53 protein-coding genes (2 of these 53 cut by a window edge) are annotated in these 57,671 nt (G+C 38.8%); 32 read left to right on the forward strand and 21 right to left on the reverse strand.

From position 1 onward, the window contains the following. Positions 1–1,176 carry the 5' portion of a M28 family metallopeptidase gene (locus BIZ36_RS11895; protein WP_222937366.1) on the reverse strand. It extends 441 nt beyond the left edge of the window, so only the first 1,176 of its 1,617 coding nucleotides appear in the window; its start codon is at positions 1,174–1,176; its stop codon lies off the left edge, out of view. 177 nt (positions 1,177–1,353) lie between these two features. Here BIZ36_RS11895 and BIZ36_RS11900 point away from each other — a divergent pair, with 177 nt between their 5' ends. The 5 genes from BIZ36_RS11900 to BIZ36_RS11920 all read left to right on the forward strand — a co-directional run bounded on the left by BIZ36_RS11900 (position 1,354) and on the right by BIZ36_RS11920 (position 7,610). Beyond that, positions 1,354–2,544 carry an aldose epimerase family protein gene (locus BIZ36_RS11900; protein WP_187458130.1) on the forward strand — a complete coding sequence of 397 codons (1,191 nt, stop codon included), beginning with the start codon at positions 1,354–1,356 and terminating at the stop codon, positions 2,542–2,544. A gap of 150 nt (positions 2,545–2,694) precedes the next feature. After that, the gene (locus BIZ36_RS11905) at positions 2,695–3,621 is read left to right on the forward strand and encodes a dihydrodipicolinate synthase family protein (protein WP_187458131.1); all 927 of its coding nucleotides are present in this window, start codon (positions 2,695–2,697) and stop codon (positions 3,619–3,621) included. Between the two features lie 109 nt (positions 3,622–3,730). Then, complete coding sequence (locus tag BIZ36_RS11910) at positions 3,731–5,317, forward strand: aldehyde dehydrogenase (NADP(+)) (RefSeq protein ID WP_187458132.1); 1,587 nt, start codon at positions 3,731–3,733, stop codon at positions 5,315–5,317. A 22-nt stretch (positions 5,318–5,339) separates the two neighbouring features. Continuing rightward, complete coding sequence (locus tag BIZ36_RS11915; protein WP_187458133.1) at positions 5,340–6,347, forward strand: 4-hydroxyproline epimerase; 1,008 nt, start codon at positions 5,340–5,342, stop codon at positions 6,345–6,347. Between the two features lie 12 nt (positions 6,348–6,359). Beyond that, complete coding sequence (locus BIZ36_RS11920) at positions 6,360–7,610, forward strand: NAD(P)/FAD-dependent oxidoreductase (protein WP_187458134.1); 1,251 nt, start codon at positions 6,360–6,362, stop codon at positions 7,608–7,610. On the opposite strand, the gene BIZ36_RS11925 is transcribed toward BIZ36_RS11920, so the two are convergent. The 3 genes from BIZ36_RS11925 to BIZ36_RS11935 are packed head-to-tail and all read right to left on the reverse strand — an operon-like array spanning position 7,607 to position 9,210. Next, positions 7,607–7,990: a VOC family protein gene (locus tag BIZ36_RS11925; RefSeq protein WP_187458135.1), complete on the reverse strand. Its 384-nt coding sequence runs from the start codon at positions 7,988–7,990 to the stop codon at positions 7,607–7,609. The genes BIZ36_RS11920 and BIZ36_RS11925 overlap by 4 nt on opposite strands. Continuing rightward, complete coding sequence (locus tag BIZ36_RS11930; RefSeq protein WP_187458136.1) at positions 7,991–8,566, reverse strand: GNAT family N-acetyltransferase; 576 nt, start codon at positions 8,564–8,566, stop codon at positions 7,991–7,993. Next, positions 8,563–9,210 carry an alpha/beta hydrolase gene (locus tag BIZ36_RS11935; protein ID WP_187458137.1) on the reverse strand — a complete coding sequence of 216 codons (648 nt, stop codon included), beginning with the start codon at positions 9,208–9,210 and terminating at the stop codon, positions 8,563–8,565. Before BIZ36_RS11935 ends, BIZ36_RS11930 begins: the two co-directional genes overlap by 4 nt. A gap of 70 nt (positions 9,211–9,280) precedes the next feature. Between BIZ36_RS11935 and BIZ36_RS11940 the strand changes: the two genes are divergently transcribed. The 12 genes from BIZ36_RS11940 to BIZ36_RS11995 all read left to right on the forward strand — a co-directional run bounded on the left by BIZ36_RS11940 (position 9,281) and on the right by BIZ36_RS11995 (position 22,084). Beyond that, complete coding sequence (locus BIZ36_RS11940) at positions 9,281–9,703, forward strand: PaaI family thioesterase (RefSeq protein WP_187458138.1); 423 nt, start codon at positions 9,281–9,283, stop codon at positions 9,701–9,703. Then, positions 9,703–10,812 (forward strand): chorismate-binding protein, encoded by a 1,110-nt coding sequence (locus BIZ36_RS11945; protein WP_187458139.1) that lies wholly within the window; start codon positions 9,703–9,705, stop codon positions 10,810–10,812. The genes BIZ36_RS11940 and BIZ36_RS11945 overlap by 1 nt, the downstream gene beginning before the upstream one ends. Positions 10,813–10,855: 43 nt before the next feature. Further along, a complete protein-coding gene (gene menD / locus BIZ36_RS11950) occupies positions 10,856–12,607 on the forward strand; it encodes a 2-succinyl-5-enolpyruvyl-6-hydroxy-3-cyclohexene-1-carboxylic-acid synthase (protein WP_187458140.1) in 1,752 nt (583 codons plus the stop codon). A 39-nt stretch (positions 12,608–12,646) separates the two neighbouring features. Further along, positions 12,647–12,988 carry a DUF2853 family protein gene (locus tag BIZ36_RS11955; RefSeq protein ID WP_187458141.1) on the forward strand — a complete coding sequence of 114 codons (342 nt, stop codon included), beginning with the start codon at positions 12,647–12,649 and terminating at the stop codon, positions 12,986–12,988. An 83-nt stretch (positions 12,989–13,071) separates the two neighbouring features. Continuing rightward, entirely contained in the window at positions 13,072–13,902 is an 831-nt protein-coding gene (locus BIZ36_RS11960; RefSeq protein ID WP_187458142.1) for a CvfB family protein, read from the forward strand. A 188-nt stretch (positions 13,903–14,090) separates the two neighbouring features. Next, complete coding sequence (locus tag BIZ36_RS11965) at positions 14,091–14,690, forward strand: SPOR domain-containing protein (protein ID WP_187458143.1); 600 nt, start codon at positions 14,091–14,093, stop codon at positions 14,688–14,690. 2 nt (positions 14,691–14,692) lie between these two features. Further along, positions 14,693–15,601, forward strand: coding sequence for a 1,4-dihydroxy-2-naphthoate octaprenyltransferase (gene menA / locus BIZ36_RS11970; RefSeq protein ID WP_187458144.1), 909 nt, complete (start codon positions 14,693–14,695; stop codon positions 15,599–15,601). 34 nt (positions 15,602–15,635) lie between these two features. After that, on the forward strand, positions 15,636–16,388 hold the full coding sequence (locus tag BIZ36_RS11975; RefSeq protein ID WP_187458145.1) for a LytR/AlgR family response regulator transcription factor: 753 nt from the start codon (positions 15,636–15,638) through the stop codon (positions 16,386–16,388). A gap of 615 nt (positions 16,389–17,003) precedes the next feature. Next, positions 17,004–18,971, forward strand: coding sequence for a sensor histidine kinase (locus tag BIZ36_RS11980; RefSeq protein ID WP_222937367.1), 1,968 nt, complete (start codon positions 17,004–17,006; stop codon positions 18,969–18,971). A 68-nt stretch (positions 18,972–19,039) separates the two neighbouring features. Next, a complete protein-coding gene (gene menC / locus BIZ36_RS11985; protein WP_187458146.1) occupies positions 19,040–20,092 on the forward strand; it encodes an o-succinylbenzoate synthase in 1,053 nt (350 codons plus the stop codon). Further along, the gene (locus BIZ36_RS11990) at positions 20,083–21,012 is read left to right on the forward strand and encodes a CPBP family intramembrane glutamic endopeptidase (protein WP_187458147.1); all 930 of its coding nucleotides are present in this window, start codon (positions 20,083–20,085) and stop codon (positions 21,010–21,012) included. Before menC ends, BIZ36_RS11990 begins: the two co-directional genes overlap by 10 nt. Beyond that, positions 21,002–22,084 carry an AMP-binding protein gene (locus BIZ36_RS11995; protein WP_187458148.1) on the forward strand — a complete coding sequence of 361 codons (1,083 nt, stop codon included), beginning with the start codon at positions 21,002–21,004 and terminating at the stop codon, positions 22,082–22,084. Before BIZ36_RS11990 ends, BIZ36_RS11995 begins: the two co-directional genes overlap by 11 nt. Before the next feature lie 3 nt (positions 22,085–22,087). Here BIZ36_RS11995 and BIZ36_RS12000 read toward each other — a convergent pair whose 3' ends face one another. Further along, entirely contained in the window at positions 22,088–23,716 is a 1,629-nt protein-coding gene (locus BIZ36_RS12000; RefSeq protein ID WP_187458149.1) for an acyl-CoA carboxylase subunit beta, read from the reverse strand. 87 nt (positions 23,717–23,803) lie between these two features. Between BIZ36_RS12000 and BIZ36_RS12005 the strand changes: the two genes are divergently transcribed. The 3 genes from BIZ36_RS12005 (at position 23,804) to ettA (ending at position 26,785) form a co-directional block, all read left to right on the forward strand. Next, on the forward strand, positions 23,804–24,775 hold the full coding sequence (locus BIZ36_RS12005; RefSeq protein WP_187458150.1) for a Gfo/Idh/MocA family protein: 972 nt from the start codon (positions 23,804–23,806) through the stop codon (positions 24,773–24,775). A gap of 91 nt (positions 24,776–24,866) precedes the next feature. Further along, positions 24,867–25,043 carry a CAL67264 family membrane protein gene (locus BIZ36_RS12010; protein ID WP_222937368.1) on the forward strand — a complete coding sequence of 59 codons (177 nt, stop codon included), beginning with the start codon at positions 24,867–24,869 and terminating at the stop codon, positions 25,041–25,043. 50 nt (positions 25,044–25,093) lie between these two features. Beyond that, positions 25,094–26,785 carry an energy-dependent translational throttle protein EttA gene (gene ettA, locus BIZ36_RS12015; RefSeq protein ID WP_187458152.1) on the forward strand — a complete coding sequence of 564 codons (1,692 nt, stop codon included), beginning with the start codon at positions 25,094–25,096 and terminating at the stop codon, positions 26,783–26,785. A 31-nt stretch (positions 26,786–26,816) separates the two neighbouring features. On the opposite strand, the gene BIZ36_RS12020 is transcribed toward ettA, so the two are convergent. Continuing rightward, complete coding sequence (locus tag BIZ36_RS12020) at positions 26,817–27,623, reverse strand: MBL fold metallo-hydrolase (RefSeq protein WP_187458153.1); 807 nt, start codon at positions 27,621–27,623, stop codon at positions 26,817–26,819. 356 nt (positions 27,624–27,979) lie between these two features. Here BIZ36_RS12020 and BIZ36_RS12025 point away from each other — a divergent pair, with 356 nt between their 5' ends. Beyond that, entirely contained in the window at positions 27,980–28,867 is an 888-nt protein-coding gene (locus BIZ36_RS12025; RefSeq protein WP_187458154.1) for a DUF8428 domain-containing protein, read from the forward strand. A gap of 82 nt (positions 28,868–28,949) precedes the next feature. Here the strand turns inward: BIZ36_RS12025 and fumC are convergent, their stop codons facing one another. Further along, positions 28,950–30,347 carry a class II fumarate hydratase gene (gene fumC / locus BIZ36_RS12030; RefSeq protein ID WP_187458155.1) on the reverse strand — a complete coding sequence of 466 codons (1,398 nt, stop codon included), beginning with the start codon at positions 30,345–30,347 and terminating at the stop codon, positions 28,950–28,952. A gap of 172 nt (positions 30,348–30,519) precedes the next feature. On the opposite strand from fumC, the gene BIZ36_RS12035 reads away from it, so the two are divergent. Further along, complete coding sequence (locus tag BIZ36_RS12035; protein WP_187458156.1) at positions 30,520–30,693, forward strand: hypothetical protein; 174 nt, start codon at positions 30,520–30,522, stop codon at positions 30,691–30,693. Between the two features lie 73 nt (positions 30,694–30,766). Here BIZ36_RS12035 and BIZ36_RS12040 read toward each other — a convergent pair whose 3' ends face one another. The 7 genes from BIZ36_RS12040 to BIZ36_RS12070 form a co-directional block, all read right to left on the reverse strand. Continuing rightward, on the reverse strand, positions 30,767–33,268 hold the full coding sequence (locus tag BIZ36_RS12040) for a TonB-dependent receptor (RefSeq protein ID WP_187458157.1): 2,502 nt from the start codon (positions 33,266–33,268) through the stop codon (positions 30,767–30,769). Positions 33,269–33,277: 9 nt separating this feature from the next. Beyond that, positions 33,278–33,769 carry a hypothetical protein gene (locus BIZ36_RS12045; protein ID WP_187458158.1) on the reverse strand — a complete coding sequence of 164 codons (492 nt, stop codon included), beginning with the start codon at positions 33,767–33,769 and terminating at the stop codon, positions 33,278–33,280. Between the two features lie 161 nt (positions 33,770–33,930). Next, on the reverse strand, positions 33,931–34,278 hold the full coding sequence (gene arsC, locus BIZ36_RS12050; protein WP_187458159.1) for an arsenate reductase (glutaredoxin): 348 nt from the start codon (positions 34,276–34,278) through the stop codon (positions 33,931–33,933). 12 nt (positions 34,279–34,290) lie between these two features. Next, positions 34,291–35,389 (reverse strand): peptide chain release factor 2 gene (prfB, locus tag BIZ36_RS12055; protein WP_187458200.1). Its coding sequence is split into 2 segments (ribosomal slippage): positions 34,291–35,325 and positions 35,327–35,389, totalling 1,098 coding nucleotides; the frame shifts between segments, so codons are not numbered across the junction. A gap of 88 nt (positions 35,390–35,477) precedes the next feature. Then, positions 35,478–36,326 carry a transglutaminase-like domain-containing protein gene (locus BIZ36_RS12060; protein WP_187458160.1) on the reverse strand — a complete coding sequence of 283 codons (849 nt, stop codon included), beginning with the start codon at positions 36,324–36,326 and terminating at the stop codon, positions 35,478–35,480. Positions 36,327–36,376: 50 nt separating this feature from the next. Further along, on the reverse strand, positions 36,377–37,324 hold the full coding sequence (locus BIZ36_RS12065) for an alpha-E domain-containing protein (RefSeq protein WP_187458161.1): 948 nt from the start codon (positions 37,322–37,324) through the stop codon (positions 36,377–36,379). 58 nt (positions 37,325–37,382) lie between these two features. Then, entirely contained in the window at positions 37,383–38,846 is a 1,464-nt protein-coding gene (locus tag BIZ36_RS12070; protein ID WP_187458162.1) for a circularly permuted type 2 ATP-grasp protein, read from the reverse strand. Positions 38,847–39,044: 198 nt separating this feature from the next. Between BIZ36_RS12070 and BIZ36_RS12075 the strand changes: the two genes are divergently transcribed. Further along, complete coding sequence (locus BIZ36_RS12075) at positions 39,045–40,067, forward strand: threonine aldolase family protein (RefSeq protein ID WP_187458163.1); 1,023 nt, start codon at positions 39,045–39,047, stop codon at positions 40,065–40,067. Here BIZ36_RS12075 and BIZ36_RS12080 read toward each other — a convergent pair. Continuing rightward, positions 40,062–40,385, reverse strand: coding sequence for a YegP family protein (locus tag BIZ36_RS12080; protein WP_187458164.1), 324 nt, complete (start codon positions 40,383–40,385; stop codon positions 40,062–40,064). The genes BIZ36_RS12075 and BIZ36_RS12080 overlap by 6 nt on opposite strands. Before the next feature lie 110 nt (positions 40,386–40,495). Beyond that, positions 40,496–40,825 (reverse strand): YbaB/EbfC family nucleoid-associated protein, encoded by a 330-nt coding sequence (locus tag BIZ36_RS12085; protein WP_187458165.1) that lies wholly within the window; start codon positions 40,823–40,825, stop codon positions 40,496–40,498. 146 nt (positions 40,826–40,971) lie between these two features. On the opposite strand from BIZ36_RS12085, the gene BIZ36_RS12090 reads away from it, so the two are divergent. The 3 genes from BIZ36_RS12090 to capB all read left to right on the forward strand — a co-directional run bounded on the left by BIZ36_RS12090 (position 40,972) and on the right by capB (position 45,536). Continuing rightward, on the forward strand, positions 40,972–43,029 hold the full coding sequence (locus BIZ36_RS12090; RefSeq protein ID WP_286174723.1) for a S9 family peptidase: 2,058 nt from the start codon (positions 40,972–40,974) through the stop codon (positions 43,027–43,029). Between the two features lie 82 nt (positions 43,030–43,111). After that, entirely contained in the window at positions 43,112–44,155 is a 1,044-nt protein-coding gene (capA, locus tag BIZ36_RS12095) for a cysteate synthase (RefSeq protein ID WP_187458167.1), read from the forward strand. Positions 44,156–44,276: 121 nt separating this feature from the next. Then, entirely contained in the window at positions 44,277–45,536 is a 1,260-nt protein-coding gene (capB, locus tag BIZ36_RS12100; RefSeq protein ID WP_187458168.1) for a cysteate-C-fatty acyltransferase, read from the forward strand. 57 nt (positions 45,537–45,593) lie between these two features. On the opposite strand, the gene BIZ36_RS12105 is transcribed toward capB, so the two are convergent. From BIZ36_RS12105 to BIZ36_RS12125, 5 genes are all read right to left on the reverse strand, one after another. After that, positions 45,594–46,079: a hypothetical protein gene (locus BIZ36_RS12105; protein ID WP_187458169.1), complete on the reverse strand. Its 486-nt coding sequence runs from the start codon at positions 46,077–46,079 to the stop codon at positions 45,594–45,596. Positions 46,080–46,162: 83 nt separating this feature from the next. After that, on the reverse strand, positions 46,163–46,534 hold the full coding sequence (locus tag BIZ36_RS12110; RefSeq protein WP_187458170.1) for a hypothetical protein: 372 nt from the start codon (positions 46,532–46,534) through the stop codon (positions 46,163–46,165). A 68-nt stretch (positions 46,535–46,602) separates the two neighbouring features. After that, positions 46,603–48,063, reverse strand: coding sequence for a potassium/proton antiporter (locus BIZ36_RS12115; protein WP_187458171.1), 1,461 nt, complete (start codon positions 48,061–48,063; stop codon positions 46,603–46,605). A 9-nt stretch (positions 48,064–48,072) separates the two neighbouring features. Continuing rightward, positions 48,073–49,191, reverse strand: coding sequence for a GTP cyclohydrolase (locus BIZ36_RS12120; RefSeq protein WP_187458172.1), 1,119 nt, complete (start codon positions 49,189–49,191; stop codon positions 48,073–48,075). Positions 49,192–49,283: 92 nt separating this feature from the next. After that, entirely contained in the window at positions 49,284–50,339 is a 1,056-nt protein-coding gene (locus BIZ36_RS12125) for a transporter (RefSeq protein WP_187458173.1), read from the reverse strand. Positions 50,340–50,538: 199 nt separating this feature from the next. Here BIZ36_RS12125 and BIZ36_RS12130 point away from each other — a divergent pair, with 199 nt between their 5' ends. The 6 genes from BIZ36_RS12130 to BIZ36_RS12155 all read left to right on the forward strand — a co-directional run. Next, complete coding sequence (locus tag BIZ36_RS12130; RefSeq protein ID WP_187458174.1) at positions 50,539–50,802, forward strand: DUF4834 family protein; 264 nt, start codon at positions 50,539–50,541, stop codon at positions 50,800–50,802. A gap of 133 nt (positions 50,803–50,935) precedes the next feature. Next, positions 50,936–53,374, forward strand: coding sequence for a YfhO family protein (locus BIZ36_RS12135; RefSeq protein WP_187458175.1), 2,439 nt, complete (start codon positions 50,936–50,938; stop codon positions 53,372–53,374). A gap of 42 nt (positions 53,375–53,416) precedes the next feature. After that, a complete protein-coding gene (locus BIZ36_RS12140; protein ID WP_187458176.1) occupies positions 53,417–54,688 on the forward strand; it encodes a glycosyltransferase family 4 protein in 1,272 nt (423 codons plus the stop codon). Between the two features lie 55 nt (positions 54,689–54,743). Continuing rightward, positions 54,744–56,207, forward strand: coding sequence for a lipopolysaccharide biosynthesis protein (locus BIZ36_RS12145; protein ID WP_187458177.1), 1,464 nt, complete (start codon positions 54,744–54,746; stop codon positions 56,205–56,207). 107 nt (positions 56,208–56,314) lie between these two features. Further along, positions 56,315–57,139, forward strand: coding sequence for a hypothetical protein (locus BIZ36_RS12150; RefSeq protein WP_187458178.1), 825 nt, complete (start codon positions 56,315–56,317; stop codon positions 57,137–57,139). 92 nt (positions 57,140–57,231) lie between these two features. Then, positions 57,232–57,671, forward strand: partial view of an FdhF/YdeP family oxidoreductase gene (locus BIZ36_RS12155; protein ID WP_187458179.1) — the beginning only. Its footprint extends 1,864 nt past the window's final position; the window shows 440 of its 2,304 coding nt (coding positions 1–440); its start codon is at positions 57,232–57,234; its stop codon lies beyond the right edge, outside the window.

Consider the following 57,671-nt stretch of genomic DNA (forward strand, 5'->3'; position numbering starts at 1 on the left):
ATAAAACCTTGATCCCAACAATCCTTTTTCTTCACCGGTAACATGTAGGAAAACAATGGAACGTTTTGGACCATTACCCTCATCCGCAGCAGTTTTAAAAGCCTGGGCTATTTCAAGTAATGATACAGTGCCCGAGCCGTCATCATCTGCTCCATTATTAATCTCCCCATCCGGTGTGACCCCTATATGGTCCAAATGAGATGAAATAACTACATATTCATTAGGTTTTTCAGAACCTTTTAAAACTGCTACTACATTTTCAGAATCCACTAAATCATTGTTGCTGGCAACGTCTAGTACTAAGGGAATGGATAGTTGTCTCTGTTTGTTGTCCGAACCAATCTTGGGCAATAGCGCTTTGGCTAGACCCGTATTTATAAGGATAGTGAAGAAAGGTTCGGCCTCATTGCTTACCAAATCCATCCGCCCACTTTCATTGCCTTTCATCCATTCATACCTACTTTTAAAGCGAGGGTAATTCAACGGATCATAATAAAGAACTCCTTTAGCTCCCTTACTTGTGGCCAGTTCCATACGTTTCCCCATGGATTCTGACATATTGCTCCATATAGATTTTTGAGAAGTACCTGTTACCAAATAATTTCCTTGGGAATCAATTGGTTCCCCAGATTTGATGAGCACAATCTTTCCCTTGACATCTAGATTTTTATAATCTGAATAATTCTCGGTTTCAATACCAAAACCTGCATAAACCACATTATTGAACTCCCCTTGGGCTTTGGAAAAAGTCAGGAATTCTTCGCCTAAGGGAAATTCCTTTCCGTTAGCAGTAATGGTACCCACTGGTAATTGACTAACTTCTAAAGGTACTTTTTGAAAATAATCGCCACCACCTTTAGCTGCTGGAATCCCTAACTTTTCATATCTCTCCTTAAGAAATTCAATGGCCTTTTTTTGCCCTTCCTTTCCAGTTTCGCGCCCTTCAAACTCATCGGAGGCATAGATATACAAATCTTCCTTTAGTTCTGCCTCGGTAATGGTTGTAGCGTATGCTTCAACATCTTTGGCAGCATTTGCCGTCTTGTTTTCCGTGGTACTTGAAATTGTCGTTTGAGAAGAGTTGCAGGCCAAAACGAGTCCGAAGGCCAGCGTAATCAATTTTTTCATGGTGTAATATTTACCGTTAAATAGGGCAGGATTGGGTAATAATTCCATTAGATAGCCTACCTGTTTCTTAGTTTATCTATAAAATAAGAGCAAACTAAAATTTCACAAAAATAGGGAAATCCTTTAGATTTCATCGGTATATCGTTCAATTTAAATGTGGGCTCTTTAACAATTTTTGGTAACTTCAGCCTCGTTCAAAAAATTCAACCTAATCCTTAAATTTTCATGAAAGCTACTAAGTTATTAATCGCCACTTTTATCTCGGGAATCTGTCTTTTAAGCTGTAAGGAAACCAAAAAGGAACAATCAATTGAAACCCTAAAAGAAGAAATGGAAGAAAGTAAATTATCGCATGAATTAAACGTCAAAAATTTTGAAACGGTCATAGAGGGGGATTCCGTCAAGTTGTACACGTTAAAAAATAATAACGGAATGGAAGTGACCATTACCAACTATGGTCAAAGACTTATATCACTCCATGCACCCGACAAGAATGGAAATTTTGAAGATGTGGTATTGGGCTTTCCGCATTTGGATAACTACAGGGCGAAAAAAAATTACTACGGTGCAACCATAGGGCGGTACGGTAACCGGATTGCCAAAGGTAAATTTACTATTGACGGTACTACCTACGACTTGGCCATCAACAATAATGAAAATCACCTACATGGAGGAATCAAAGGTTTTGAAAGTGTAGTTTGGAATGTAGATGAGGCAAAGGACGATTATATTGTTTTTTCCAGAACATCGCCTGATATGGAAGAGGGATATCCCGGTAACTTGAAAGTAAGCGTACGGTACGATCTTACCAATGATAACGAATTAAAAATCTTTTATAAGGCCGAGACAGATAAACCAACCTTTATAAATCTTACCCATCATTCATTTTTTAATTTAAAGGGAGAGGGTAATGGAGATGTTACAGACCATATAATGATGATCAATGCTGATGGATTTACGCCTGTGAATAGCGGACTTATTCCCAACGGGGAAGTTGTAAAAGTTGAAGGAACCCCTTTTGACTTTACACAGCCGAAGCCCATTGGTAAGGATATTGAAGAGGAACATGAACAGTTGAAATTTGCCAACGGCTATGATCATAATTTTGTGTTGAACGAGGAACCAAAAAATTCAGAAGGATTGGTTTTGGCTGCAAAAGTAGTGGAGCCGGAAAGTGGGCGTACCATGGAGGTTTATACAGATGAACCCGGGGTTCAGTTTTATGGAGGAAACTTTTTAACCGGTGCCGATATTGGTAAAAGTGGAAAGCCCTACGTTTTTAGAGGTTCTTTTTGTTTGGAGACCCAACATTTTCCTGATTCACCTAATCAACCCAATTTTCCAAGTACTAGGCTAGACCCGGGTAGAACCTATACTTCTACCTGCGTGTATAAATTTGGGGTAGAATATATCTAGTAAAGCAGCTTTTTAAGTGTTTTAAATTATTCGAAAACAAGATAATTTTCTACTAAGTTGGTAATATAGTATCAATTTAGGCTAACTTTAGTAGAATTATCCTCTTTTGGATGGTCTAATTTTGTGGAGTAATAAATAAAAATTAGCTGTATGAAATTCGAATGGAAAGGCGTAATGCCTGCAATTACCACCAAATTTACTGAGAAGGATACGTTGGATATGCCCATGTTCCTAAAAAATATCGAGGCTCAGATAGAAGCGGGCGTTAGCGGTATTGTGTTGGGAGGTTCGTTGGGAGAGGCCAGTACGCTTACCAGAGAAGAAAAAAAGGTGTTGATCAGGGAAACCTTAGGAGCAGCCGATGGTAAGATTCCTGTAGTGATGACCATTGCAGAACAAACAACCGCTACTGCTATTGACGTTGCGAGGGAATCACAAGAGGCCGGCGCAAATGGTTTGATGGTGTTGCCACCAATGAGGTACAAATCAACCGATTTGGAAACGGTCACTTATTTTAAGGATATTGCTTCCCAAACAGATTTGCCCATAATGATTTACAATAACCCTGTGGATTATAAAATTGAAGTTACGGTAAAAATGTTCCAAGAGCTCATGGAAATGGAGAATATTGGTGCGGTGAAGGAGTCTACAAGGGATATAATTAATATTGGAAGGTTGCGAAACCAATTTGGTAATGATTTGAAAATTTTAACCGGTGTAGATCCCTTGGCTTTGGAAAGTCTTTTGGCAGGAGCCGATGGATGGGTTGCAGGCTTGGTATGCGCTTTCCCAAGGGAAACGGTCGCCATTTATGAATTGGCCAAAGCAGGAAGAGCGCAAGAGGCCTTGGAAATTTACCGATGGTTCCTTCCTTTGTTGGAATTGGATATTAGCCCGCAATTGGTTCAGAATATAAAATTGGCCGAAGTTGCTACGGGTATAGGTACGGAGTACGTTAGAAAGCCCAGATTGCCATTGCAGGGAAATGAAAGACAACGTGTCTTAAAGGTGATTGACGATAGTTTAAAAACACGTCCTGAATTACCGGATTATAAAAACTTAACCACTATGGCATAAAGCGACAGTAAAGTGTTATTTGACAAAATATTAATAGAGCCAGGTCTTGACAACTTAATGTTTTAATGGTAGCTTTCAATCTTTTACTTAGAACTACAAAACAAAGAACATGATCACCGGAAAAAACTATGTGGGAAATGAGCTTTCGGGCCAAGGAACATCTACTTATAAGACCTTTAATCCTGCGGAAAATATAGATACGGAGTGGGAGCTACTGGAGGCCACGGGAGAAGAGATTGATAATGCGGCCAAAAAAGCAAGCGATGCTTTTTTGGAATACAAAAATTTCTCAGGAACCAAAAAATCGGAGTTTTTAAAGGCAATTGCCAATGAAATAGAAGCATTGGGCGATGAGCTTATTGAAACCTATTGCAAGGAGTCCGGTTTACCTGCGGGAAGGGCCAAAGGGGAACGAGGTAGGACCATGGGGCAATTAAGGGCATTCGCTACACTTTTGGAAGAAGGTTCATGGGTTGAGGCAACGGTAGATACGGCCCAACCGGATAGGGAGCCCCTTCCAAAGGTAGATATTCGTAAAATGCTGGTTCCTTTAGGTCCTATAGCGGTTTTTGGTTCCAGTAATTTTCCGTTGGCATTTTCTACAGCAGGAGGTGATACGGCAAGCGCATTGGCCGCAGGTTGTCCTGTAATCGTTAAAAGCCACCCTATGCATGCAGCGACAGGGGAATTGGTAGCGAGCGCTATAATTAAGGCAGCTCAGGCGACAGGAATGCCTGACGGTGTTTTTTCAAATTTGAACAGTAGTGGTATAGAGGTTGGTAAAAAACTGGTATTGCATCCCGCAATTAAGGGTGTAGGTTTTACCGGTAGTATCAAAGGGGGAATGGCACTTTACAATCTGGCCCAGCAACGAGATGAGCCTATTCCTGTTTTTGCGGAAATGGGGAGTGTTAACCCTGTGGTAGTACTTCCGTCCGCTTTGAAAGAAAATGGTAGTGATTGGGCCCAAAAGTATGCCGGTTCCATTACTTTGGGTGCTGGTCAATTTTGTACCAATCCAGGGCTAATTTTAGGGATAGAGGGCGAAGAGTTAAATCATTTTATCAAGGAGCTGGGTAATTCTATTGAAATATTGGACCCCACGTGCATGCTCCATCCCAACATTCACAGAAATTACGAAAAAGGTAAGGAAGAACTTTCCAACCAAGGCGGTGTAGATGTGGTAGCAGAGTATTCTAAGGAAACCAATCCTAATTTTGGGAAGCAAAAGGTCTTAACTATTGCCGGTTCCAATTTTTTGGATAATCCCAAGCTACATGAAGAAGTTTTTGGGCCGTTCAGTATTGTGGTAAGATGTACGGATGAAAAGGAACTTACTGCGGTAATCGGTCGTCTGAAAGGACAGTTGACCGGTACAATTTTGGGTAGTGCTTCGGAATTCGAAACCTTTTCCAGAACGATAGCAACGTTACAATCTAAAGTTGGCCGACTCATTTTTAACGGGGTGCCAACAGGAGTGGAGGTCTGTCCGTCAATGCATCATGGAGGACCCTTCCCGGCAACCAGTGACAGTAGGTTTACCTCTGTAGGTACTTCTGCCATTAAAAGATGGGTGCGGCCCGTATCCTTCCAAAATTGGCCGCAAGATTATTTGCCGGAAGCTTTAAAAGACGATAATCCGCTAAAAATCATGAGAATTTTGAATGGAGAACATACCAATGCTGAAGTATCCTAAATTTTAATATCAGGTTACGCCTATGGCCAAATCTGTTTTTTCATGTATAGATGCCCATACTTGCGGTAACCCAGTGAGGGTAATTGCAAAGGGTGGCCCTGAGCTTATAGGGCGTAACATGAGCGAAAAAAGGCAGCACTTTTTGCGTGAATTTGATTGGATTCGTAAAGGGCTAATGTTCGAGCCTAGAGGTCATGACATGATGAGCGGTAGTATTTTCTATCCACCGAGCGATCCCAAAAATGATTTGGCCATCTTATTTGTAGAAACAAGTGGCTGCTTGCCCATGTGTGGGCACGGGACCATAGGTTCCATAACCATTGGTTTGGAAGAGGGCCTTATAAAACCCAAAATTCCAGGGGTTATTAAAATGGAAGCCCCGGCGGGATTGGTGGAAATTGAATACCAACAGACCGAAAATAAAGTGGACTGGGTTCGATTGAAGAACGTAAAATCCTTTTTGGCTGCTACCAATCTGGAAATTGATTGCGATGCCTTGGGAAGCTTAATATTTGATGTATCCTATGGTGGTAATTTTTACGCCATTGTAGATCCACAGGATAATTTTAAAGGTATTCAGCAATATTCCGCCAGTGAATTGATACGGTTTAGTCAAGAAATACGTGAAAAAATCAATCGAAAATACCCCGATATGTTCATTCATCCAGAAGACAAGACCATTAACGGGGTGAGTCATATGCTGTGGACGGGGACAACCCTTTCCCCTGACGCCACGGCCCGTAATGCCGTTTTTTACGGAGATAAAGCCATTGATAGATCGCCCTGTGGTACCGGAACTTCCGCAAGAATGGCCCAATGGCATGCCAAAGGGCTTCTAAAAATGGGGGAAGAATTTGTTCATGAGAGTTTTATTGGCTCTCAATTTGTGGGTAGGGTAGAAGAGGAGACCACCATAGCAGGCCAACCTGCCATCATCCCGAGTATACAGGGGTGGGCGAGAGTGTATGGCTATAATGAAATTAGTATTGATGATGATGACCCTTACGCATTTGGGTTTCAGGTAATTTAGAAAGAATAGCGTTTGAGTAAGAATGTTTTAATAATAGGTGGCGGAATATCCGGGTTGTGTTCTGCTTATTTTTTACAAAAGGAAGGACATCAAGTTACGGTTGTAGATGCATACGATATTACTTCAGGAGCTTCTTTTGTTAATGCCGGTTTCATAACGCCAAGCCACATAATTCCCTTGGCAAGCCCCGGTATGATTGCCAATGGTATTAAAATGATGTTTAATTCCGCTAGTCCCTTTTATATGAAACCTAGGTGGGATATAGACTTTTTTAAATGGGCATGGGGGTTTCATAAATCTTCTTCCGCTGAAAAGGTCGAAAAAGCAATTCCCGTAATTAAAGAAATAAATATCATCAGTAGGGAACTATTTCAGGATATAAAATCCTCGGGTGATTTAGGGGAATTTCAATTGGAGCGAAAAGGGCTCTTAATGTTGTACCAAAGTGCAGAGGCTTATGAGAAAGAGCGCAAAGTGGCCAAGAGAGCGGCAGATTTAGGGCTTGAGGTATCTGAATTGGATAAAAACGGACTTTCCAAAATAGAACCCAACGTACAAATCGATGCAAAAGGAGCCATTAATTACGAATGTGACGGACATACGACCCCTACTCAAATTATGCCTAAGCTCGTCGCTTTTTTAACGAGTGTTGGAGTTGAAATTCGGACCAAAGAAACCGTTCAGGACATAGAAATTTCAGGAACTAAAATCACCCAAGTTCGCACAAATAAGTCCAGCTATCATCCAGATGAAGTAGTAATGGCGGCAGGAGCTTGGAGCGGTTTGGTTGCAAAAAAAATGGGGATTAAATTGCTCATGCAAGGCGGTAAAGGGTACCGAATAAATGTGGAGCGGTCTACGGGAATTGGTATGCCCGCAATTCTCATGGAAGCAAAAATGGCGGTAACCCCAATGGTTGGCTTTACAAGGTTTGCAGGCACTATGGAGTTTTCCGGGAATAATAGTTTGGTAAGAAAAGAAAGGGTAAGAGCAATAGCCAATGGGGCCCAAAAATTTTATCCTGATTTGAAAATATCGCAAGAGGAAATTGCCTCAGCTACCACGGGATTGCGACCGGTAACTCCTGACGGATTACCTTATATTGGTCGTTCTTCAAAGGTTGATAATGTAGTATTTGCTACCGGTCATGCTATGATGGGTTGGAGTTTAGGGCCAGCTACGGGTAAATTGGTTTCAGAAATCATTGATGGGAAAAAAACGTCTATGAAAATAGAGGCATTTGCGCCAGACCGACAATTTTAGGCCGGTTGTATCAAATCCCAAAGGTTACCGTAGAGATCTTTGAAAACTACGACAGTTCTATATTCTTCCGTTCGTGGGGTTTCCGTAAATTCTATGCCTTGGTTTTTCATTCTGTTATAGTCCGCCCAAAAATCCTTGCTCTGTAAAAACAGAAAAACCCTGTTTCCGGCTTGTTTTCCTATGGTTTTTAATTGCTCTTCACCTTCGGCCTTGGCCAAAACAAGTTGAAGACCGTTATGTATTTCCGGAGCAACGGTAATCCATCGTTTTTCCTCATCTAATTGAATGTTTTCCATCAGCTTGAAACCTAGCTTTTCAACAAAGAAATGAATTGCTTCTTCGTACTCCCTAACCAGAAATGTTACTTGAAAAAGGGACATTTAAAAGTCTTTAAAGCGTGTGTTTTTTACTTCCTCCCATTCGGCTTTCAAAATACCATAACAGCAAGTATTTCGCTTAAATCCATCTAATAGATATACATTTTCACGTAAGATACCTTCAAGCACACCTCCTAATTTTTCAACCGCTTTGCGAGAACGCATATTTCGTTCATCTATGCGGTATTCCACTTTTTCAAAGCCCATCTCATCATACGCATGGTTCATCATCAAGAATTTCATATGGGAGTTTAAGCCCTTTCCCTGATACTCCCTGCCAATCCAAGTAGAGCCAATATGTAGTACCTTATTTCTCCAGTCTATGTTCATAAACCTTGTTGCACCTGCGAATTTTTTGGTTTCTTTATCGAAAACGATAAATGGGATACTGGTTTTGTTCTTTTGTTGTTCCAGTGCTATTTCTACATACTTTTTAAGAGAACTTGGTTGTTCAATATCTGAAGGCGAATATTGTACCAATTTTTCCTGCGAGGCTATGGGAATGAGCTTTTGGTAATTTTCCAAGGTGAGGGGGGAAAGTCGTACACGACTGTCCTCTAACGTAAAAGGTGTTATCATAGTACCAGATTGTTTATGAGTTCATTTTTTACTTCATGCTTACCATCAAAGATAATTTGCTGTGCCTGTTCTCCAAAAAGCATTTTAAGTTTTTCATTTTCCTTTTGAATTCGGTTTTCATCTAGATACTCATCCTCATTGCCTATGAGGGCCGTAATTTTTGTCTTATGTTTTTTAAGAAAATCAAAACTATTGGGTGTGAGTTCATTAGGTATTCCGCCAGCATATAAGATTAATTGTTCGCATTTAATTTTTCTACTTGCTACCCATCTAGTAGCAATGGAAACTCCCTGGGAAAACCCTAAAACAATAAGATTTTTGTTACTGGGCAAACGTTCCTCTCCCATAACGGCATCTATATAACTCAACACATTTTGGGTTTCCCTTACTGTTTCCTCCTTAGTAAGCCAACTAGCGCCTACATGCCTATACTGATTGTTCAAATAATATTTTGACGGTGCCTGCGGCGCTATGATGTAATTTTTCTCCGGGGGCAATCCATTAAAATACGTGATGAAATACCGGCTTAAAAAACCCAATCCGTGGAATACGATCCAAATATTTTGGGTTTCAGAAGTAAGTTCGTTAAGCGTTAGGTATGAATTGGTGCTAGTATAGGAAACCAAACGTTCTTTTTGGGACATAGTTGAAATCTGTGTGATTAGGTGGGGGCTAAAACTAGCCTATTGCTTAATTTTACCAAAAATATGATTTATGGAAGGCTACAAAGAAAAAATCCTCAAAGTTTGCAATAACTCTTCAAAAAACACCTTGATGGAGACCTTGAAAATTGAGTATACGGATGTAGGGGCAGATTTTCTCGTTGCGAAAATGCCGGTAACTCCAGAGGTGCATCAACCAGATGGTGTTTTGCACGGCGGAGCTATGGTAGCACTTGCCGAAAGTGTTGGTAGCATGGCCTCTTATATTTTCTTGGATGCCCAAAAATTTGCAATAAGAGGGATAGAAATATCCGCTAATCATGTAAAAAGTGTGAGGGACGGGGAGGTATTTGCAAAAGCTACCATACTTCATAAAGGTAGGACCACGCAAGTTTGGGACATCAGAATAACCAATGCTGACGATAGTCTTGTCTCCATTTGTAAATTGACTACCATAGCTTTGGAAAAGAAGTAATGACGAATACCGATTTTTTTTCTAAAATTGAAGAGCACCTAGAAAGTAAATTGCCTTTGGTTGCATATCGTAAGCCAGAGGAGACGATTGTAAATTGCGTAATTCAGAATGATGATCAATTGTATTTGGTTCGTGATTTTTCGGAAAGTGGTTTTGTATTTGCTCCCTTTTCCAGCAAAGAAGAGGTAGTTTTGATTCCTTCGGATAACATTTTTCATCTACCTGATTTTGATTTGGACCAAGTAGAGTCTGAAGGAAAAATTATTTCGGCTCCACCTAAAACTCCTTTTGAAAAGGAAAATTACCTCCGTTCGGTTAGAAAGGCAATTAAGGAAATTAAGAATGATGGTTTTCATAAAGTAGTACTTTCCAGAAGCATAGAAATTGAAATTGGTGCATCTCCCGTAGAATGGTTCAAACGGTTGTTGAAAACCTACACCAATGCTTTTTGTTATCTGTGGTATCATCCTAGGGTGGGTTTATGGTTGGGCGCCACTCCGGAAATCTTGCTCTCTACAGTTAACGATAGGTTCACCACAATATCCTTGGCGGGTACACAAACCTTTAATGGTGATTTAAATCCCCAATGGGGCCATAAAGAGGTTGATGAGCAAGAACTTGTCACAAAGTTTATACTAGGAGCTCTAAGTAAAAAGGTTGGAGACATGGAAGTAGGAGCCTTGGAGACTGTTAAGGCGGGTAATTTAATGCATTTGCGTACCAAGATAACAGGAAAATTGAACGATAATCTTCAAGAGGTTTTGAAGGCATTGCACCCCACACCTGCGGTAGGGGGATTGCCAAAAGAACCGGCCATTGGGTTTATCCAGGAACAGGAGGATTATGACAGGGAATTTTACACCGGTTATTTGGGCGAGCTTAACCTTAGGGCCTCAAGGCAGCGTAGTTCTAGAACGTCTAACCAGGAGAACCAGGCATACCGGTCCATCATCAAAAAAAACAATCTTTTTGTTAATTTAAGGTGTATGCAACTTAAAGATTCAACAGCGTTGATTTATGTAGGTGGAGGTATTACCAAAGATTCCGATCCAGAAAAGGAATGGGAAGAAACCGTAGCTAAAAGCAAAACCATCTTAAGTATTTTATAACTACGTTGGCAAGGGAGATAGACGTGTTGTATTTTTGTACAAGATGATACACTCCAGCATACCTTCGGCCCAATTGGTGGTACAACACTTTAAGGCCAAAAAAATCAAGAATATTGTCATTTCTCCCGGTTCTAGAAATGCTCCTTTAATTATTAGTTTTACCGAAGACCCCTATTTCAATTGCTTTAGTATAGTTGATGAGCGAAGTGCTGCCTTTTTTGCGTTGGGCATGGCATTACAACTACAGGAGCCGGTAGCTACTTTGTGTTCTTCCGGTAGCGCCCTTCTTAATTATTATCCTGCTATTGCCGAAGCATATTATAGTGGAATACCTTTAGTGATAATTTCTGCGGATAGGCCACCATATAAAATAGATGTAGGCGACGGACAGACCATACGCCAAGATCATGTTTTTCATAGGCACATTGGTTATTCTGCCAATCTGAAACAAGATGTTTCGCATTGTGTTTCTCGGGTTGAGAAATATGCCCCTCAGTGGTTGGAGAATGGCACTGTTGAAGAAAATCAGGATAAGGTAAAGGCGTATAACGATTCCGAATTGAACAAGGCTCTAAATGTAGCACTTCAAGTAAAGGTTCCCGTGCATGTTAACGTACCCTTTGAGGAACCGCTGTATGACCGTTTGGAGGGTCCTTCAACTACCGCACTAATAGTGTTACCGGAGGCAAAAGAGGATGAAAATTTCCTTTCAGGTGATATGTTGGATACTTGGAACGCAGCTTCGAGAAAAATGGTTTTGGTGGGCGTTAATACGCCCAACTCGGTCGAACAGCAACTATTGGACAAACTTGCTGAGGACCCATCGGTTATTGTGATGACAGAAACTACCAGTAATTTGCATCACCCAAGGTTTTTTTCAAGTATCGATAGTATTATGGCACCCATTGAGAAATCGGCCAGTAAAGAGGAGTTATTTCAAAAATTTCAACCTGATATTTTGCTAACATTTGGAGGTTTGGTTGTTTCCAAGAAAATAAAGGCATTTCTTAGGGACTACAAACCAAAACGCCATTGGCATGTGGATGAGGTAAAGGCTTTTGATACTTTTTTTGCCTTAACAAAGCACATTAGAACATCTGCCAATAATTTTCTTTCCAATTTTATTCCGAAAACAAAAAATGTAGATAGTGATTATTTTGGGTTCTGGAATGCTAGAAAAGTAGGATATGAAGTAAAAAGAGCGGAGTATTTGAATCAAATAGCTTTTTCTGATTTTTCGGCCTTTAAGCAGATTATTGATACCGTTCCAAAGGGAAGTCAAGTACACCTCTCTAATAGCTCTACCGTAAGATATGCCCAACTTTTTCCATTGCACCCTTCCTTGAAAGTGTATTGTAATAGGGGAACAAGTGGTATAGATGGAAGTACTTCTACCGCAGTAGGAGGGTCTATTTATGAACAAGACCCTACATTGTTGATTACAGGGGACTTAAGTTTTTTCTATGACAGTAATGGACTTTGGAACAATTATATTAAACCGGATTTTAGGATAATATTGATCAACAATAGTGGAGGGGGGATTTTCAGGATTTTACCCGGCAAGGAAGATACCGATAATTTTGAGACATTTTTTGAAACTTCCCATCACATGAACGCTGCCCATTTAAGTGCGCAATTCGGTTTTCAACATATCACGGTTAACAACGAAGAGGATTTACAGAAAAGCTTAGAAAAATTCTATGAAAAATCCGATTCACCTAAAATTTTGGAGGTGGTGACACCTAGATTATTGAATAACAAAATTTTGCTCGGTTATTTTGATTTTATATCTTAGGCTAAATATTAACCTATAATCATTTAGACACTAACTATTATGAGTAAAAGAGACGACTTAATCGCTAAGTATGCAGAGGACATTAAAGACAAATTTGGAGAAACTCCAGATATGGATCTTTTAACCAAAGTAACCGTTGGTCTTGGTCCTGCTATTTACAACATTGATGCTTCTAAAGTTTCTGGTGGTGATGAAAAAGAACTGGAAACCGTTAAGAAGAATTATTTGATTAAAAAGTTGGGATTGGCAGATGACCCAAAATTAATGGATGCTATAAAATCGGTGATGGATAAGTACGGTTCTTCTAATAGAAATAAGCATAGGGCCGTTGTATACTATCAACTTTGCAAACATTTTGATAAGGCTTCTATTTATAATTAATAGAAAGACATTAGATGGAAACCGCCCGGGACATAGTTTTGGGCGGTTTTTTTATACCCCAATATTTAGACTACTTTTGCAAAATGATAGAATTGGGAAATTATAATGAGCTTGAGGTCTTGAGAGACACAAGTGTAGGGCTGTTTTTGGGTAGCAAAACGGGTACGGAAATATTACTGCCCAATAAATATGTGCCCAAGGGTACGGATATTGGAGATACCCTTAACGTTTTTTGCTATTTGGACCATGAGGAAAGGCCCATAGCAACTACCTTGACTCCCACGGTTTTAAGAAATAAATTTGCATTGCTAAAGGTTGTGGAGGTAAACAAAATTGGTGCATTTTTAGATTGGGGCCTGGAGAAACATTTATTGGTGCCATTTAGTGAACAACGGGATAAGATGAAGGAAGGACAATGGTATATAGTGCATTGCTACATGGATGAGGTTTCATTTAGACTCGTAGGTTCCAATAAGCTCAATAAATTTCTGAATAATGATACGCTAACCGTTCAAGAGGAAGATAAAGTAGAACTCTTATTTACCAGATTGACGGAGTTGGGCTGGGAGGTCATCATCAATGACCAACATAAAGGACTCGTATATTCCAATGAAATCTTCAAGAGCGTAGGAGTTGGAGATCGAATGCCCGGTTTCATCAAAAAAATTAGAACAGATAATAAGATAGATGTATCTATTCAGCCATTAGGTGAAAATATACTAGAACCCGCGGCAGAAGCCATTTATAAAAAATTAAAGGATAATGGAGGGTATTTACCGCTTCATGACAAATCCGCTCCCGAAGAGATAAAAAGAGAACTTCAAATGAGTAAGAAAACTTTTAAAAAGGGAGTAGGTACTTTATATAAGGCTCGAAAGATTGAACTAAAAGTTGATGGGATTCAAATTATCTGACTTTAAATTTCCACTTTCAAATTGGTCTGTAGGTGTCTGTAAATCAGTTGAATATTTACGTTTCTCAACACTTATTGCATTATTGGCAACAAAATGAAATATTTTTGCAACATTCAAAACGTGTATTTCGTCGATCTTTAGCTATTTTGGTTAACTTTAACACATGAACCCCGTAAAATTATTGGTATATGCCATTTATTGAAGAAAGCGATCTCCTAGAATTGCACAAGGATATAGATAAAGCGCAAATAATCAATGAACGTCTTCTTGATCAAATCAAGTTTAAAAACAAGGAAATTAAAAGGAGTAAACTTCAGAGAAACCTTTTAGCCGGGGTTACAGGTATTTTTTTGATAGGGGCCTTGATAATTTTTTCTTTTAGTGCTGGAAGAAGCGTGTCCAACAATTACGAAAGCCCTAGCAACCTTTTGGTTTCCATAGATAGCTTAGATGCCATTAAGTCAAGAATAGATAATTTAAAGCAACAAAATGAGGAGCTGAGCCTGGTTAGGGAATTTTATCTGGCCAAGAAGTTTTTGGAAAAGGAAAAAATATATTCAGTTCAGGTAAAATCCTTTGTTGATAATAATATGACCTTGGCATCAGAGGCTTTGACCAATACATTGTTTGTTAAGACCAATCCTTTCTATTCGTATTCCTTAGGAAATTTTGAAACATTGAAAGAAGCTCAAAATTTTAGGCAGCAATTGGTTGATTTGGGTTTTAATGATGCATTTGTAGCTTCTTATAAAGACGGTAAAAGAATACAAATAGAAGATCCAAATTAGGTTTGACAAAATTCAAGGCGTGGGTCAATGCCGCAAGGCTGAGAACGTTGCCACTTTCAGTATCAGGAGTATTAGTTGGGACAGCATTGGCAGGATATTACGGGAGTTATGACGGAAGTATTCTTTTTTGGTCAATTTTGACAACCATAGCCTTTCAGATTACCTCCAATTTCGCAAATGATTATGGAGACGGGGTAAAGGGGACGGATAATGAGGATAGAATAGGGCCTAAGAGAGCTTTACAAAGTGGACTTTTGGGGCGTAAAGAATTGAAAAAGGGTATTATAATTTCAGTTCTAATTGATATTTTGTTGGTGTTGATATTGGTTTATCAGGCTTTTGGACTGGAAAATATTTTCTACCCTTTGCTTTTTGTCTTTCTTGGGGGACTTAGTATTTGGGCGGCCATAAAATATACGGTAGGCAATTCTGCCTACGGTTACAGAGGTTTGGGAGACCTTTTTGTTTTCCTTTTTTTTGGTATACTGGCCGTTTTGGGGTCAATGTTTCTTTATACAAAAGAAATTACATTACTTTCAATATTACCAGCGATTGCAATAGGAGCGTTGAGCACGGGGGTATTGAATCTTAATAACCTAAGAGACTTTAATTCCGATAGCAAAGCGAATAAGAGAACAATAGTGGTTAAAATGGGGCTTGACAAAGGAAAACGGTACCATTATTTTTTATTGATAATAGCCTTTATTTGTGTGGCGCTTTTTAACTTTTATGCTTTCAAAGGATTTTATATCTTATTGCCTTTAATCGCTTTTATACCGGTGTTCATCCATTTAATGAAGGTATATAAAACGAAAAGACCGGAACTATTTGACCCTGAATTGAAGAAACTTGCTTTGAGTACCTTTTTTTTAGCGGTATTGCTTTACGTAAATTGTAATATTTTTTTGTAAATTTAGATTATAAACCTACTAAATACTACCCATTTTGGAACAACCAATTAAAATATTAATCGTTGAGGACAATGTAATTATTGCAGATGATATGCAATCCATGCTCGAAGAAATCGGGTATGAGATTGTAGATAATGTAATAGTTTACGAACAAGCGGAAGAAGTTCTTAAAAATCAGCATGTAGATTTGGTGCTGATTGATATTATCTTGGCTTCGGACAAAACGGGAATCGATTTAGGAAAGCATATTAGGGAGAATTACGACATCCCCTTCATCTTTGTTACCTCCAACTCAGACCGTGCTACGGTAGAAAATGCTAAAACGGTAAAACCAAATGGATATTTGGTAAAGCCATTTGAGCAGCAAGATTTATATACTTCCATTGAAATTGCCTTATCCAATTTCACACGATCAGGAAAAACGTCGGCACCCGCTCCGGAAACCAACGAAGATGTGCCAATGTCCAATACGGTCTTAAAAGATTCTATTTTCGTCAAGAAACAACATCTATACTACCGTATTCAATTTAGTGATATCATGTTCATTAAGGCAGATAACGTTTATTTAGAAGTCAATACGATAGATAAGAAATTTTTGGTAAGGTCGCCCTTAAAGGACTATCTAGAAAAATTGCCTCAAAATCAATTTTACAGAGCCCACAAATCTTACATTGTAAATGTGGACCATATAGATGCCATCAACTCTAAGGATATAATGATTAAAGATACGCTGATCCCTATTTCAAAGGATTTTAAGGAATTTATCATATCTGCGATGAATTCGTAATAAGTATTTCTTTAAAAAATGCAAAAGGAGCCTTCAAGGCTCCTTTTTTTGTTTAACAATTTTCACAACAGTTTTTGTCACTTTCACAACATACTTTTTTGGTTTAAGCGATGTCTGTATACTTTAGTACCATATTTAAACAACAAAAGTTGTCAATCTCTTAAATAATTTTTCATTTTCATATAGTGTTCTCTTAAAAGAGCCTGTTCTACGAACAAGGCTCTTTTTTATTTGGATTGTTATTATTCCGTTGTGTCCTTGTAATCTATTTTAGATGCTGGGGTAAATAGCTATATTTCTTAGGTTGACAACAGAAAATGGTCATTACACAACAATGTAAAGTATTACTCAAAGAACAAATGATACATTTGGATTTCTGGGGCAGATCTTATTTAAAGGTCATTTATTGTACATTATATTAGCATAGGACATTATCAAGTATTTTCTTCTCCGGAAATAAGATGATTAGGCTTTAGTAGTCTTACTGTCTAAAAGAAATTTATCTTGCGGATAAATTATGTATTTCATCTTTTTATTTTTGTTGAGTATTCAATAAGAAATGAGGAAATTAGTAGTGAACAATTAATGTTGAGCCAAAACAATCTTTACTATACTATGAATTTAAAGGGCAAAAAAAAATATTTTGTGGTATTAGGTATGCTACTTTCCTTTTTTTGCTCAGCTCAAGACGCCCCCTCTTCAGATGAAAGTTTGTTCAATCAATTTCAAGAATTAAGCAATACAGACGATAAGCTCAATTTCTTTTTTAATACTGAAGATCTTTATAGGGAAAATTCTACTTATGACTGGTTAGAACTAATAACCATTAATTTAAATGCGGCCATTAAGAATGATGATCAGGAAGACCTTAAGCGCTTTCAGCTTATGCAAGCCAGAATATTCTATGACCTTGGGGATTATGATAAAAGTCTTGCCATAAATAAGGAACTGTTCGAGCAGATAGACGACCTTGATATATACCTATCCAGTAAGCTATTGGATTTAATGGACGATAATTATGGTCAATTAGGAATGTATCCTGAGCAAATAGATATTAGAAAAAAACAAAGGGAACTTGGCATCATGGAAAGTGTGCCTTTTTATGATATTTATTCTAACCTAGGTATGTACCGTAGAGCTATGGACGATTATATTGCCTACGAGAAAAAGAATATTGAGGAGGATGACTATTTTGGCCAAGCAAAATATTATAACAATCTTGGAAATTTTCTTCGTTTGGACGGTTCCACTCCAACTGCATTGGGCAGGTATAAGAAAGCAAAAGGCTTTATAGATGTTTTTCTGGACAACGTAACCCGGAAAAAATCAAAAAAGGTATTTGAAGAAGCAGAGTTGCTAAAAGGGGTTATAGAGGGCAATATTGGTAAGTGTCATGTAGATTTAAAACAATATGAGGATGCCATACCTTATTTGGAAAAATCCATCAAAAGAATAAAAGAGAATACCACAAGGGGTTATTCCTCAGAGATAACAGAAAACAGCTTGGCAATTTCCGAATGCTTTCTTCAATTAAGAAACTATTCAAAAGCCACGGATTACTTGAGTGATGATTTAAGAACTTACACGACGGACAACCTTCTACAAAAGAACAGGTTGTTGGCCATGTACTATGAAATGACCGAGGATTTTAAAAATTCCAATTATTACTTAAGAAAGAATATAAGGGTTAGGGATTCCATCAGTGAAAATGAATCGCAACTAAGACAGCAACAGCTTTCAACCGTAATGATCCAAGATCTAAAACTTTCCCAAGACTTATTGGCAGAACAGAAATTGGCCTTGGAGAAGCAGAAGAACGAAAACTTGGCTATGGACAAGAGAAATAGTTTGGTTTTAATTTCCTTGCTATTCACCCTGTTGGGCTTTGCCGGGCTGGTTTATGCGTACCTCAAGAGTATCAAAAACCAAAGACTGATAGCGGAACAAAAGTACATCATAGAAAATTCCCTAGTGGAAAAGGATTCCTTGCTAAAGGAAATTCACCATCGGGTAAAGAACAATTTGCAAATGGTTTCAAGCTTGTTGAGCCTACAAACCAAAAATACGCGAAGTAAAGCTGCTATAGAGGCATTGGAAGAAGGAAAAAGTAGGGTGAAGGCAATGGCACTGATACATCAAAAACTGTATCAAAACGAAGACCTTTCCGTAATTGAGATGCAAAGCTATATTGAAAGTTTGATCAATAGCGTACAATCGGTTTATAAAAAAGGTGGTCATAATATCAATATCACCGTAGATGCAGAAGGTGTAGAGCTGGATATTGACCGAGCTATACCGTTTGGACTTATGCTAAACGAATTGGTTTCCAATTCCTTTAAGTATGCTTTTCCTCATGGGGATGAAAATGGAAAAATCTACATTCACATTAGAAAAACCGGTGAACAGGAAGGATTTTTTGAATATTCCGATAATGGGGTAGGACTTCCTGAAGACACGGAGGAAAGAGCTAGTACCTCCATGGGAATACGCCTTATGAACCGTCTTGCCAATCAATTACAGACCACTCTTAATATTGACAGAAACTTGGATGATGGAGTTCGCTATTGGTTCAATTTTAAGTAAGAATCCAAGCATTTTTAAATTCATTTTGCGTCTCATCTTCGTTCAAATTATGGCTACCTTTGCCCTTAATGGATGCCTATTTTAAAAAGTATACCTTAGATTTTAAACGACCCAGTGGTACTTCACGTGGGGTTTTAAAACAGAAAGAAACATTTCTCCTTATCATAAAAAACCAACAAAAATGGGGTGTTGGTGAGTGCGGCATTTTTAGAGGCCTGAGTATAGATGATGTACCTGAGTACATGGGGAAGTTAGAGTGGGTTTGTCAAAACATCGAAAAAGGCGAGTCATATTTAATTGACAATTTAGTGCAGTTTCCTAGTATTCAATTTGGCGTAGAACAAGCTTTTAGGTCGCTTTACTCAAATAACCCATTTCATCTATTTGAATCGGATTTTTTAAATAGGGAACAACCTATTTCAATCAATGGTTTGATTTGGATGGGAGATGTGGCATTTATGAATGATCAAATTGCTCAGAAAATTGATGAAGGCTTTCGTTGTATTAAAATGAAAATTGGGGCCATCAATTTTAAGGAAGAGGTTGCAATACTAGAAGCCATCCGTAAAGAATATTCAAAAGAAAGGATAGAACTTAGGGTAGATGCCAATGGGGCGTTCTCGCCAAAGGATGCTTTGGAAAAACTTCATATTCTCGCCCAATATCAAGTACATTCCATTGAGCAGCCCATTAAAGCAGGGCAGAAAGAGAAAATGAGGGAGCTTTGTGAAAAAACGCCTCTGTCCATAGCTCTGGATGAAGAATTAATAGGGGTATTTGGTGTAACAAAAAAGAAAGAATTATTACAAATGGTAAAGCCTCAATATATCATTCTAAAACCAAGCCTGATTGGCGGGTTTAAAGGTTCGCAAGAATGGATTGAATTGGCAAATAGTTTGAATATAGGTTGGTGGGTAACCAGTGCATTGGAAAGCAATATAGGACTTAACGCGATTGCCCAATGGACCGCAACTTTAAATAATTCGATGCCTCAAGGTCTTGGTACCGGGGCCTTGTTTACCAACAATATGGAAAGTCCGCTTAAGGTTTCTGATGGCGGACTTTATTATGAACAGGATAAGACTTGGAATTATCAGCAAATAAATGATTTATGTATATAGAACAAGGGTATAAGGGCAATTTAGGGCTTTGGAAATACGCTTTCATACCATTGGGCTTTTTGGCGTTAATGGTATTTAATTATATATCCACAATTATGTCCCCAGTACCTGTGGAGGACTATATGCAACAATTAATAGATAAGTTAGGTAGCAATACCGTATTGGTCATATTATTGGCTCCTTTGGTTGTTGGCCTTTTTTTGGTGTTGGGTTGGACTAAATTGGTACATGAACAATCCATCACTTCCCTTACCACCAGCAGGAAAGCAATAGATTGGAGACGTATATTTTATGCATTTACGGTTTGGGGACTAATTACGGCAGGTATGACCTACGCCTATATTTTGTTTGCCCCTGAAAACTATGTTTTCAACTTTCAAATGAAACCCTTTTTGACTTTGGCAATTATTAGTCTTCTGTTGATTCCTTTACAGACCAGTTTTGAAGAGTATTTATTCCGTGGTCATTTAATGCAGGGATTGGGTATTCTTACTAAAAATAGATGGTTTCCTTTAGTGGTGACCTCCGTTTTGTTTGGCGTGATGCACTTGGGAAATCCGGAAGTGAGCAAATTAGGGTACGGTATTATGGTATATTATATTGGCACGGGATTCTTTTTGGGAATTCTAACTTTAATGGATGAAGGGTTGGAGCTTGCTCTGGGTTTTCATGCGGCCAATAATTTGATAACCGCACTTTTGGTAACTGCGGATTGGACGGCTTTCCAAACGGAATCTATTTACAGGGATATTTCGGAGCCATCCTTAAGCTGGGACGGATTGATTCCTGTCTTTGTAATCTTTCCCCTTTTACTATATGTTTTTTCCGTTAAATATAAATGGACGGATTGGACCGAGAAATTATTCGGAAGGGTTTTGACCGAAGAGGAATTTAAATCCCTTCCGGAAAATGAGCAATAGTTTTAAGGAAATTCACCCAGGATTTAGGCTTCAAGGAGAACACTATACGAAAGAGCAACTAAAGGAAGTTGCTTATTCTTTGATTAAGGAAGGTGAAGATTTTGAGAAATCCATTGGGGATTTTTTAATTGACTGGTTGAACGATGCCGATAACCTAATGGTACAAACTTCCGGGTCAACTGGGAAACCTAAGAAAATTCAACTTCAGAAAGATTATATGAAGAATTCAGCTATGGTTACAGGTGAATTTTTCGGTCTAAAGCCCAAGGATACAGCCTTACTTTGTTTACCCGCCAGTTACATTGCAGGAAAAATGATGTTGGTGCGGTCCATGGTTTTAGGGCTTCATTTAGATTATATAAGTCCAACTACAGTAATATCAATAAAAGATGATTCTGCCTATGATTTTGCGGCCATGGTACCCCTTCAAGTGGAAAACTCACTTTCTGAAATACAAAAAATAAAACATTTAATTGTTGGTGGTGCAGCGGTTTCGGAGGAATTGAAAGTTAAAATCGGTCTTTCTGGGAGTCAGACCCAAATTTATGAAACGTACGGAATGACCGAAACGATAACCCATGTTGCGGTTAAAAAAATTCATCCAAAGAGTAATATCCAAGTAAACTTTGAAGCCCTAAAAGGTGTAACGTTTAAGCAGGATGAGAGGTCTTGCCTCATTATTGATGCCCCACTGGTAACAGATGGGCCAGTCTTGACAAATGATGTGGTGAACTTGGTCTCGGAAAAAGAGTTTACTTGGTTAGGCCGATATGATAATGTAATCAATTCCGCGGGGGTAAAATTATTTCCAGAGCAAATTGAGGCTAAGATGGGGAAATTTTTATCCCAAAGATTTTTTGTTGCAGGTATTCCCGATCAAAAACTGGGACAGAAACTTGTCTTAATTTTAGAGGGAGAGGGGCAAATATTGGCTGTTCGCGATAAAATTGCACATTCTTCAGAATTGGATACCTATGAGAGACCCAAAGAAATCTACTTAGTGAAAAAATTCAAGGAAACAACATCGGGTAAAATTCAAAGAAACAACACCCTGAAGTTGCTTCCAATATAGATTTTAAGTTTGTATCACCCCTAAATTAAAGTCCTTTTCAATGGGAGCATGGTTGGCAGCTTCAATCCCCATAGAAATCCATTTTCTCGTTTCCAGTGGATTTATGATAGCATCAGTCCATAATCTGGCAGCAGCGTAGTAGGGAGATACTTGGTTGTCATACCTACCCTTTATTTTGTTAAAAAGCTTGGTTTCTTTTTCTGGGGTTATGGTTTCCCCCTTCTTTTTTAAAGAAGCCTTTTCAATCTGAAGCAAAACCTTTGCGGCAGAATTTCCGCCCATAACTGCAAGCTCTGCACTAGGCCACGCCACAATAAGTCTGGGGTCATAAGCTTTACCGCACATGGCATAATTTCCTGCGCCGTAACTATTTCCAATTACAACGGTAAACTTTGGGACAACTGAATTGCTCACCGCATTTACCATTTTAGCACCATCCTTTATGATGCCTCCGTGTTCACTTTTGCTACCGACCATAAACCCCGTAACGTCTTGTAGAAAAACCAAAGGTATTTTCTTCTGGTTGCAATTGGCTATAAAACGCGTAGCTTTATCGGCAGAATCGGAATAAATAACGCCCCCAAATTGCATTTCGCCCTTTTTGGTCTTTACAACCTTGCGTTGATTGGCCACAATTCCTACAGCCCACCCGTCTATACGGGCATAACCGGTTAAAATAGTTTTTCCGTATCCTTCCTTGTATTCTTCAAATTCCGAGTCATCTACCAACCTTTTGATGATCTCTGTCATATCATATTGGTCCGTTCTTGAGGCGGGTAAAAGACCAAATAGTTCATTTTCATCTGCTTTTGGTTTCAAGGGCTTTTTCCTGTTGTATCCTGCCGAATCAAAATCTCCCATTTTGTCCATGATGCTCTTAATTTTATCAAGAGCATCGGCATCGTTTTTTGCTTTATAATCGGTAACTCCGCTAATTTCGCAATGAGTGGTGGCCCCTCCAAGGGTTTCATTGTCTATATTTTCCCCAATGGCGGCTTTGACCAAATAACTTCCGGCCAAGAAAATACTTCCGGTCTGGTCTACAATGAGAGCTTCATCGCTCATAATGGGTAAATATGCCCCCCCGGCAACACAGCTGCCCATTACTGCAGCAATTTGGGTAATTCCCATGCTGCTCATGATCGCATTATTTCTAAAAATTCGCCCAAAATGCTCTTTATCCGGAAATATTTCGTCCTGTAAAGGAAGATAAACCCCGGCACTGTCTACTAGATATATAATGGGCAACCTGTTTTCAATGGCAATTTCTTGGGCCCTAAGATTTTTCTTTCCGGTAATGGGAAACCAGGCACCCGCTTTTACGGTAGCGTCATTGGCCACTACCAGGCATTGTTTGCCGGAAACATATCCCATTTTAATAACCACTCCGCCCGAAGGGCATCCACCGTGCTCTTCGTACATGCCATCTCCCACGAGAGCTCCTATTTCTATGCTATGACTCTTATCATCCAATAAATAATCGATGCGTTCCCTAGCAGTCATTTTGCCTTGGGCATGCTGCTTTTCAATTCGTGATTTTCCCCCGCCCAATTTTACTGCGGATATTTTCCGTTTTAAGGTCGAAAGAAGTAATTTATTATGGTCCTCGTTTTTATTGAATTTTAAGTCCATATAGGTGTGTATTCTTTTTTACAGGTTAAATATACGGAGTAAAATTCATTACATTTGGTCCAATCCATAAACGTTAAAAAGGAATAAATGATCAGATGGGGTATTGTTGGTCCCGGTAGAATTGCACATAGTTTTGCCAAGGACCTAAAATTAGTTGAAGGAGGAAAACTTACAGCAGTGGCTTCTAGAAGTTTGGAGCGTGCCCAAGAATTTGCAAAGGAGTATGGCGCAGAACACAGTTTTGGTTCGTACGAAGAAATGTTTGAAAGTGATGAGGTAGATGTACTTTACGTGGCAACACCGCATACCTCGCACTGCGAGCTTTCAATTGCCGCAATGGAGAAGGGAAAGCATGTTCTATGTGAGAAGCCAATGGGTATCAACTTACGGGAAGTGGAGCAAATGATTGAAGCGGCAAGGAAAAACAAGGTTTTTCTCATGGAGGCGCTTTGGAGCCGCTTTAATCCGTCTATTCTCAAAGTAAAGGAAATGATTGAAAAGGGTGATTTGGGTAAAATTGCCTATTTGAATGCCGATTTTGGTTTTTATGCCTTGGACAGGGATCCAAAGCACAGATTGTTAAACCCGGATTTAGCGGGAGGCTCCTTACTGGACATAGGTATTTATCCTATTTTTTTAGCATATCTCATCCTGGGCAAGCCTGAAACGATTATGGCTACGTCCAAATTTCATAGTACTGGGGTAGAGGCGCAGACGGCCATGATATTCGACTACCCTTATGCACAGGCCGTTTTGAGTAGCGGACTACGGTCTAAAATATCAATGAGAGCCGAAATTGCTGGCAGTAAAGGGTCTGCCTATTTGCATGAAAGATGGCATGAGACACAAGGGTATTCGGTAGAATTGAATGGAGAGCTGGAAGAAATAGACTTTCCAACAAAGGGAATTGGGTATTCCCACGAAATTGAAGAAGTACACCATTGTCTAAACTCAGGAAAATTAGAAAGTTCAAATTGGAGTCTAGATAATAGTCTGGACTTGGCCAATCTTCTAAATGAAGTTCGTAAAATAACGGGCATCAGTTTTCCTGGGGAATAGAAAGACCCTCAAAATCCTTTGGGAATGAGGTTTTACTGTAAAAATTACGATATTTGCAGTTACCTTTAATCGAAACCAAAAATTTATGGGAATGAATAAGAACACCGTTCTGGCTTGGGCCACCTTTATTATGATTGTTGTAGGAGTGGCTTTGATCGCTCTTGGCGCTTTTAGATATGATGAAGTGGCCGGTTGGGGCTTTGCCTCGGTCGGGATCGGTTTTTTTGCTATTGCTTGGGTGTTTAACGCACTTAAGGGTAGAGTATAGCCTTGCTGAATATAAAATCAATCATAATTTAATAAATAATAATCGCTTCAATGTCAGACGATAAGAAAGTAATCTTTTCAATGTCCGGGGTTACCAAAACCTATAAGAACGCCAATACCCCGGTGCTTAAGAATATCTATTTAAGTTTTTTTTATGGAGCTAAAATTGGTATTCTAGGTCTTAACGGATCGGGTAAATCTACATTATTGAAAATTATAGCCGGGGTAGATAAAAATTACCAGGGCGATGTGGTTTTCTCTCCGGGTTACAAAGTAGGTTATTTGGAGCAGGAGCCGCAATTGGACGAGGAAAAGACTGTTCTTGAGGTGGTAAAGGAGGGTGTGGCCGAAACGGTGGCTGTTTTGGACGAGTATAATAAAATCAATGACATGTTCGGTTTGCCCGAAGTCTATGAGGATGCGGACAAGATGCAGAAACTCATGGACAAGCAAGCGGAACTTCAGGATAAAATTGATGCTTCCAACGCTTGGGAGCTTGATACCAAGTTAGAAATAGCAATGGATGCATTGCGTACTCCAGAGGCGGACAAAAAAATAGGTGTTCTGTCCGGAGGGGAAAGAAGAAGGGTGGCGTTGTGCCGTTTGCTATTACAAGAACCTGAAATTTTGTTGTTGGACGAACCTACCAACCATTTGGATGCAGAGTCTGTACACTGGTTAGAGCATCATTTGGCCCAGTACAAGGGAACTGTTATCGCAGTAACGCACGACCGTTATTTCTTGGATAATGTAGCTGGTTGGATTCTAGAATTGGACCGAGGTGAAGGTATTCCGTGGAAAGGAAACTATTCCAGCTGGTTGGATCAAAAGGCCAAAAGACTGGAGCAGGAAAGCAAGAGTGCTTCAAAAAGACAAAAAACTTTGGAGCGTGAGCTTGAATGGGTACGTCAAGGACCTAAAGGTAGACAGACCAAGCAAAAGGCACGTCTAAAAAATTATGACAAGTTGATGAGCCAGGACCAAAAACAACTGGATGAAAAACTTGAAATCTATATTCCCAATGGACCCCGTTTAGGAACCAATGTTTTGGAAGCGGAAGGAGTAAGCAAGGCTTATGGTGATAAGTTGCTATATGAAGATTTAAACTTTAAGCTTCCTCAAGCAGGAATAGTTGGGGTAATTGGTCCTAATGGTGCCGGAAAGACTACTATTTTTAGAATGATTATGGGTGAGGAGCAACCGGACAAAGGTAGTTTTACGGTAGGTGACACTGCTAAAATAGCTTACGTAGATCAAAGCCATAGTAATATTGATCCGGAAAAAACCATTTGGCAGAACTTCAGTGATGAACAGGAGTTGGTTATGATGGGGGGTAGACAGGTTAATTCTAGGGCTTATTTAAGTAGGTTTAACTTTTCAGGTAGTGAGCAGAACAAGAAGGTAAACATGCTTTCCGGAGGGGAAAGAAACAGACTGCACTTGGCCATGACTCTAAAGGAAGAGGGAAATGTGTTGCTTTTGGATGAGCCCACTAATGATTTGGACGTAAATACCTTGAGGGCGCTTGAAGAAGGTTTGGAAAACTTTGCGGGCTGTGCCGTAGTAATATCTCACGACAGATGGTTCCTAGATAGAATATGTACCCATATTTTGGCATTTGAAGGTGACTCCCAAGTATATTTCTTTGAAGGTTCTTTTTCCGATTATGAAGAGAACAAAAAGAAGAGATTGGGCGGTGACATTATGCCAAAACGAATCAAGTACAAGAAACTTATCAGATAACTAAAAGCCGGGCATGCCCGGCTTTTTATTTTTAATACGCTTCGTTAGGGTACCAATCTAATTGTACCACTTCAATTTCAGAATTTCCTTTGTTCACTAAGGCCTTAAATTTGGAAACATCGCTTACATCTGGATTTCCTCTATAGTGGTAGGGGTACACCTTTTTTGGAGCAAATGCAAGTACACCATCAGCGGCACTTTCTGGGGTCATGGTGTAAGGCAGATTCATACACACAAAGGCAATATCAATATCTTGTAGTGTTCGCATTTCAGGAATATCTTCTGTATCTCCGGAGATATATACCCGCTTTTCACCCATGCTAAGAACATATCCGTTCCCACGTCCTTTTTCATGAAACTTTTTGGCTTCTTCCCGCAGATTGTACATAGGTATAGCCTTTATACTAATTCCAAACCTGTCTTTGGTATCTCCATTATTGAGTACGTCTATTTGTGGGGTAAATATTTCCGGCATTTTATCCGCCGCGGCCTTGGGCATTATAATTTTTGCGTTTTCAGTATCCAGTGCTTCCAATGTTTCAACATTCAAATGGTCTCCATGTATATCGGTTACAAGGATAAGATCAGGTTTTTTTTGACCTTCAAATGCCTTTGCACCACCAACCGGGTCTATATAAATGGTTGTATTGCCCCATTCCAAAACTGCTGTAGCATGTTCTATGGGAATGATATTCAATTCCTTTTCAAGTGTTTCCTCCTTTGAGCTCACAGCCAGTTCCTGAGATGTATCAGCCTTAAGGTTTTCAGTTTTTTTCGCTTCTTTACAACTAAATAGAATGATACTTAATAGTAAAAGAGAAATGTAGTTTGCTTTCATAATTTCATATTTTAAGTGACGTATAAAGTATAGGTTTAAGATATCTCTAATCTGTCTGAATTTCAAAAGTACATACTTGTTTAAAGGTAATGGATCATAAAAGCATAAAATTTGATGCATTACATTCATAACTAGTAATTTACCGTTTTTTTTGGGGGAGGTAGGCGAGATAATTGAACCGCCAGATACTTAAGAGGGTGCTGTTTTGTGTATCTGCACCAGACCGATTGTTTTGCTGAGATATCTATACGATTAAACTTTCATTTTTTTCAACTAAAAAATCTAAATATTAAATCTTAACGTATATAACATCGATACAAACAAATCAGAATCAAAAAGAAATTAATTTAAACGTTATGACTGAAACAAAAAGTAACAACGGATTGAAAGTGCTGGCAGGCCTTTTAGGTGTGGTCTTGTTAGGCGTTATCATCTATACGGTTAGTCTTTACCAAGAGAAGAAGAAGAATGAAGCTTCCTTGATGCAAGAAAAACAATTGGTAGTTGAGGACCTTAACAGTCTTAAATCTGAGTATGACAAAGCAATTTTGGAAAGCAATGCCACCAATGAGGAATTGGTAACTGCAAGGGACAATATTGCAAAGTACATTGATTCCGTTAAAAGTATGAAAGCGGATATCTCTACTTTGTCCCGCTACAGAAGACAGGTGGGTGTTCTTAAGCAGGAAAGAGAGCAGCTTTTAAAACAAGTGGACTCCCTTACCAAAAGCAATACTTTAATAGCTATGCAAAGGGATAGTACGTACACTGAATTGGAAAAACAGACCATGTTCAATGATTCATTGGTTGTACAAAATACGCAATTGGCAGATGTTGTTGAAAAGGGTTCTGCTTTAAATCTTTCAAAGTTTAATGTGGATGCGGTCAGGGAGCGAAACAGTGGAAAACTGGTTTCCACCTCCAGGGCCAAAAGGACCGATCAGTTCAAAATCTGCTTTACCGTTGCGGACAATGTTATTGCCGAAGCCGGTGACAGGGAATTCTTTATTGAAGTACTGGACCCACAGGGCAATACTTTAGGTGAAAGCTATTCTAAATCCAATGATGAGGGTGCTTCTATAACCTATAGCAAAGGAACTAGCTTCTATTACGAGAATAAGGCTTTGGATGTATGTGATTATATCAATAAGCCAGCAGGAGATTTCCAAGAAGGAAATTATATGGTGAATGTGTATGATGACAGATTAAAATTATTGGGTACTTCTAAGTTTACCCTTAAATAAGAAACACTATCCATTACATAATAAAAAGGGACAACCATTGCGGATTGTCCCTTTTTCTTTTTACAAAGATGGATGTTATTTTCTATTTCAAGCTACCCACCATATCTTCGGGTTTTACCCATTCATCATATTCTTCTGCCGTTACATAACCAAGATTAATGGCCTCTTCTTTTAAAGTGGTGCCGTTGGCATGAGCGGTATTCGCAATTTCGGCAGCCTTATAGTAACCAATTTTGGTGTTCAATGCTGTTACCAGCATAAGGGAATTGTTTAGCAATTGTTTGATTACTTGGTGGTTGGGCTCAATGCCGGAGGCGCAGTTTTCATCAAAACTCACACAAGCATCCCCTATGAGCTGTGCGGACTGTAAAATGTTGGCGGCCATTACGGGCTTAAAAACGTTTAGTTCATAGTGGCCCTGGGTACCACCAACAGAAATGGCAACATCATTTCCAAGTACTTGGGCGCATACCATGGTTATGGCCTCACATTGGGTCGGGTTCACTTTTCCCGGCATAATGGAACTACCTGGTTCGTTGGCAGGAATTATAATTTCCCCAATACCCGAGCGAGGTCCGGAAGCCATCATTCGAATGTCATTGGCAATTTTGTTCAAGGAAACGGCTAGTTGTTTTAGCGCTCCATGACTTTCTACAATGGCATCATGTGCAGCTAAGGCTTCAAATTTATTCTCCGCGGTAATAAATGGTAAACCGGTAAATTCTGCAATGTATTTAGCTACGAGAACATCGTAACCTTGAGGAGTGTTCAATCCCGTACCTACAGCTGTCCCTCCCAATGCTAATTCACTTAGATGGGGCAGTGTGTTCTTTAGGGCCTTAAGTCCGTGCTCCAATTGGGAAACATACCCTGAAAATTCTTGTCCAAGGGTTAAGGGAGTGGCATCCATTAAGTGGGTACGTCCAATTTTTACCACATCCTTAAAATCCTTGGCTTTTTGTGCCAAAGTATTTTTTAGTTGTTCTACCCCGGGAATCGTTGTCTCTACAATTTTTTTGTAGGCGGCAATATGCATTCCGGTAGGGAAGGTGTCATTGGAAGATTGAGATTTGTTTACATCATCATTTGGCTGAATGGTCTTTTCACCTTCACCAATTTTTTTTCCGGCAATTTCATGGGCCCTATTGGCAATGACTTCATTTACATTCATGTTACTTTGGGTACCTGAACCCGTTTGCCAAATAACCAATGGAAATTGGTCATCATGCTTACCCTCTAAAATTTCATCACAAACTTGAGCGATCAAATCCCTTTTTTCCTTTGAAAGTACGTTAAGCTCGTTATTGGTATAAGCGGCAGCCTTTTTTAGATATGCAAAGCCGTAGACCACTTCTAACGGCATGGAGGCAGGAGCTCCTATTTTAAAGTTGTTTCTGGAGCGCTCTGTTTGTGCGCCCCAATATTTGTCGGCAGGTACTTTTACCTCGCCCATGGTATCCTTTTCTATTCTAAAACTCATTATAATGTGCTATTTAATTGTAAATGGGTCATTAACAAAGGTAGGATATAGGCTTATCATTTCCATTTTAGACAGGTAAAATTTTGTTTTTTCCAAGTTTTGATATTTTTTTTCTTTTCCGTTTGCAATTTTCATCCATTCTCAAGTATCTTTGTGCATCAAAATGAATTAAATGGAATTTGATCAGTACCTCGGATTTATAGCTTTTTTAACCATCTTGACCATAGGATTTTGGTTAATGATATTTTTATTAACGTTTGTTGTACCTTATTGGTTAGGTGGTAATATAATGGAATTGCTTAAAGAAAGAAGGGAAAAGAAAAAGGCACAAAGAAGCGCAAAATAAGGTTTGTGTTTATAACGATAAATAAGAAAGGGGGAAGTTTAAAACTTCCCCCTTTTTTAGTTCTACTATTTTCTTAACCCTCCATTTCGTCATCATCCCCACCATCATTACCATTACCTCTTCCACGTCCATTACGTTCTTTTGGCTGATTGAACCTATAAATAAAGGATAGCCTTACAGAGCGTTGCCTCCATTGAAACTCACTACGAGAGGTGAAAAATTCTGTTTCTGTATAGGATTGGCGTTTAAAGGAATTCAGCAAGTCGTTAACATTAAGAGAAATAGTTCCATTGTCCTTAAGAATGTCCTTGCTAAAGGCTAGGTCAATTCTAAAAAGACCTTCGCTTTCAGTTTGGGAATTTTCACTTGGCCCCCTATAAAAGGCATTTGTTTGCCATTCTATTTTCTTTGGTAAGGTTACTTTTGAGCTGAACCGAGCAAACCAACTGGTGTTGTCAGCGCTATAATCGATTCCATCATATATTCCCTGCTTGTCAAATTTAAATATGTTGAAGCTGCTGTTTAGGCGTAACCATTTAGCTGGGTTATACAGAATTCCAGCCTCTGCTCCATACCTGTTTTCTGTAGAAAGGTTTATGGGTATGGTTCTAATGATATCTATTCCGTCCGTTGTAGTCTGACCCGTTTCTTGTTGCACGCGTTCAAAACTATCGGTTTCCCTTTGATAGTAGATTGATGACGTTAGCGTTAACTTGTCCCATCTTTTTAAATAACCTAAGTCGAAAGTATTTGAGAAAGCGGGATTTAAATCTGGGTTACCTTGAAAGATATTCGTTCTACTAGAACGAGATGGGAAGGGGTTGATAAAAAATCCTCTTGGTCTATTTATCCGTCTATTATAACCCAACGATATACTTTGCATGCCTTCCTCGTCCAATTCATAAATAAGATTAACCGTAGGGAATAGTCCTAAATATTTTTTGTCAAAATTTAACTCTACCTCTTCTCCAAGGTCTTCTTCTAATTGACTTGTGTCATAATCTGATTCAATTTGGCCTTTTAGCTGTGTACTTTCTAGGCGAAGTCCTAATAAAAAGGAAAAGTCGCCAAACTTATTCCCATATTGGGTATAAAGTGCATGTACATTTTCATCATAAGTAAATTTGTTGGTCAAGGCTTCATTGATGACCATTTGGCCAGTGGATTGATTCAAAGTATCCAACCTATAATCGGTTATACTTTCTTCCAAGGTTCCACGATAACCGGCTTCAAATTGCGAATCGCCCAATGGTAAGACATAATCTGCCTGAAAAAGATATTCGTTTTCAATTTCATTTTCAAGGACTTCTTCTAACGCCAATAAGTTTGTAGAAGGGATGGTTTCACGTTCTTCAATATTGGTGTTTTTTATTTCATCTGAATTGGAATACTGAAAATCTGCTGTCAGCTTATGACCGTCATCATCAAAATTATTTACATAATTAAGCGATACCTGATAACTCTCGTCATCTTCATCCTCCAACTCTTCCCTAAATGTGTTGCTGCTTAGACTACCGGAAGTGAAGCGTTCGTTGGTATTTTCGGTTTCGTCTTCATCCTGAGAGTTGCGATAAAAAATACTGGCAGTAACTGATGATTGTTCGTTTAGAAAATATTCAAAACCAAGATTGGTGTTAAATGACTTACCAAGTCTATTATACTCTCTATCTTCTATTACCCGGTCAAAACTACCTGAAGTATAGGTATTGTCAAAAAAGGCAGTTCCGGGCGAATCCCTGTAACGATAACCAGTAGTATTAAAAATATTGAATTTGTCCGTTCTCAAATTAACATTGCCCGTAACGCCCGCACTTGTAGGGTGGCCAACGTAGGAATTTATAGAACCGTTAAACCCCAGTGTTTTTTCCTTTTTAAGGACGATGTTTAAAATACCGGCCGTTCCCTCGGCATCATATCGCGCGGAAGGACTCGTGATTACTTCCACTTTTTCAATAGCATCAGCAGGTAATTGTTGCAGAGCATCCGTTGATCCAAAACCTGCTAAAGCTGATGGTTTACCATTAATAAGAATTCTAACGTTTTCGTTACCTCTCAAACTAATAGCTCCTTCTACATCAACATTTACGGACGGAACATTATTCAAAGCATCGCTAATGGTAGCGCCGCTAGTGGTAATGTCTTTACCAATATTGTAAATTCTCTTATCTAGCCTAACTTCAACGGTAGTTTTTTCGCCTACGACCTCTACACCTTCTAATTCCGAAGCCGCTATGGACAGTGATAGCGTTCCAAGATTAACGGATTCGTTGAAGGTGGTTTGATTAATTTTGTAGGTTTTGTAACCTATGTATTCTATGGATGCATTATACCTGCCAGGAGGGGTTTCTACGGAGAACTTACCTTCCATATCCGTAATACCGCCACTAACTTTTGTGGGATCCTGTATGCTCTGGAGTACCAAGGTGGCATATTCCAAAGGTTGACCCGTTTCTTGGTCCAAAACCGTTCCTGAGATTGTGATGGGCTCTCTGCCTTGTCCTGGAGGTCTTTGGGGGCGTTGAGCGTAATTTTTAAAAGAGAGTAATACAAAGACGATCAGGAACAGTTTTTTCATTTTTGATTTTTAGGTTTTGGTTTTTTTGTCTTTTCGTTTTTTCTCCCGTTTCTTTTCTTTTCGTGTTTTTTGAATTCCTTTCTTCTGCATCTCTACAAAAGCTTCGTACTTCTCCAATGGAAGACCGGCCTTAAGTTCTTCATCTTGCGCTTTGGTAATTTTTTCCATACCTTCACGCATTTGCTCCGGTGTTAGCTCCAAAATTTGCATTTCTATACGTTTTTGAACGTATTTCTTCAAAATGGAACTCAATACCGCAGACTCGAACTCATTTAAATCCAAGGCTTCTGTAATATTGGGCATTTCGCCATCAACAATTTGTTCTGCCGTTTTGGGTTCCGGTTCTTTTGGGGTATGCTCTACTTGAGGAATAGCATTGCGTTGCCTACCATATCCATAGCCATATCCGCTTCCATAACCGTAACCATACTGGGCCTGAATTTCCAATCCAAACACTACTAAAAAAATGAACGTAAGGGTAATTTTGATAAAGTTCTTCATGACTATATCGGTTTATAGGATTAAATAACTAAAATAAGGTTTAATCTAATTTGGTTAAACCTTTGTTAAAGGAACATAACAACAAATGTACCAATAATTTAAGGTGCAAAATTTTTAAGAATGCTTCCGTTTTTCTTAAAAATTGACTCTAAATAAGCTGCTTATTTTTTTAGAATTTCTTGGATCCTCTCCGTAGGTCTGCCAATAACCGCTTGGTCACCTTTTATAATTATAGGTCTTTCAATAAGCTTGGGATGCTCGATCATGGCATCAAGGATATCTTCATCTGAAAGTAATTTGCCCTTATACTTCTCTTTCCAGACAGATTCGTTTTTACGAACCAACATTTCCGGAGTGATGGCCAAGCACCCCAAAATTTGCCGTAGTTCTTCTTTGGTAGGTACATTTTCCAAATATTTAACCACTTCAAATTCTTCTCCTGAGTTTTCAACAACTCCTAGACCATCCCTTGATTTTTTACATCGGGGATTATGATAAATTTTTATCATTATTTAATTTTTTTATTCTTCCTCTTTTTGGCCCATCATCATTAAATAAGCCTTTAAAAATGCATCTATATCGCCATCCATTACCGCATCTACATTTCCGGTTTCTTGTGCGGTTCTAACGTCCTTTACCAATTTATAGGGGTGCATCACGTAATTCCGAATCTGAGACCCCCATTCAATTTTCATTTTTGAGGACTCAATTTCATTTCTAGCCTCCATTTTCTTTCTCAACTCAATTTCATATAATTGAGACTTGAGCATTTTCATGGCGGTAGCTCTATTGTCATGCTGACTTCTACTATCTGAACATGAAATTTGTATACCGGTAGGATGGTGAACCAATTGTACCTTGGTCTCTACCTTGTTTACATTTTGGCCTCCCGCTCCACTAGACCTAGCGGTAGTAATAGTAATGTCTGCAGGGTTAACTTCAATTTCAATGGTATCATCAACCAAGGGATAGACATAAACGGAGGCAAAGGAGGTATGTCTCTTTGCGTTACTATCAAATGGTGAAATCCGCACCAAACGGTGAACCCCATTTTCCCCTTTAAGCCATCCGAATGCAAAGTCACCATCTATCTGTAAGGTAACCGTTTTAATGCCGGCTACATCACCCTCTTGATAGTTCAGTTCTTTTACCTTGAAACCGCTTTTTTCTGCCCACATCATGTACATGCGCATAAGCATTGAAGCCCAATCACAGCTTTCCGTACCACCGGCTCCGGCAGTAATTTGTAGGACCGCCGGTAGTTCATCGCCTTCTTCGGACAACATGTTCTTGAACTCTAAAGTCTCAAGGTGGTCTACCGCTTTTTCATACTGTGCCTGTACTTCCTCCTCAGACACATCACCCTCTTGAAAAAAGTCCAATAAAACCTCTAAATCCCCCACCAGGGTTTTAGCCACATTAAAATCATCTACCCATTGTTTTTTGGATTGGATAAATTTCATGTGTGCCTGAGCCTCCTGCGGATTGTCCCAAAAGTCTGGAGCAAGGGTCTTTTCTTGCTCATTTTCTATTTCTATAAGTTTGGCATCAACGTCAAAGATACCTCCTTAACGCACCAAGGCGATCTTGAAGCCCTTTAAAAAGGTCTGTAGTTACTATCATCAATTAAAATTTTCAGCAAAAATAGCATACTTTTTTAGCATGCAGGATATTTATCAAAAAGTTTGAAATTTCAAAAATAGGGGGGCTATTGTTGAGCACTCTCTACCTGTACCTTATAACTGGTTACATTTTCTCCAGAAGTAAAAAGTACACCCTTAATAGGCGGGCAGTCATTATAATCCCGTCCATGGGCCACCTTAATATAGTCTGTGGCCGCCAATATCCCATTACAAGGGTCAAATCCTATCCAGCCTATGGTTGGAATAAAGCTTTCTACCCATGCATGCATTTGTGAATCTCTAAAATAGCCATTTCCTTGATGCAGATAACCGGATACATACCTAGTGGGTACACCATTTTCCCTGCCCATGGCACAGAATAAATGGGCAAAGTCTTGGCAAACTCCTTTTTGTTTGGTAATTACTTCTTCCAAAGTGGTATTAACTGCTGTCTGGTTTGTTTCAAATGTTAGATGCTCAAAAAGAAAATTATTTAAGTTTTGCAGATTTTGAAAGATAGATAGGTCTTTGCTGAAGGTATAGGAGAACTTTTCTTGATTGACAAGGGTAGTAAGCTTGCTCGATTTTAAAAAAGTTTGGTGGTTTGTTTTAAAGTCCAGTCTATCAAGTATGTCAAAGCTGCCCGTTGGATCGGTCTCCGGAGTAAAATTAAATGGATTGATATTCTCTTTCCATAATTTTAGCTGAACGGTAAAGGTGACTTTAGAAAATGTTTTGGAAGTTTTGAACCTTAATGTTTTAAACCCAAAGCCATTGATGGAATATTCCCCTTTTTCCAATAAGGAATTTTCAAAATTAATTGATTCAATTTTTTGGGTGTCATCTTCCAAAGGAATGACTAAAAACTGCCAATGTGCACCAGAAACCGGATTCTTGTAGCTATTTTCGCAGTGATAAGTAATGATATATTCCAACGACCTCGTTTTAACTGAAAAAGTGTCGTAAGATAGGGAATACCAGTAATTTAATAGTTAAAAAATTCTTTTTCCATTTCTTCACTAATGGCAACTAGGTTGGCAAGTATATCTTCTATAAAGCCTTGTATGTCTTCTTCTATTTCCTTAATATACTTGTATTGATATTCTGCCCGTACCCGTCCAACCAAAAAGGAGGTGGATGTCTTGTCATATTTTTTACTAGGGTCCAAAACCTTCACATGCTTACATACTTGGTTGAGGCTGTTCATTACCGATCTGGGACAGTTAGGATTTAAAATCAGGAACTCCAAAGTAGATATACTATTTGGCGACTTCTTATAAAAACGCCGCATCATATCGTAGGACTCTGCACATTTAAGGAGGGTGGTCCATTCATAGCTATTGCTGAACTTGTCTCCGTAACTGCCTTGAGCCATTAACGCATCTTGGTGCTTGGCATTGATCATACGTATTATCTGGGTAGCACGCTCAATATTGATTCCCAACATAATAATGGCGTAAATTTCATCATGTAAGAGAGTCCCTCTCATTTTTCCTCGAAGGACCGCTGTCATTTCCGTGACATTTACCGTAAAGTCATGCAGACTATTGCGGATAAATAGGTCGGCATCATAATTGTTTACATAGTGATAAAATTTGTTGATGGCTTCGTACAGTTCGGTAGATATTAAATCCCGGGCACTATTGGCATTTTCACGTGCATAGCGCACATTACTTAAAATAGAAAATGGATCATTGGGGTCCATTCCTATTTTGTACAAGACCTCGCTCTCTACCAATTCCTTGGTATCGTCCTTTTCCGGACTACCCACCATAAAGAGCATACTTCTTAAAACAAATTGTCTTGACTGTGACAATTGATGAGGAGCATCAAGGGAAGAAAAGTAATTGACATTCAAGTATCTCGCAATATGTTCAGAACGTTCTATATAACGTCCCATCCAAAAAAGGTTATTTGCTACACGTGCTAGCATAAATATGTATTAAGTTCTAATTTAAATTTACTTTGTTGATGGGGTCAAATGATTTTTTTCACTCTTTTAATACCCAAGTATCCTTTGAACCTCCACCTTGAGAAGAGTTAACAATTAAATTGCCTCTTTTAAGGGCCACCCTGGTTAGTCCACCTTTAAGCACAAATTCTTTGTCCTTACCTAGGATGGTAAAGGTTCTTAGGTCTACATGACGTTGCTCAAATGATTCCGTATCATCTATATAGGTGGGATGCACCGAAAGAGACATAATGGGTTGGGCCACATATTTTCTGGGCTCTGCCTTAACCTCCGCTTTTACTTTTTCTATCTGTTCTTTGGTTAATCTGTTTCCAATGGAAATACCATAACCACCTGCCTCATCAACTGGCTTTATGACCAATTCATTAATATGTTCCAGAACATACTTGAGTTCATCCGGCTTGCTACAATGATAGGTGTGCACATTATTTAAGATGGGTTCCTCATCCAAGTAATATTTAATGATATCAGGCATGTAGGTATAGATGGCCTTGTCATCTGCCACCCCGGTACCTGGGGCATTGGCCAAGGTGACGTTGCCTTTTTTGTAAGCAGCAAATAGACCTGGAACACCCAAGGCAGAATCTGCTCTAAATTCCAGCGGATCAATAAATGCGTCGTCTACCCTTCTATAAATTACATCTACCCGCTCAGGTCCCCTTGTGGTTTTCATATAAACAAAATCATTCTCCACAAATAGATCTCTACCTTCTACCAGTTCAACCCCCATTGTTTTGGCAAGGTATGAATGTTCATAAAATGCGGAGTTGTACATCCCCGGGGTGAGAACCACTACATTGGGAATATCTATTCCATTAGGCTTTACAGTTTCAAGAAGGTCTAAAAGGTTTTCGGCATAATTGGTGACCGTGTGTGTTTTATAATGGTTGAAAACACCAAAGAGAGCTCTTTTTAATGCTGTTCTGTTACAAATTACATAGCTTACACCAGAGGGGCATCTAATGTTGTCTTCTAGCACGTAATAATTACCGTCATTATGTTTAATGATGTCTGTTCCGGAAATGTGATTGTAAATTTTACCTGGTGGATCCAAACCGATCATTTGGTCCAAGTAATTGGCAGAAGAACTGATAAGGTCCAGAGGGACCACACCTTGTTTGATAATTTTCTGGTCATGATATATATCCCATAGGAATAAATTAAGTGCTTTGGAGCGTTGAATGGCCCCACGTTCTATAATTTCCCATTCCTTTGGGTCAATGATCCTTGGGAACAGATCAAATGGGAAAATCTTTTCGGTTGATTCTTTTTCTCCGTAGACTTGAAAAGTTATGCCTTGATTGAAAAAAGACGACTTGGCTTTATCATTTAAGTGGACATATTCCTTTATAGTATGCCCGCCATACAACTCAAAAAGTCTAGAGTAGATATCCTTGATTTCCCCTTTATTGTTGAAAATTTCATCGTAAAGAACCGGGTCTCTTTGATACGATGAAAATATTTGATTTTGAATTTTCCCCATGTTAAAATCTTTTCATTTAAGATACTGGTTTTCAGATTAAAAAAAGGAATCAATTCGATAATAATATTAGCTCAAAATCATCTTATCGTAAAATTTCATGTCTATTTTTAACACTTTCGCTACATAAGAAAAATCGATACTTTTTCTTTTGAATGGGTAATTTGCTTTCTTTGTCTACCTTCAATTTTAATCCTATTTATGACGATTAATCTAATAAGTGATACGGTCACAAAACCATCTTCCGGTATGTTGGATGCTATGATGCGGGCACCGGTGGGTGATGATGTTTTTAAGCAGGACCCAACTGTAAATGAATTGGAAAAGAAAGTAGCGGAGATGTTTAAAAAGGAACGTGCTCTTTTTTTTCCTTCCGGTACCATGGCCAACCAAACGGCCATTAAATTACATACCCAACCTGGGGAACAATTGATTTGCGATAAATATGCCCATGTGTTTAATTATGAGGGTGGGGGAGTCAGTTTTAATAGCGGGGTTTCCTGTAGGTTGGTTGATGGCGATAGAGGTATGATGACCGCCCAACAAGTTGAGGATGCTATTAACCCACCAGATTTTTATCACAGCCCTTTAACGTCCTTGGTATGTATTGAAAATACTACTAATAAAGGTGGCGGGGCTTGTTGGGATTTTGAAGAGTTGAAAAGAATCAAACAGGTGTGTTCTAAAAACAAGTTAGCATATCATTTGGATGGCGCCCGTCTTTGGAACGCCATGGTTAAAAGGGGAGAGAATCCCCAACAATACGGCGAACTATTTGATACCATAAGCGTTTGTTTGAGCAAGGGTCTTGGCTGCCCGGTTGGTTCTGTGTTGGTGGGTAGCGCAGATTTGATGGAAAAGGCACTCAGAGTCCGCAAAATATTTGGAGGGGGAATGAGGCAAGCGGGTTATTTGGCCGCAGCCGGAATATATGCCTTGGACCATCACATAAGCAGGCTAGCAAAAGATCATTCTAGGGCGAAAGAAATTGGTGAAACACTTCAAAATCTAGCCTTTGTAAAACGGGTGGAACCCATTGAGACCAACATTGTTATTTTTCAAGTGAACGAAAATTTAATTTCAGAACTAAGCTTAGTTCAAAAACTAAAGAGTCATGATGTTCATTTTATCAGCATGGGGCAAGGAAAGTTGCGAATGGTTACCCACATGGATTACACTCAAGAAATGCACGAAAAATTATTGGATACTTTAAACAAACTATAAGCTGCCATCTTTTTTAAGCTCGCCAATTCTATTGATGAGGTTTTTAATACCGTTTTCCATACCCATTTCAGAATCGTACAACTGACTTTCCCCAATCACGCTTCCGTTATTGTTCTTAAGGAGGAATAGAAACTGTCCGGAGTGATTGGTCTTTCTTTCAAAATTATTTCTGGAAAATTGAAGGGAAGCTATATTTTGAAAAACCTGTTTCACAGACTTTTCGTCATCAAATTGAGAGCCGTGCAATAGTGCTTGCCCACTTTTTGCCCGAATCGTAAAGGTATATTGATTTTGAGTTTTATTTACTATTTCTATCACCTGCAGTTTTTCGTAAAAGATACAAAATAAAGGCCGAAAGTATTAATGAATATTTCGGCCTTTTTACTCCTTGATTTTACTCTGGCGTCATTTATCAACACCCTAAAGTGTTATTTTCCAAATAGGGAGTCCATGCCGGGAATATTGGGCATTCCTTCCTTGGCTACAGCTCCCAATTCGGTTTCATTTACCTGAGTGGCTTTTTCAATGGCCTTGTTAAGGGTCAATACCAGGTAATCTTCCAGTTGTTCCTTATCTTCAAGTAAGCTGTCATCTATTTTAACTTCTTTTACTTGTCTATTGGCAGTAATAGTTACTTGCAAAAGGTTGTCTGAACTGCTTTCTTGAAGATAAACAGTGTCCAGTCTTTTCTTGGTAGCCTCTACCTTTTCTTGGGTCTCTTTAAGTTTACCCATCATTCCCATCATATCTCCGAACATAATTTTTATTTTAAGAGTTTACGATTTCAAAATTACTAAATTGTGCTCATTGTCAATAATAAACGGATGCTATGCAAATGAAAAATCTATGTTTTGTAATTGTATGTCTTACATTTGCCCTCCCAATTCAAAGTCAACTAAAAAAAATGAACCCAACTACCGTTCCAGTAGCAAAGAAAATACCACATCAATTAGAAAAACATGGCGATATTAGGGTGGACCCTTATTATTGGATGAATGAACGTGAAAATCCTGAAGTGGTGTCCTATCTAAATTCGGAGAACGATTACTATAATACCTTGACGGCCCATACCAAGAAATTCCAAGAAGACTTATTCACGGAAATGCGCGCAAGAATAAAGGAGGATGACGAGTCGGTACCTTATAAAAAGAACGGTTATTGGTACATAACCAGATATGAAAAAGGAAAGGAATATCCAATTTACAGTCGAAAGAAAGAAAGCCTCGATGCGGAGGAAGAAATAATGTTCGATGCCAATATAATGGCAGAAGGACATGATTTTTTTAATATTGGCGGAATAGCCATTAGCCCTGACAATAAATTGGCTGCCTTTGGAGTGGATACCGTTTCAAGAAGGCAATATGATATTCAGATAAAAAATCTTGAAACCGGCGAGATTTATTCAGACAAAATTGCCAATACAACGGGTGGTGCTGTTTGGGCGAACGATAACAAAACCTTGTTTTATACTAAAAAGGATCCGGTTACCCTTAGGTCGGATAAAATCCTAAAACATAAGCTGGCCACCAATGCAGACTTAGATCAGGAAGTTTTTCATGAAAAGGATGAAACTTTTGGTACTTATGTCTACAAATCCAAATCTAAAAAATACATCATTGTAGGTTCCTACAGTACGCTAACCTCCGAATATCAAACTTTATTGGCGGACGAACCGGAAGGGGAATTAAAGATGTTTTCTCCCAGGGAAAGGGGGGTAGAATACGGAATAGCACATTATGGTGATAGTTTCTTCGTACACACCAATAAGGATGGGGCTACCAACTTTAAAATGATGAAAGTTGGAGAAGACAATACATCTTCCGAAAATTGGAAGGAGTTCATTCCCCATAGGAATGATGTTCTATTGGAGGACTTGGATATTTTTAAGGACTACTATGTATTGTCCGAAAGGGAAAATGGCCTTAATACCATTAAAGTGGTGCGATGGGATGGTTCTGATAGTTATTATTTACCTTTTGAAAACGAAACCTATACTGCATCCGTTGGTAGAAATCCGGATTTTGATTCTGAAATCTTAAGATATTCATACAATTCCATGGCTACGCCTAGTTCTGTCATCGATTTTAATATGCATACCAAGGCAAAAGATATTAAGAAGGAACAGGAGGTTTTAGGTGGTACATTTGATAAGGACAATTATATCGAAAAACGAATATGGGCTACAGCAAGGGATGGGGTAAAGGTACCAATGTCCATGGTATACCACAAAGAAACACAGCTAACTCCAGAAACGCCTATATTGCAGTATGCCTACGGATCTTATGGGTACACCATTGATCCTTATTTTTCTACCATAAGACTTAGCTTATTGGATAGGGGCTTTGTTTACGTCATTGCCCATATAAGGGGAGGTCAATATTTAGGAAGACAGTGGTACGAGGATGGGAAGCTCCTTAAAAAGAAAAATACATTTACAGATTTCGTTGATTGTTCCCAATATTTGATTGATGAGGGGTATACCAGCCCGGAACATCTTTACGCCATGGGAGGGTCTGCAGGCGGATTATTAATGGGGGCAGTCATAAACATGGCGCCTGAACTTTACAATGGAGTTATTGCTTCCGTTCCTTTTGTTGACGTGGTTACCACGATGTTAGATGATTCAATTCCCCTAACAACAGGAGAATATGATGAATGGGGCAATCCTAATGAAAAAGAGTATTACGATTATATGTTGTCCTATTCACCGTATGATCAAGTAACCGCTCAAGATTATCCAAATATGTTAGTCACCACGGGCTTTCATGATTCACAAGTACAATACTTTGAACCTGCCAAGTGGGTAGCTAGACTAAGGGAATTAAAAACCAATGATAAGCTACTGTACTTTGATATTAATATGGATGCAGGCCACGGAGGTGCTTCAGGTAGGTTTGAGGCATTAAAAGAAGTAGCTAAAGAATATGCATTTTTATTGGATTTAGAAGGGAAAATCGACTAATTGAAAAAAAATAGTAATTTTGCCGTGAGGAATATGCGTAAATTTCAAAACTTTCGCGTACACCAAAACTAGACAATCCTTTATGGAACAAAAGATCAAGGCTTACAACAATCTTTTAGAACTCGTAGGCAATACCCCCCTGGTAAAGCTTAATAAAATCACTCAAAACTTTAATGGTAATTATTTTGCTAAGGTAGAGTCCTTTAATCCTGGGCACTCCTCCAAAGATCGTATTGCCATGCATATTATTGAGCAAGCGGAGGAGAAAGGTATTTTAACGCCAGGCAGCACAATAATCGAGACTACCTCAGGTAATACAGGCTTTAGTATTGCCATGGTGAGCATTATAAAGGGGTATAAGTGCATTTTAGCTGTAAGTTCTAAATCCAGTAAGGACAAAATTGATATGCTGCGCTCTATGGGAGCTACGGTTTACGTTTGTCCCGCCCACGTAAGTGCAGATGACCCTAGGTCTTATTACGAAGTGGCAAAGAGGTTGCACCAAGAAACAAAGGGCTCCATCTATATCAATCAATATTTTAATGAATTGAATATGGATGCCCATTACGCTTCTACTGGACCTGAAATTTGGGAACAGACCGGTGGGCAAATCACCCACTTGGTGGCTTGCAGTGGAACTGGTGGTACTATTTCCGGAACTTCCAGGTATTTAAAAGAACAAAACCCGAATATTAAGATTATTGGTGTAGACGCCTACGGTTCTGTTTTGAAGAAATATCATGAAACTAGGGAGTTTGATAGAAATGAAATCTACCCTTATAGAATAGAAGGGTTGGGTAAAAATTTAATCCCGGCGGCTACGGACTTTGATATAATTGATGAGTTCATAAAAGTTACTGATTCCGAGAGCGCCCATACTGCAAGGGAGATTGCAAGAACTGAAGGGATTTTTGCTGGTTATACCAGCGGTGCGGTCATGCAGGCCATTAAGCAGTTAAATGAGGAGGGAAGGTTTAAGGAATCGGATAATGTAGTTGTAATTTTTCCGGATCACGGCTCGCGCTATATGAGCAAAGTTTACAGTGACCAGTGGATGGAAGACCAAGGTTTTTTTGATACGGAGTCCGTTCCTGAAGGACAGAAAATACAGTACGTTAAGGAATAAACTAAACGTTTTAATTCATAATCATAGCAACACCAATTGGTAGTTGCTTTTTTGTAGCCTTAATATTTATGATTTTCGTGCTGAAAACCATACTTTTGCAGGCAGAATTTAATCGAAACGAATGCGAGATTTATTTGACAGAATTTTAGAGAACAAAGGTCCTTTGGGAAAATGGGCCTCACAGGCGGAAGGCTATTTCGTTTTTCCTAAACTAGAAGGTCCTATTTCCAATAGAATGAAATTTCAGGGAAAGGACGTAATTACCTGGAGTATAAATGATTATCTGGGTCTTGCCAATTTACCGGAAGTTAAGAAAATAGATGGTGAAGCAGCTGCGGAATACGGTGCGGCATACCCTATGGGTGCCCGTATGATGAGTGGCCATACAGACTATCACGAGCAGTTGCAAGATGAATTGGCTGCATTTGTTCAAAAAGAATCTGCCTATCTTTTAAATTTTGGTTATCAAGGAATGGTTTCCACCATTGATGCCTTAGTTTCCAAAGATGATATTATCGTATATGACGTAGATTCCCATGCGTGTATTATAGATGGAGTTCGTCTTCATATGGGAAAACGTTTTACGTTTAAGCATAATGATATTCAAAGCCTTGAAAAAAACCTTGAGCGCGCCACTAAAATGGCTGAGCAAACGGGAGGGGGTATCCTAGTAATATCCGAAGGTGTTTTTGGAATGAGAGGGGAGCAGGGTAAGCTTAAGGAAATAGTCGAACTTAAGAAAAAATTCAAGTTCCGTTTATTTGTGGATGACGCCCATGGTTTTGGTACCTTGGGTAAAACAGGAGCTGGAGCAGGTGAAGAACAAGGGGTCCAAGATGAAATCGATGTTTACTTTGCTACATTTGCCAAGTCCATGGCCAGCATAGGTGCCTTTATTGCTGCGGATAAAGAAATCATTGATTATTTAAAGTACAATTTGCGCTCTCAGATGTTCGCAAAGTCCCTTCCAATGATTTATGTGAAAGGTGCGCTTAAGCGATTGGATATGCTTAGGACTATGCCAGAACTTAAAGCCAAGTTATGGGAGAACGTAAATGCCTTGCAAAACGGATTAACAAGCAGAGGGTTCAATATTGGTGATACCAATAGTTGTGTTACCCCTGTTTACTTAAACGGTAGTATTCCTGAAGCAATGGCCTTGGTTAAGGATTTAAGGGAAAATCATGGAATTTTCTGTTCCATTGTAGTATATCCGGTAATACCAAAAGGATTGATTCTACTAAGAATGATTCCAACGGCTACCCATACTATGGAAGATATTGAAGCCACTTTAGAGGCGTTTTCTGCCATCCGTGAAAGGTTGACCAATGGTACGTATAAAAAACTTTCAGCAGCTGTTGCCGCAGCAATGGGCGAATAGTTTTGGAAGTTTATATAAGCTAAAAAAGCGCCCCGCTATTTGCGGGGCGCTTTTTTGTTATACTCTACTAGCGTTTATGAGGTCATTCCAAGTTTTAATGGATTGTAGTTGACCGTCCAAGGGCAATCCATCTCGATTGTTATAGAACTCGATCAAGGTCTCTTTATGAGTGTGATTATCTGTTAAGTTGAGTTCCAATTTCTCTATGACCACATCTCTTGATTTATTCTTTCTGATGATGTGGTCTGTTTGAACCACTTTAGAAGAAGAATATTCATTAAGGAAAACTGTATTTTCAACCAATGAACGGTCTTTTTCTTTAACAACGTACAGGTAGTTGTAATGAAGGTCTGTACCAAGTGCAAAGTCTACGAAAAATTCGTGCTTTCCTAAAGAGGTATGAGTATCCGTAGCCATTTTTGTCAAGCTATTTTTAAAAGCTTGTTGTTTTTTATTTTTGCTCATGTAAATAAATACGAAAGGCATAATACATAAGCTTATTAATATCGCACCTACGTATAAGGTGCCAACATCTAATTTCATTATTTTAAATTTTGGGTATTAGTAATTTGCTTCCCGAAATGGACCGAGTAGCCAATATTTGATTTATAAAAAAATCTACCTAATTATAAAAAATGATGAAATGGAAAGGCAATATCAAACGAGCTCAACCTTAGCACTAAATTCTTGGAAAAAAGGAAATAATGGGTCGCTAAGGCCCTATACCAAACTTCTTTTGAAATAGATATGCCTACGCCCTTAGTAAAAAAAGAATCGCTGTGAGCGGATAGAAAAGAAACGCTACTGTTTTGTGTTAACTTTGGGAATTCAATGGCTTCCGAAAGTTGCTTTTCCGCCTTAGTAAAATTGTATACTTTATCTGGGGATTCGGTAAGGTTGGATTCATTGGTATTCCATGAAGGAATCCCCCAATAACAGCCTAAACTATAAATGAGCGCCAGTAAGAAAACCGAAAAGTTAGGTTTGTTCTTCTCCATGCTCAAAGGTATACACGTTCACCGATTTATAAGCTCAATTTGTACTTTTTTAATAAAATTTTAAAGCGTTAGATTTTCAAGGTTTCATTTACCTCGTCAAAAACTTCGGCCTTGTCCGCTAAAACGACCAAGGTATCTTCTGCCATTATTTTGGTAGAACCATTGGGCGTTATATAATTGTTATCCCTTATGATCATGGCGATTATGGCATTTTTAGGGAAACCCAACTCCACAATTTCTTTATCTACTGCAAAGCAATTCTGCGTAACACCAATTTCTTTCATGAGCGCCTTAGGGTTTTCCGTTAGTAAAAGATCTGTGGCGGTTAATTTTTTTGCTTTTTCAGGTAGCGCTACATGTAGCCATTTAGCAAATAAAGAGAGGGTGGTTCCTTGAACCAAAACAGAGGTAACGGAAATAAAAAATACAATGTTGAATATCATATTGGCTTTCTCCACACCTGCCAATAGGGGATAGGTGGCAAAAACTATAGGTACTGCACCGCGCAAACCAACCCACGAAATATATAACCTTCTTCGCATCTTCATTTTAAAGAAGATAAGACTAATAAATACTCCTACCGGCCTGGCTATTAAAATAAGGAAGAGGGCAGTAAGCAGTCCAATACCCACAATCGGAATTATTTCTGAAGGGAACACGAGCAGACCAAGTGTTAAAAAGAGGACTATTTGCATGAGCCATGCAAGTCCGTCAAAAACCTTTAAGATGGTCTTCTTATGTATAATGTCTTGGTTTCCTAAGTAAACGGCACAAATATAAATTGCCAAAAAGCCATTACCTCCAATGGTGTCGGTTGCCGAAAACGTAATGAACATTAAGGAAATGACCAAAACGGGGTATAACCCTTCAAAATCGAGCTTTATTTTGTTGATAATGTATTTACTGATTTTACCAAAAAGAAAACCTGCGGCACCGCCCAGAATCATTTGCTGTAAAAACATGGGCAGGATGCTCCAAGCACTTTGATCTTGATTAACAACCAATGTTAAAAAGGCCAAAGTAAGGACATAGGCCATTGGGTCATTACTTCCACTTTCTAACTCCAATGTAGGGCGTAAATTGGTTTTGAGGGCCAAACTGCGAGATCGTAAAATTGAGAATACAGCGGCAGCATCAGTGGAAGAAACAATGGAGCCTAAGAGCAAACTCTCGTAAATGGTAAAATCCGTAATAAAATATACAAAAGCTCCTAACGATAAAGCCGTTAAAAGAACTCCCAAGGTTGAAAGGGCTATTCCTTCCTTAAGTACTGGTTTTATGGAGTTCCAGTTGGTATCCAATCCCCCTGAAAATAGAATAAAGTTCAAGGATACCAATCCTATAAACTGGGCAGTTTTTGGGTCATTGAATTGTATTCCCCCAATTCCCTCTGACCCTGCCAACATACCAATACCCAAGAAGAATAACAAAATAGGCACCCCAAATTTATAGGATGTCTTACCGGCAATAATACTTATAAGAAGTAATAATGAACCAACTAGGACAATATTCTCAATGGTTAGATTCATAAATAAATTCTATAGAAACTTCTTATAGGTGCATCTACGCTTGTAAATTACGGGGTCAAAATGTTTCCACATTTGTCTTATGGCGATATTGTCCTCAAGTTCTGGGGTTCTATAACACATATCAATCCCTTTTTTTTGAAAGGTCTTGTAGTATTCGTTAAAAATTATGGCCGTGACACCTTTATTTTGGTACTCCGGATGGATGCCTATTAAATAGAAAAAAACATCCTTACTGGTTCTTTTTGCTTTCAATAGGTGTAAAAGACCGAATGGAAATAGCTTGCCTTTCGCCTTTTGAAGTGCTCTAGAAAAGGAAGGCATCACAATGGCAAAAGCAACTAGGTCATCATTTTTATCAACAATGAACTTAATGTACTCAGGGTTGATAAAGGAAATATATTTCTTTTTAAAATATGCTTTTTGCTCTTCGGTTATAGGTACAAAAGAAGAGAGCTTCGAATAGGTTTCATTAAAGAGATCGAACATTTTATCAGCCAAAGGCAACACTTCCTCTGTCTTGTTAAAATTGATTTCCCTTAGGCCAAAGCGTCTTTTGACGATATTGTTCAGTTTGGTAAATAGGGAGGGATCTGCATTGCTGGTAGGGAATTTATTTTCCACGTACCCTTTCTCTTTCGTCAATCCCCACTTTTCATAGTGCTCCGGATAATAAGGGAAATTATACCAAGTGACCATGCTGCCTAGATGATCAAAGCCTTCCGTTAGCACGCCAACCTTGTCCAAATTATTGAATCCAACGGGACCTTCCATAAATTCGAGCCCGTTGTTTTTACCAATTTCCAAAACCTTCTCAAACAATGCCTGGCTTACCTCAAGATCATCGATAAAATCCAACCAGCCAAATCGCATTTTTTTTACGTTTTGCTCTCCTACTTCAAGGTGATTGATAATAGCGGCAACCCTACCTACCAACACATTATTTTTGTAAGCTAAAAAAAATTGCGCCTGGGCATTCTTAAAGGCCGGGTTTTTTTTCTCGTCAAAGGTTTCCAGTTCATCGGATATGATGGGGGGAACCCAATACGGAGAGTCTTTGTATAGGGCAAAGGGGAACTTTACGAATGTTTTAAGTTCGTCTTTTGAAACCACCTCCTTTATGGAAACCATACCTAATTGTTTGAAGCATCAATATTAGGCATAATTGAAACGAGAATAAAATTCTAAAGTCTATTTATAAGCCTTAAATAGTGAAGAAGATGTTAAAAATCGATGGCTCCGTTACCACTCTTTTTTTCTTTTTTTCGCTGCTGTCTCAATTGCTTTTTGCTAGGACCTAAATCTATGTCTTCTGCGCCGTTGCCCTTATTTTTTTTGCGCTCTTTGCGCTTTTTCTTCATACTGTTCTTCTTAATGGCGCCGCCATTTTCATTGGCCTTTTGGTCATCGATGGCTTTGAGCTTATCTTTATGGAAGTCAAATCTATAGGAACCACCGGCGGTAACGAATATTCTTGAGGGCGTATCCTTAAAACTCGCGCCCAAATTAAAATCCACCTGAAGATTGTCCGTTAATAAATGTGCGATTCCACCTCGGATTAATAAGTCAGCATATCTATCGCTATCGATCCCTTGATGTTCCACAAAGGCGCTCCATTTTGGATTTCGAAACGCATGGGAGAGTGAAATTAAATAGCTCATTTCAGGAAAATCTGTGGTAATCCTGTCGTATGCAAAATTGGTAATGAGCACAAAACGGGGCGTTAATCTACTTTGGGTGGCAATCATACCTCTATAACTGACCGTTGGGTCACCAACGTAAAATGGATTTCCCCCCAAATTAAATGTGGCTCCACCGTATAAGGCCACGGACGGAATTAAGTTTTTTAATTGGAAAACATTGTTCGCCCTCCAACTATATAGATTGGGTTTGTTTCTTTCTTCGGATTTATAACGGTCGTAAAGTAAGTATTTCAACCCCACTCGGTTTCTTGAGAAATCACTTAGCTTATTGGAGGTGTCCAACTCTGTAAAAGTGATGTTCTGGCCTTGATAGGTTCCTTCGTAGGTTATTTCCAAACTTTCAAAAAGTAAGCCATATCTCAAGGCAAAATCCACCCCCCAAATATTACTTTGGGTATTTAAAAGCGAATGGTCATTTTGTTCAAAGAAAACCCCTGTCTCTAATTGAAGTACATTTCTACCTACTGCATAAGCACTTACGGAAAGCCCTGGCCTGTTGCTGTTGATTACATCTGTATATTGAGAAAATCCCCAGAAGGGAAGTAAAAGGGTTAGAATTTTGAATAAGTGCTTCATTTCAGTTGTTTTGCCCCTGCTTGGTTAAAAGATAATAGTCATAATGGGTATGGCTCCAATCCATTCAAATCCCATTGGGTATGGGGTTTTGATTGATTTTTCGCGATTATGGACCAAAGCTATTTAGCTTAATTTTAGCAGTTGTATCCTGCTATTACAACGTGAGAATCGTATTTTTGATATAATTATTGTACGAAATATGGCTTTTTTAAAAACAATCCTGGTTATCTTATTGATTTACTATCTCATAAAGATTTTAGCCAAGATGTTTGCGCCCAAAATATTCGGGTATGCAGCTAGAAAAACAGAACAGCATTTTAAGGAAAAATTCGGTGAGTTCGCACAACGGCAAAATCAGCAGGAAGAACGGGTAGGCGAAGTAATCATTGATAAAAAGCCTTCACATAAAAAGTCATCTTCTAATCAAGTAGGAGATTATATCGATTTTGAGGAAGTAGATTAAGGTGCTTTTGTCATAAATTTCCAAAGTAAGCCTACTTATTTTTACCAGATATTTCATGCATGATTATAGTAGGGGTAAGAAGGTAAAGATAAGTTCCCTATTTTAGCCCCAACTAAAACTCCATTTCCTAGTTATGCAAAAAGGATTAAAAGCCTTCTTCGTCCATTTTTTCGTTACCGTTTTTTTTGTCATTGCAGCCTTGGCCTATTTTCATCCTGTTTTACAGGGAAAGGTAATTCAACAATCGGATATTGTTCAATATACCGGCATGGCCAAAGAACAGAACGACTTTAGGAAAAAATCAGGGGAAGAACCCTATTGGACCAACAGTGCTTTTGGTGGAATGCCCACCTATCAGCTAGGTGCTTACTATCCACATGATTATGTAAAAAAACTGGACCGGATAATTAGGTTCTTGCCTAGACCGGCAGATTACTTGTTTCTGTACTTTATTGGTTTTTACATTTTACTTTCCTGTCTAAAGGTCGATTTTAGGCTCGCTGTGGTAGGCGCGCTCGCTTTTGGGTTTTCCACCTATTTGATAATTATATTGGGTGTGGGGCATAATGCCAAGGCCCATGCTTTGGGGTATGTACCAATGCTAATAGGGGGAATTGTTCTTGTTTTTAGAAAAAAATACCTCTGGGGCTTTATTTTAACGGCAATTGCCATGGCTTTGGAAATTGGTGCCAACCATTACCAAATGACCTATTATTTCATGCTTTTGGTGCTCATTTTGGGTGTGGTGTATTTGGTTGATGCAATTAAAAAGAAGGAATTAAAACACTTTTTTTCCTCTGTTGGTATTTTGTTAGTGGCCGTTGTTTTAGGAATTGCTGCCAACGCCACTGGTCTTATGGCTACCAAGGAATATGCAGACTGGAGTACAAGAGGTAAATCACAATTGACCATTGAACCGGATGGTGCGACTAAAGAAAATACCAATGGTTTGGACAAGGCCTATATTACCCAGTATAGTTATGGGATTGCAGAGTCCTTAAACATTTTTGTACCAAGACTTTTTGGAGGTTCAAACGGTGAAAATTTAGGAGAGAATTCCAAGAGTTATGATTTTTTGATTGATCAGGGTATTCCCCGGAGGCAGGCCTTGAATTTTTCTTCGGCATTGCCTTTGTATTGGGGAGACCAACCAATAGTGGCGGGGCCTGCATATATTGGAGCCATTATATTTTTTCTTTTTGTGCTTGGTCTTTTCTTGGTAAAAAGTAAGGCCAGGTGGTGGTTGTTAGGAGGGGTTATTATGTCTCTTTTGCTTTCTTGGGGAAAAAATTTCCCTGTTCTTACAAATTTCATGATCGATTACTTTCCCTTGTACGATAAGTTTAGAGCGGTCTCATCCATACAGGTTGTCCTTGAGTTATGTGCGCCTGTTTTAGGGATTCTAGGTCTCAAAAAATTATTTGATTCTTCCGTAGTTTTATCCGAAAAGTTGAAAGCCCTAAAATTCTCATTTTTTATTGTGTTTGGATTAGGGGTACTTATCTTTTTAGTCAAGGGAACCTTTGATTTTGTAGGTCCCAGTGATCAATTTCTAATCAGGAACTATGGAGATGAATTGGTTTCACTTATTCAGGCAGATAGGAGAGCTGTTTACAACAACGACCTTTTTAGGTCTATGCTCTTCATTTTGCTTAGCGCAGTTGCCCTTTGGTTGTTCATAAAGGAAAAGCTGAACGCTAATATGACCATTGCCGCCTTGGGTATACTTATATTGTTAGATTTGGTAGGGGTAGGGCGTAGATATGTAGATGCCGATGATTTTGTGTCCAAAAGAAGTATGAACGAGCCATTTCAAGAAAGTGCCGTGGACAAGGAAATAGCTAAGGATGAAAGTATCTTTAGGGTATTTGACCCGTCCGAAGGAATCAACGGGGCAAGAACATCCTATTACCATCAATCCATAGGTGGGTACCATGCGGCAAAGCCAGCAGCGTTGGAAGATTTGTTCAGTTTCCATATTTACCAAGGAAACATGGGGGTGCTTAATATGTTGAACGTGAAATACGTAGTTCAGCAAGACGAGGAGGGTAGGAGCTATCCTGCCGTGAACCCGGATGCAAACGGAAACGCTTGGTTCGTGAGCTCTATTAAGAAGGTTGCAAATGCGGATGAGGAAATAATGGCCCTGGCAGATTTGGATACTTCCCAAGAAGCGGTAGTTTCGGAAAATAATGCGGGACAATTGAATCGTTTTGAATTTCAAGTAGACTCCCTTGCAAAAATAACTTTAACGGATTATGAGCCTAACCATTTGGTCTATAAGTCCCGAAATGAAAATGCTGGCGTGGCGGTATTTTCTGAAATGTATTACCCCCATGGTTGGAATGCGTATGTAGATGGCAATCTAAAAGAACATTTTAAGGTGAATTATAGCCTAAGGGCCTTACGTTTACCGGAAGGCGAACATACCATTGAATTTAAATTTGAACCCGAAGTAGTAAAGATAGGAAGCCAAATTACCTTGGCATCATCCATATTGTTGGGTATTGCTGTTTTTGCGGGGGTTGGTTTTACTTTTTTCTCACCTAAAAAGAAAAAGGAGGGTAAATAGTTCACGGGCATCCCCAAAGCCCTACCAGAGACACATCAGCCTATGAAAAAAGTGCTTATTGTAACTTATTATTGGCCCCCAGCAGGCGGCCCGGGCGTACAACGTTGGTTAAAATTTGTAAAGTACCTTAGGGATTTTGGTATGGAACCAATTGTTTATGTTCCGGAAAATCCGCATTATCCAATCGAGGATTCCACCTTGGAAAGAGAAGTGCCAAAGGATATTAAAATACTTAAACAACCTCTTTTTGAGCCTTATGGATTGGCCAAGTTATTTTCATCCAAAAAGACCAAAAGAATAAGCTCTGGTATTATACAGACTAAAAATCAGTCAATAGCAGAAAAATTCATGCTATGGGTAAGGGGCAATTTTTTTATTCCGGATGCTCGAAAATTCTGGGTAAAACCATCGGTAGCATACCTTAGCAGAGTAATTGAGGAAGAGCAAATACAGACAGTTATAACAACGGGCCCGCCCCATAGTGTGCATTTGATTGGTCATCAATTAAAAAATGCCAAGTCTGTTAAGTGGGTTGCGGATTTTAGAGACCCATGGACCTCTATTGGATATCACAAGAAGTTGAAACTCACTAAGGCGTCACAAAAAAAGCATAAGAACTTGGAGCGGGAAGTTTTAAATGGGGCCGACCAAATTGTTGTTACGAGCGCCACTACAAAAAAGGAATTTGAAACTTTAACTTCAAAACCCATTGAGGTAATCACCAACGGCTATGATGTAGGTCCTGCTGTAGAATATTCTTTGGATAGAAATTTTACCATAAGTCATATTGGATCCTTATTGACAGGGAGAAATCCCATCAATCTTTGGAAAACCCTTTCCAGGTTGGCATCTGAAGACCCTGTATTTAGGGCGGATTTGCAACTGGAATTTATGGGGGTGGTAAGTAAGGACGTCATGGATAGCATGTACAAAAATGAGCTGGGGCCGTACATTAAAATGCGAGGCTATGGTACCCATACGGATGCCCAGCGTAGGCAAAGGCAGTCACAAGTATTGCTATTGGTAGAAATAGATTCCCAAGAGACCAAAGGGATAATTCCCGGCAAACTGTTTGAATACATGGCTGCCAAAAGACCTATCTTGGCAATAGGTCCTAAAGATTGGGAAGTAGGGCAACTGATTGAGGAGACCAATTCTGGAGTCGTTTTTGATTACCAGGATAAAGACGTTCTTAGAAATCAAATTTTGAAGTGGTATGCGGAATTTAAAAAAAATAGGTTGGTGTGCCCTTCTAAAAATATTGAGCAATATAGTAGGCAGAACTTAACAGCTCACTTAGCTCAACTTTTATAGCTTTCTTTGTATGGGTCTTTAATCTTACTAAAAGACTTCGTAAACTAGATTTTTCATGGGAATTGTCTTTAGACAGTCATTAAATAATTCCGTTATTACCTACGTTGGCTTTGGTATAGGAGCCCTTAATACCTTGGTGCTGTATTTAAATTTTATGACGCCCAAGTATTATGGACTCATACAGGTAATTCTTTCTGCGGCCGCTGTTTTAAACCCTATTCTGGCTTTTGGTGTTCCTAATACCTTGGTAAAATTTTATAGCACTTTTAAGGATTGGCATGAAAAAAATGGCTTTTTGACATTAATGCTTTTGCTTCCTTTACTGTTTATGCTTCCTATAGCCCTTTTAACATTTTTTGGAAATGAAATAATAGGCAATTTGTTAAGTAGGGAAAACCCCGTAGTTAAGGATTATGTTTGGCATATCTTCGTTATAGGAATGGGCATGGCCTATTTTGAGGTTTTTTATAGCTGGGCAAGAGTTCATATGAAATCGGTATTCGGCAACTTTATGAAGGAAGTATTTTCAAGGGTTGCTGTAACCCTTTTGCTCTTTCTTTTATATTATGAAGTAATTACGGTGGAACTATTCATTAATTTGATAGTTGGGGTTTATTTACTTCGCGTACTTGTAATGAAGTTATATGCCTTTAACCTTTATATGCCCAAGCTGATTTTTGGATTTCCTAACAATACCAAAGATATCCTTGCTTATAGTGCCTTTATTATATTAGGGGGATCGGTAGCCATAGTTTTATTAGAGGTCGATAAAGTAATGATCAATCAATTCATTCCTCTGGAAAATGTGGCATATTACAGTGTAGCCGGTTTTATTGCCATGGTGATAGCAGTCCCTTCCAGGTCCATGCATCAAATTACATACCCCTTGACCGCGCAATTGCTAAACGAAAGCGATTGGGAATCTTTAAGCAGATTGTATCAAAAAAGTTCGCTTACGCTGTTTGCAGTAGCCTCACTTATTTTTTTACTTATTCTTTTGAATTTGAATGATATGTACACCCTATTGCCAGAGGAGTATAGAAATGGGTTTGTCATATTTATATGGTTGGGTTTGGCAAAGGTGTACGATAGTCTTTTGGGGAACAATAATTCTATTTTATACAATTCGGATTACTACCGTTCCGTATTACTATTTGGTTTACTCTTGGCCATTCTTACCATTCTCCTAAATTTATGGCTTATACCCACTTTTGGTTTGGATGGTGCGGCTATTGCAAGTTTTTCAGCCTTGTTTATTTACAATAGCCTCAAGCTCCTTTTTGTTAAGTGGAAATTTCAAATGCTCCCGTTTACCCTCCAAACTTGTTGGGTTTTTTTGTTATCCATAGGTACCGTTGCTGTATTTTATTTCTTCAGTTTACCCTTTCATCCCATCCTTAATATACTGGTGAAAGGAGTATTGATTTCTGTTTTTTTTATTGGTATACTCTATAGATTTAGGCTGTCAGAGGATATTTATCTGGTGGTCCGAGGAATATTAAAAAAAATTGGTTTGTAGCGTTTTTGATATTTAATGTGATGTTTTAACGATTTAGCAGGTTTTAAGAAATAATTGCTAAATTTAATGGTGTTTTTTGTAATACCTTTTTGTTGAAATCGTAAGTAATGGACTGTTATATTGAAGGCAATTTAAGTGCTTCCCTTTTTCCGGATATTCTTGAGGCAGCGAGTGAAGTTGAAGTACTTCTTTATGCACTAGAACCCAATTGTTATCCAAAGGGGAGCAAGTCCAGTAAAGAATTGTCCATACTTACAGAAAAGGAGGTGCGTCAAAAAAAAGACTGTCTAATTGGATCGGGATTTACAGATGGTGAAGGGAATTATTCGGTAAAAGTTCCATATGAATATATTGATAAAGCTATATCCGTTGATTTCAAACTCTTAAAAGCACCGCGACAGAAGTCCACCAAACACAAGCCAATACAGGTTAATGTAAGAACTCTAAAACCCATATGGCGCACAAAGGACTATGGTAAGGTGTATAAATACAATTATTCTTTTCCGTTTGAATTTTGGTATAGAATTCGAACACTTTTTGATGCTTGGACCATTTACGGAAGAATCAACCTTACCACTAATCCAATCAATAAAAGACTTTCGGGTTATAAGGTGATAGCCATGGATGTAGATTGGATAAAGGATGATTTTTTGGGAGAGGCAATGACCGATTTAAAAGGAAATTTTAGAATTGACTATGACAGTTCAGATTTTAAGGTTACTTTTTTGTCTCCCTTAATCAATATAGAAACTCCTATCAGGGCCATTCCAGGACCCGGTGTCTATTTCAAAGTGTTGGATGAGAACGATACAGAGGTCTACGTAGAGGATAGGAAAATGGGACACTCAGATACCAGGAAAAATATACACAGAAGCTATTTTGTAAAATTGGAATTAAACCCACTTTTTGCATCCAATCCGAGAAAAATGTAGTCATATTAGGTCAACTTCGGTTTTTTAATTCTTCATATAAAAAAATAGGGTTAAGTTAGGGCTGCACTTACCATTTTAAGCTTTAAAATTTTATGGCAACTGAAGACTTGACAAGAAAAGTGTCCCTAACCGGGTCATTGCAATTTACAGATTTAAAATTAGGAGAACCCATGGATTACGCTGCAGGAAAACTCGGCGTAAAAGAAGCATTGAAACATGGGTTTAAAGAAATGGGAATAGTGCGTTCTATGAGGGCCTTACTGGAAATGAACCAAGAAGATGGTTTTGATTGTCCGAGCTGTGCATGGCCCAATCCAGAAAACCCTTCGCCTATAGCGGAGTATTGCGAGAATGGGGCCAAAGCCCTTGCGGACGAAGCGACCACCGAGAAAATTGGAGCCTCGTTTTTCAAAAAGTATTCAGTGGAGGAACTTTCGCAATTAAGCGATTACCAACTCAATAAATTTGGAAGACTAACAGAACCAATGGTTTTAAGACCTGGAAATGTTCATTACGAGCCTATTTCCTGGCA

The sequence above is a fragment of the Cytophaga sp. FL35 genome, assembly GCF_014349235.1.
Taxonomy (GTDB): Bacteria; Bacteroidota; Bacteroidia; order Flavobacteriales; family Flavobacteriaceae; genus Euzebyella.

Coding starts and splice junctions, on each gene's coding strand:
- BIZ36_RS11980 (WP_222937367.1), top strand. CDS start 17,004: ATGAATTTAAAGGGCAAAAAAAAATATTTTGTGGTATTAGGTATGCTA.
- BIZ36_RS11930 (WP_187458136.1), bottom strand. CDS start 8,566: ATGATAACACCTTTTACGTTAGAGGACAGTCGTGTACGACTTTCCCCC.
- BIZ36_RS12085 (WP_187458165.1), bottom strand. CDS start 40,825: ATGTTCGGAGATATGATGGGAATGATGGGTAAACTTAAAGAGACCCAA.
- BIZ36_RS12075 (WP_187458163.1), top strand. CDS start 39,045: ATGACGATTAATCTAATAAGTGATACGGTCACAAAACCATCTTCCGGT.
- BIZ36_RS12125 (WP_187458173.1), bottom strand. CDS start 50,339: ATGAAGCACTTATTCAAAATTCTAACCCTTTTACTTCCCTTCTGGGGA.
- BIZ36_RS11900 (WP_187458130.1), top strand. CDS start 1,354: ATGAAAGCTACTAAGTTATTAATCGCCACTTTTATCTCGGGAATCTGT.
- BIZ36_RS12120 (WP_187458172.1), bottom strand. CDS start 49,191: ATGGTTTCCATAAAGGAGGTGGTTTCAAAAGACGAACTTAAAACATTC.
- BIZ36_RS12045 (WP_187458158.1), bottom strand. CDS start 33,769: ATGAAGAACTTTATCAAAATTACCCTTACGTTCATTTTTTTAGTAGTG.
- arsC (WP_187458159.1), bottom strand. CDS start 34,278: ATGATAAAAATTTATCATAATCCCCGATGTAAAAAATCAAGGGATGGT.
- BIZ36_RS11995 (WP_187458148.1), top strand. CDS start 21,002: ATGAGCAATAGTTTTAAGGAAATTCACCCAGGATTTAGGCTTCAAGGA.
- BIZ36_RS11960 (WP_187458142.1), top strand. CDS start 13,072: ATGATAGAATTGGGAAATTATAATGAGCTTGAGGTCTTGAGAGACACA.
- BIZ36_RS12035 (WP_187458156.1), top strand. CDS start 30,520: ATGGAATTTGATCAGTACCTCGGATTTATAGCTTTTTTAACCATCTTG.
- BIZ36_RS11940 (WP_187458138.1), top strand. CDS start 9,281: ATGGAAGGCTACAAAGAAAAAATCCTCAAAGTTTGCAATAACTCTTCA.
- menC (WP_187458146.1), top strand. CDS start 19,040: ATGGATGCCTATTTTAAAAAGTATACCTTAGATTTTAAACGACCCAGT.
- BIZ36_RS12065 (WP_187458161.1), bottom strand. CDS start 37,324: ATGCTAGCACGTGTAGCAAATAACCTTTTTTGGATGGGACGTTATATA.
- BIZ36_RS12020 (WP_187458153.1), bottom strand. CDS start 27,623: ATGAAAGCAAACTACATTTCTCTTTTACTATTAAGTATCATTCTATTT.
- BIZ36_RS11965 (WP_187458143.1), top strand. CDS start 14,091: ATGCCATTTATTGAAGAAAGCGATCTCCTAGAATTGCACAAGGATATA.
- BIZ36_RS11915 (WP_187458133.1), top strand. CDS start 5,340: ATGGCCAAATCTGTTTTTTCATGTATAGATGCCCATACTTGCGGTAAC.
- BIZ36_RS11935 (WP_187458137.1), bottom strand. CDS start 9,210: ATGTCCCAAAAAGAACGTTTGGTTTCCTATACTAGCACCAATTCATAC.
- capA (WP_187458167.1), top strand. CDS start 43,112: ATGGAACAAAAGATCAAGGCTTACAACAATCTTTTAGAACTCGTAGGC.
- BIZ36_RS11990 (WP_187458147.1), top strand. CDS start 20,083: ATGTATATAGAACAAGGGTATAAGGGCAATTTAGGGCTTTGGAAATAC.
- BIZ36_RS12005 (WP_187458150.1), top strand. CDS start 23,804: ATGATCAGATGGGGTATTGTTGGTCCCGGTAGAATTGCACATAGTTTT.
- BIZ36_RS12145 (WP_187458177.1), top strand. CDS start 54,744: ATGGGAATTGTCTTTAGACAGTCATTAAATAATTCCGTTATTACCTAC.
- BIZ36_RS12135 (WP_187458175.1), top strand. CDS start 50,936: ATGCAAAAAGGATTAAAAGCCTTCTTCGTCCATTTTTTCGTTACCGTT.
- BIZ36_RS11925 (WP_187458135.1), bottom strand. CDS start 7,990: ATGTCCCTTTTTCAAGTAACATTTCTGGTTAGGGAGTACGAAGAAGCA.
- BIZ36_RS12070 (WP_187458162.1), bottom strand. CDS start 38,846: ATGGGGAAAATTCAAAATCAAATATTTTCATCGTATCAAAGAGACCCG.
- BIZ36_RS12040 (WP_187458157.1), bottom strand. CDS start 33,268: ATGAAAAAACTGTTCCTGATCGTCTTTGTATTACTCTCTTTTAAAAAT.
- menD (WP_187458140.1), top strand. CDS start 10,856: ATGATACACTCCAGCATACCTTCGGCCCAATTGGTGGTACAACACTTT.
- BIZ36_RS12010 (WP_222937368.1), top strand. CDS start 24,867: ATGAATAAGAACACCGTTCTGGCTTGGGCCACCTTTATTATGATTGTT.
- BIZ36_RS12130 (WP_187458174.1), top strand. CDS start 50,539: ATGGCTTTTTTAAAAACAATCCTGGTTATCTTATTGATTTACTATCTC.
- BIZ36_RS12140 (WP_187458176.1), top strand. CDS start 53,417: ATGAAAAAAGTGCTTATTGTAACTTATTATTGGCCCCCAGCAGGCGGC.
- capB (WP_187458168.1), top strand. CDS start 44,277: ATGCGAGATTTATTTGACAGAATTTTAGAGAACAAAGGTCCTTTGGGA.
- BIZ36_RS11945 (WP_187458139.1), top strand. CDS start 9,703: ATGACGAATACCGATTTTTTTTCTAAAATTGAAGAGCACCTAGAAAGT.
- fumC (WP_187458155.1), bottom strand. CDS start 30,347: ATGAGTTTTAGAATAGAAAAGGATACCATGGGCGAGGTAAAAGTACCT.
- BIZ36_RS12000 (WP_187458149.1), bottom strand. CDS start 23,716: ATGGACTTAAAATTCAATAAAAACGAGGACCATAATAAATTACTTCTT.
- BIZ36_RS12115 (WP_187458171.1), bottom strand. CDS start 48,063: ATGAATCTAACCATTGAGAATATTGTCCTAGTTGGTTCATTATTACTT.
- BIZ36_RS11910 (WP_187458132.1), top strand. CDS start 3,731: ATGATCACCGGAAAAAACTATGTGGGAAATGAGCTTTCGGGCCAAGGA.
- BIZ36_RS11905 (WP_187458131.1), top strand. CDS start 2,695: ATGAAATTCGAATGGAAAGGCGTAATGCCTGCAATTACCACCAAATTT.
- BIZ36_RS12105 (WP_187458169.1), bottom strand. CDS start 46,079: ATGAAATTAGATGTTGGCACCTTATACGTAGGTGCGATATTAATAAGC.
- BIZ36_RS11955 (WP_187458141.1), top strand. CDS start 12,647: ATGAGTAAAAGAGACGACTTAATCGCTAAGTATGCAGAGGACATTAAA.
- BIZ36_RS12090 (WP_286174723.1), top strand. CDS start 40,972: ATGAACCCAACTACCGTTCCAGTAGCAAAGAAAATACCACATCAATTA.
- BIZ36_RS12150 (WP_187458178.1), top strand. CDS start 56,315: ATGGACTGTTATATTGAAGGCAATTTAAGTGCTTCCCTTTTTCCGGAT.
- BIZ36_RS12025 (WP_187458154.1), top strand. CDS start 27,980: ATGACTGAAACAAAAAGTAACAACGGATTGAAAGTGCTGGCAGGCCTT.
- ettA (WP_187458152.1), top strand. CDS start 25,094: ATGTCAGACGATAAGAAAGTAATCTTTTCAATGTCCGGGGTTACCAAA.
- BIZ36_RS12110 (WP_187458170.1), bottom strand. CDS start 46,534: ATGGAGAAGAACAAACCTAACTTTTCGGTTTTCTTACTGGCGCTCATT.